The following is a 55,505-nucleotide window of genomic DNA, read 5'->3' on the forward strand; positions in this document are numbered from 1 at the left end:
AGGAACTGTGGCGAGCGGCGTCAAGAGAGGGTCCGGATAGTCGAGCGGGACGCCAGTTATGAGCTTCGCCGCATCAATCGCGATGCTTGCCAACGTGGTCACTAGATTGGGGTTCTTTCCCTCATCATTCTCGTCAAGTTCCATAAAACACCATATTCCGCGAGATAAGCGTAAGCGATTCGTATTCTGACCCTGATGCGCAAAACGCTCTTACGTTGCTGAACAGCGTGTTTATACACGAATAAAGGGTCGTTTCGGAGAGGACGCTGACTGGCTATGCTTGGATATTTTGCCGCGATGACGAAACGCGCTACCGCGTCGGCCCGGAAAATCGACGTTCGGCGAGGCGCAGCGCTTGCTAATGGGCAGCTGCTAGACTGCGTCGAACACCCGGTAACACCAACGGGCGTCAGGCAACCAGAATGCTGTGATCAAGATACGCCTCGGCCCCCTGTTCGTTAGCGGCTCTCGGCTGCACCCTCAATTCGCGCCCGAAGGGATCGCTTAACCATGTGAGCGTTCCGCGATGACGTGGGTGAACAATCTTAGCTATAGGTGGGCTGCGCCTATGGGCTTATTTACAGCGGTCTTGGCGCGGCTGCGCAATGCCACTAGGCTTTGAGGCTAGGAACGGCGCCGGAACGCTACTGGTCGGTCAATGGACTACCGAAACGTCCAATATACCCTTGAAGAAGATGACCATGGCTGGCAATGGGCCGTGGTTTTGGGCAGCCCGCCAAAGATCGAATCTGGCCACGCCGTGAGCAAGGGGACCGCGATCCTCAAGGTCTGGACCGCGATCGATCACGCTCTCGATTCGCACAAGCTCAGGTTGGTGCAATCGGACTGGCCCAAGACCTGATTTTAGAGAAAAAAACCCACCAAGCATGTCCGATACCCGAATTGATTAGCGCTCCCGCAATTCTCAGAAAATGGCCGTCAGTCAACAAGGAGCGCGTCAGCGCCTCGCTCGGTGCGCGTCCCTACATGATCATTGACGGCACTCTCGACGAGTGCATCCAGAAGTTAATGTTGCAGCCGGAATCGCAGCGTCATTTGTATGAAATTCACACCGCACCGCAGTCTGATCTGGTCAGCAAGATTTTGTCGGGCGAGCACGTCGTTGAGCTGGAGCGGCTCGGGGAATTTCTGCGAAAATGAATCCATCGCCGTCAGTTTCTTCTGTAGCGACCCAGCGTGAGCTAAGTTACCTCCAGTAGTATAGTGCAAGTGCACACGCGGCCTTGCGATCCACTGACACGGATATTGAATAGTGTTGCCCGACAAGTTCGGTACGAGCCTCGCTGCAATACGGCACGTCGTTCAAGAAAGGCAAAATAGGTGCCAGGCCTGATGGTCACTTGACCGGGATACCGGCGGTCCCTGGATCAATCTGACTTTGTCCCCGAGGGTCCGCCGGGACGCGTTGCGCGACAGTTCGTCTGCTGAGTGTTTGGCGTAAGACCCGCGTGCGGAGCCATGGCGTCTCCCATCGTCACGTCGTTAGACTGCCGAGGTGCCTATCATCACTAAACCATATCACCGGGTCTCAATGCTGAAAGCCTTGAACCGGCTGATCGCTCCTAGTGCCGCTGGCCCCGAAACGGGAAGCGTCGCTGTGTAGACCGGGGTCGGAGCTGTGCCTCCGAGTACGAGATCTCGAATCTGGCCACGCTGGGTGACCTGCCGGCGTATCCGACCCTACTCGTTTCGAGATCTCCGAGTTTCATTCTAATCCTTGTGCAGCCAGGTCGGACGTGTGCCAGGTCACGAAGTCTTAACGCAGTCTCAAGGTCATCGTGAACATCTTAAGGGTCTCGCCGTCTAATTGGGCAGGAGGACGGCAATGACCCGCCCAAGCTACACGGAACTCGCTGGGAAGCTCGCCCAAGCCCGCAGGCTGGCATCAGAGCCGAACGATCCGCTCACTGGGCTTCGATTGAGCGAACTCACAAAAGATTTAGAGGCTGAAATTCAGGCGTTGCTTCAGTTCGCCTGAGACAGGCGAGAAGTCGCGCTCAACAGTGCGCGTTCCGGCGGACGGATGTGAGGTGCGATCGCCGGATTTGAAAAAAATTTCGAGAGAAACATGGCCTTGGCCGTCTTGACATCGATTTCGTCAGCCGCCCGCCCCACGAGATCGATGGCCAAGTGCGGGAAACGATCGCTGATCTTGGATTGCCGGGCCTGAACCGGAACTTGCAGCGTCCTGATCCATTTGATTTCCCAACCATTAGGGAGACAGTCCATGACGCAAAACAAACCTGACCCGGTATCATCGGAAGCTGGCAAGCAAGTCCCGGCACGCCCACACGACACTGGCAGTGCGGCCAATGAAACCGTTGATGGGTTAGACGCCACCACTGAAACGCTCCGGCAAGCCGCCGAAGATACGCCTTCCGGCACCGGACCTGGCGATCTTGAAAAGACGCCCGTTTTCGACCGGGCCGATCTGGCACCAAAAATCTGAGCCAGAGAGTCGTGACAGTCCAAGGCTGGCGGCTCTTGTTCCAGTGCGGGAACGCCGTAACTCACCGGAATATACATATCCCCGAAAAACGTTCTAAACTGGTATTGCCGGGGCTTCTTTCATTCCGGACAAATTTTCATCCCGGTGGGTCGCTGAAAGGCGGCCCATTATTTATTGATCGCTAATGAAGTCTCATTCCGAGACGATCTCGCAACCAAATCTCGCTGTTTTCCTCAATCCAACGAGCCGCCTTTTCGGGCGAAGCAAACCGGCCGAGTTGGTCAATAGCCCCATCTGACCAGAGTACGTCAATTACGTAGTCCACACCATTACCAAGGCTGCGGACACTAAAAATGGGATCGTCATTGGGCATCATAGACTTCCCGAACCGAAAGCCCGGAGGCGGCGGCAACCGGGCTGATCGAAATTATTCTTAGAAGACAATGGAGCTAACTAAGCTGATCGCGCGCTTGGTGTCGGTGCAGAAGTGCACAGAACGCACCAAAACTGTTAGGAACGACTCTGGCACTGACCTGTTGGTTCTTCGTGTCGCGACCCCCGGCGACACATTCCAAGGACGGTCCCAGTTTCTTCCCTCCGCTGGGGCCGTTCTTTGTGCAGAGTTCGCTGGAACCGGCAAGGGGCCCTCATATTGTTTTGTCAAAATAGGGGAGGCTGACATGTCTCACTGTCGAAAACGCAATCCACCGGCAGCCCAATTCAACGCTTACCTGTCGGGCTGGGCGATAGCCTTCACGGCTCTACTCGGAACCCTTTTGAGGTTGTCCCTGCACAGCACGCTTAATCTAAGTAAAATGTGGGCGCGATATCGCTATAGCGAGCGTCCTGCACGCCGTACACGGGCCTCCCAAGGCTTCATACCGGTCCTATGGAATTCATCGTAGTGGAATTTGCTGAGCAGGATGACGGTGCCGTGGGGGGCCTTCCTGCCTTCCACATCACAGGCGCAGATACCGAGATGATGGAGTGCAGCACGAGGCCGCGGACACCAGACACACGGCAGCTCAGTAACGCGCGCCATCCAAGCTCTCAGCGGCGCTTTGGCTTGCTCCAGCATTGTACGCTTTCATTTGGTTTTCCAGGTGTCACGCGAGAGATAGCGGGCGACTTCACCGCCACCCATTGAGAAGCCAACCAAATTGGCGCCCTGGACGTCCAGCTTATCGAGAACTTCGGCGAGATCGTCGGCGAATGTATCGTAGTCGTAGCCTGTCGCTGGGTGACTCGATTGCCCAAAGCCGCGACGGTCATAGGTGATAACTCGATAGCCGGCAAAGTGCTCCTCGAGAATTGGGCTGATTGATCGAAAGGTTAAGCCGCGCCGCGGTCCTTCTTCGCAGTGCCGGGCTCCGCCATCTTACGATGCTGTTTGGCAAGGATCGGTGCCGGCGTGACATTGGCGACCGCCGACTGGATCTTGTTCTTGAGGCCGGCAACCACATCACCGTCACCGCGTATCATCGCATCGAAGCCAGTCTTGGCGACGTCCGCCGGATCGTCCTTCTTAGTGGTGCCGACATCGGTATCCATCATGTCGGCGCGCTCGAAAAATTCCGTCTCGGTAGCGCCCGGCATAAGGCAAGTGACCGTGACATCCGTCTCCTTGAGCTCTTCGCGCAGGGCGGAGGAGAACGAATTGAGGAACGCCTTGGTACCGTTATAGACCGCCTGAAAGCTGCCGGGGATAAAGCCGGCGATTGAGCCGGTGATGAGGATCTTGCCGGCGTTGCGCTGACGCATATCGTTGCCGATCTTGTGGATCAGATAGACCGTGCCGGTGACGTTGGTATCGATCACTAAGCGAGCGCGGTCGAAATCCTGATCCAGAAACCCGTGTCCAAGCCCGCGCCCGGCGTTTGCCAACAACGCGTCTACCGGCCGGCCTTTTGCCGCCGCGTACAGCTTGTCGACACCTTCGATGGTCGAGAGGTCGACTTCAAGCGCTTCGACCTGCTTGCCGGAGCCGCGCAGGGATGCCGCGGCGTCCAGGATCTGCGGCTCATCCGCTGCCATCAGTACATCGTACCCGTTATCCAGGCAGCGCTTGGCCAATTCAAAACCGATACCCGTTGACCCACCGGTTACGATCGCAAACTTTTCACCAATAGCCATGAAACGTCTCCTTTGTTGTTAGGCGGCCGTTGCGCCGGGTTTGAGGACAACTTTGATGCAGCCGTCCTTCTTGTCACGGAAAGTCTTGTAAAGCTCCGGCCCCTCTTCGAGGGATGCTCGATGGGTGATGACGACCGAGGGATCGATCTCGCCCTTTTCGATGCGTTCGAGCAGTTTTGGCAAATAATGCTGCACCGGCGTTTGCGCCATGCGGAAGGTCAGCCCGCGATTGATGGCTGATCCCATCGGGATCTTGTCAACAAAGCCGCCATAGACGCCGACGATCGAAACCGTGCCGAAGTTACGACAGCAATGGATTGCCTGACGCAACACGTGAGGGCGGTCGGTACCCATAAAGGTCGCGACCTTTACCCGATCTATTACCGCATCGAATCCCGATCCAGTGTCGGCTTCGGTGCCGACCGCGTCGATGCAGGCATCAGCTCCGCGGCCTTGCGTCAGTTCCTGGATCCGGTCGTAGACATCGTCCTTCTTGAAATCGATGGTAATAGCGCCCGCTTCTTTGGCGAGTGCCATTCGTTCGGGAACCGTGTCGATGGCGATCACCCGCTCGGCTCCCAACAGGAAGGCGCTGCGAATGGCGAATTGCCCGACGGGGCCACAGCCCCAGATCGCGACCGTCTCGCCGCCCTTGAAGTTGCAGAAATCCGCCGCCATGTAACCGGTCGGAAAAATATCGGACAGGAACAATACCTGCTCGTCAGACAGACCGTCCGGAACCTTGATCGGGCCAACATCCGCGTAGGGGACCCGCATGTATTCGGCCTGGCCGCCGGCGAAACCGCCCAGCAGATGGGAGTAGCCGAACAGGCCTGCCGGCGAGTGGCCCCAGAGCTTCTCGGCCTTTTCCTTGTTTGGATTGGAGCGTTCGCAACCTGAGTAAAAGCCGCGCTTGCAAAAGAAGCACTGCCCACAGGCAATGGTGAATGGGACCACCACGCGGTCGCCGACCTTGAGGTTCTTGGTCTCGGAACCGACTTCGACGACTTCTCCCATCGTCTCATGCCCGACGATGTCGCCCTTTTCCATTGAAGGAATGACGCCGTCAAAGATATGCAGGTCGGAGCCGCAGATGGCGCATGCGGTTACCTTGATGATGGCGTCCTGCGCATGCTGAATCTTGGGATCGGGAACCGTCTCGCAGCGTATGTCGTGTTTGCCGTGCCAGGTCAGCGCCTTCATCGTGTGTCCTTCTTCATGCGGTTGCCTCGATCAAATCCGATGATGAAGAACTTGTTCCTTACTACGGGATAAAGGCTCTAGAGTTGGTCGGCGAGCCGACAGAAAAACCCTATCTGGAATGGCGGACATAGCGCCGCAGACGCCACAGCGTTGCCGATACGAGCAGCCATGCGAGCGATCCTGCCGCCAGTGATGCGAGGCGGATGTTTGGCGTCAGCTTCCAGACGGCAAGTGCGAAGACGGCAAGGCCGACACTGCTAAGCGCCGCACCCGCAGTTTCCAAACCAGCGGCCTCGGTTCCCCGGCGATGGCCGGCGAGATTGTGTTCACTTTTTTTGCGGCGCTCGTGGGATTCAACCAGCGTGACGCTGGCGCAAAGGATCGCCGGAAACGCCAGGAACAAACCGCCGGTGACAGGGCCCCAGATGTCGCCGATGATCCCAGCAGCGAGCGTGGTGGCGCCGCCGAGTGCGAAGCGGAGGACGTACTCGTACAAGCGGCCTTCTTTGAGTGCGGAGAGTTTGGCGCGAATGATCATGCGCTATCCGATGATCAGCTGCTTGAGACCGAAAGCCGCGGCGAACCATAAGGCGAGGGCGGAGCCGGTCGCCGCCAGGGCGGAGATGCGAAAGCGCATCAGAAGCTGACAAACCACAAAGCCGTAGAGGAGGAAGGCTATCGCACCCAAGAGCATCGAGCGGCCTTCGGTCGCCACGTAATCCACACCTTGGTTGATGATCCCGAGCGTCAAGGTCGCGAGGGCCACCGAGGGCGCGGCGCCGAACAGGCCGGCAAAGCTCTTTGGCCGCAGCACGTCGCCCAGGATCGCAAAGGCCGAAACGATCAGTCCCCCGGCCAAAAATCGCAGGATGTAATCCAAATGCTGAGCCCTTCCTCATATTCCTTTATGAACTTTTTGCGACAGCAAGAGTTCAAACAGCAGGAGTTCAAAGTGTCGATGTGAACTGAAATGGCCCTGCTCACCGTTCGACCGACTCGTCTTGATGAGGCTATCGCCGAGGAGGTGGCCGCACACACCGACCGCCCGACGGAGCGCGTCACCAAGGCATTGACGTGGGGCGCTGATGAACATGTGCTTCTCGCATTTGCGGCGGTGGGATGGATTCTCACGCGCGCTTCACCCGAGCCGAAGCGTCGTCTCGGTACCCATGTGCTGGCATGCACGCTCACGACAGCGATTTTACCGCATATTATGAAGGTGTTTATCGATCAGAAACGTCCGGATCGCCTGACGATCAAGGGACATTTGCGCGGCATTCCGTTGTCTGGAAAAGCCGAAGACGCATTTCCATCCGGGCATGCTCTCCATGTCGGCGCGCTCGCGTCGGCGGCGACGCTCTTGCCGCCAAAGGTCCGCGATGCAGTCTGGGTCGCCGGAACGGTGTTGGTGACAACCCGCATCGTCTTGTTGGCGCACTGGTTTACCGACGTCGTGGTAGGCCTTGCGCTCGGTGTTGGCGTTGAGCGCGGCGTGCGATATCTGACCAAACCTGCCCCGGTCCGCGGCAGACAAACCAAGTAAAAAGCGGCCCACGAGGGCCGCTCTTCCTGTTATCCCCGCGAGGGATTACTTTCGGTTCTTGTTCATATCCTCGGCCATCGCCAGATGGTGCTGCAGCGTCGGCAAAGTTTTACCGGCCCAGTCCTTGAGCTTCGGATCCTCGCCGCCCTTGGCATAACGCTCGAATAGCGAGACCGCGTCCTTGTGGGCACTGACCTGCATCGGATCATATTCACCAGCGAAATCCTCAGGCTTGCTATCGCGAAGCTTGCCGAGCTTCTTTTGTGAAGAATCGTCGAGTGCAGTCGGAAGTGCGGCCTTCATTTCCCCGGAGACCATGCCCTTCAGTTCCGTGCTGGTCTTGGTATGATCGGTGATCATTTCGCCGGCAAAGGTCTTCTCTTGAGCGTCGCCCTTCGTCTGGGCGATCTTCGCGGCCTCGATTTCCAGCATGTCGCTCATCGCGGCTTCCTTGATGAAATCCTCGGTCTTGGGGGTGATGCCGAGCGTAGAATTGACGCCCGTCTTTTCACCGACCGATTGCGCATAGGCCGCCGATGACAAAAGTACAGACGCGAGAGTCAGAGTAGCTAGAGTGCGTTTCATGGGCTTGATCCTTCCTTAGGCCGCTTGCGCTTCGGCATTGACCGCCGTGTCGGCCAGCTTGGTGAGTGCGTCGTCGGTCTTTTTTTCTTCGGCCAACGTCTGATCCAGCAGCTTGACGGCATCCTTCATGCCAAGTTTCGAGGCCCACGTCTTGAGCGTGCCGTAGCGCGAAATCTCATAATGCTCGACGGCCTGGGCTGCGGCCAGCAACCCAGCATCAAGCGCTGGTTCACCCTCGTATTCCTCCATAATTTCCTTGCCCTCATCGAGGATGCCTTCGATGGCGTCGCACTTCTTGCCGCGTGCGGGCTTTCCCAGCAGTTCAAACACCTGCTCCAGCCTCTCGATTTGGCCTTCGGTTTCGTCGTGATGCTTCTCGAAGGCGGCGCGCAGCTGGTCGGAATTGGCTGCCTTGGCCATCTTCGGCAGCGCCTTGTGAATTTGTTTTTCGGCGTAGTAGATGTCTTTCAACGTATCAAGGAATAGGGCGCTCAGATCTTTTTCAGGCATGGGAGTCTCCGCATATCGGGGTGAGTAGCTGCCATCCAACCCGATTTTGTTTGGAAAGTTCCTTTTGCTTAGCTGGTTGTATTCGCGCCAAAAAAGACCGGCGTCCCAAAAACGTCCCGGGCGGGCGAGACTTCGAAAGACCAATGCCTGAGGCGATCAAGAGGCGCTCTTGTGTCGGGTTGCCGACAGTGAACGGAGGCGGCCTTTCTGCGTTGATCCCCGAGAAGGAGGCCGCCATGCCAAGAGACAAAGAGGGTCACGGGATCATTCTGGACGACAAAGGTCAGGAACAGCCCACCGACAAGGACCGCGCCCAGACCGCGCAAAAGACCGAGCCCGGTCGCATGCCGTCACAACCTGAGAAGCAAGAGAAACCCGATCCGAAGACTTGATTTCGTGTATCGGACGGATTCGCGTTCGGCGACAGAGCAACCTCAAGCCTTTAGTTCGTTCGGCTTTTCTGGCTTTTCCTCGGCGTCGACGATGGCCTCGACGATGGCCGGACCGGGTGAATTGAGCGCCGCCTGAATGGCGCTCCGCACCTCCTCCGGTCGTTCGCAGCGGAAACCGTCAGCGCTGCAAGCTTTCGCGAAGGCGACGAAGTCGATCGGCGACAGCGTACAGCCGTATTCGGGATTGCCTATTTCCTTCTGCTCAAATTTGACCTCGGCGAGACTGTTGTTCTTCAGGATGATGATCTTCACCGGAAGCTTGTTTGCGACGGCAGTCGAGAGTTCCGCCATCAACATCGCAAATCCGCCGTCCCCGACCACCGCCACCGAAGGCCGGTCCGGATAGGCCAGCTTCGCAGCGATCGCATAGGACAGTCCCGGCGCCATGGTGGCGAGCATGCCGGTGCCTGTCAGCCTTTGGCCGGCCTTAAGTTGTAGGCAGCGGGCGGCAAAATGGGTGTTCGCACCGCAGTCCAAAGAAATCACCGCGTTATCGGGAAGCAGATCGCTCAGTGTTCGGACGACCATCTGGGGGCGCAGGGGCGATCTCGTTGTAGTCACGACCTTATCGAGAAGCTGGTTCCAGTCCACCATCCGCCGCTGCGCTTCCTGCAGGAAGGCGCGGTCGGTCTTGGGCGTCAGCAGTGGCAGCAATCCTTGCAGGGTCGCCTTGACGTCGCCCGTCAGGCCGATCTCGACCGGATAGCGCAAGCCGAGGCGATCGGGTTTGAGGTCGACCTGTACACCACGCGCCTGTCCCGGCTTAGGGTAGTATTCTTCCCAGGGCATCGTCGACCCCAGGATCAGCACCGTATCGCAATTCTGCATCGCCCATGAGGAAGGGGCCGTTCCAAGATCGCCGATGCCGCCGGTCGTGAATGGACTGTCGTCGGGCAATACCGCCTTGCCGAGCAGCGCTTTGGCTACCGGCGCTCCAAGGAGGTCGGCAAGCTGGGTCACCTCGTCGCGGGCTGCAAGGGCACCCTGCCCCGCAAGGATTGCGACGCGCGACCCGGCATTGAGGACGGCGGCGGCGGCCTTCAGTTGGTCCGACGGTGGCGCCGACAACGGCGGGCTCCAGGACGTCGACGAACGGGCGCCCGGATTGCGCATAGATCGCTTGTCATCTGAGAGCTTCATCAACTGAACGTCTTTGCTGACGGCAAGATGGGCGACGCCGCGGTCGCCCAGGGCCGCGCGGCAGGCGCGGTTCGCGATCAGAATGGCGTGCTGTGGACCGGTGACCTCCTCGTTGTACACGGTCAACGGCTCCATCAATTTCACGGTATTCACGCTCTGCTGATAGCGGACACCGCGCAGATCATGGAACGTCAATCCCGTGAGCGCCACGACCGGCGCGCCATCGAATGCCGCATCATAGAGGCCGTTCATCAGATGGATCGCGCCCGGTCCGGTAGTGCCGACGCAGACGCCAAGGCCTCCGGTGTGCTTTGCCCATCCGGAGGCCATGAAAGCGGCGGCTTCTTCATGCCGAACGGCGATGTAACGGATCCGATCCTGGCGCTTTCGGAGTGACTCGATGATCGAATTGATGCCGTCGCCGACGATCCCGAAGACATGGGTCGCGCCCCAGTCGATCAGCGTCTCGACCAGGATATCCGAGGTGTTGATATCCGTTCCGGAATCCGGCGTTGGCTGCGGCGTGACATCCGCTTCCGTCTCGGAACGCTGCCCGGCCGACGCTGCGCGAGGAGCCGTGGCGGCAAGCCCGACTGCGGCAGCTGCCTGAAAGAAGCCACGGCGATCCCACCCGGAAGTCTTGTTGCTGCTCATTGCCGTATCCCACTCCGTATCGCCCCTCTCTCCCAACTCGACGGCTTCGAGTAGGTTCAAACGCGGCCTTAGGTGGTGGGGGAGCGCTTCGCGGGCGGTCAAATCGTCAGAATTTCAGGACGGTCCGCAAGCCGAACACCGCGGCGTCCTTCAGGACCTTCCCCGGCAGGTTGACGCCGAGCGGATTGGTCGCGCCCCCGCCTGGATGGGTGATGTATTGAAAGTTCGGCTGCAGCGTAAAACCGCCTCGGACTTCGTACTGATAGACGGCGGTGACGAGCCCTTCGTAGCTGCGACCTGGCCAAGCCAGGCCATTCAGTTGCTGAAAATCGGTATCGAGCGCCTGTGCCCAGGGCGAGACACGCGCATACCCGCCGGCGATACCGAATTTGTCCTTGGGCCGTTGTTCGCTAAGACCAATAAATTCGATCCCTGCATCAGCGTAGAGGTCGACGATGTTGCGGTCCGGCGGGCTGTAGGATGCCCGCCCGAAGATGCCTATGCCCCGATCGTCATCATGGCCGACCCGATAGATCTTCTGCTCGAACACCGAATAGACGCCGAAATCGCCGGATAGGTTGGCCGGAACGCCACCGGATGCCGGGTTGGCCAGCGAGACACCGGAAGGGGTGAACCGCTCGTCGCTAAACGTTCCGAAATGGCGCCAGCCGCCGACCTTGAACTTTCCGTCGAGACCCGGGTCGCCCTTCTTGCCGTTCCACAGGAATTGCGCCTCGGCGAGCACCAGCGGCGGGTCGTTGACGCGGAAGTTGAAGCCGTACCGGTCTCTCAACTGCGGGTCATCGGGTCCCGGGCCTGCCGCATCCCCATCGAATACGCCACCGATCAGTGTGAAGTTGTCGGTGAGGTCGGCTCTCAGCCGCGTTCCCATGGCAGCCAGCGGCGGCGACGGCCCCCCGCTGGGCATGTTCAGGGAAAAGCCGGCCGGCCAGCCCAGGGACGCGTTGGTGAAGACATCGGTGTACTTGGCGGTCATGAACTCGGTATCGGCGGCCAACTGACCCGCCCGCAGCGCGAGCTTGGTGCCCCACTTCTGCTCGAACCAGATTTCGTAGAGCCGGGTCGTCGGCAGCGCCTCGATCCCGCTCACGACCAGGAAGTTCAGCAGCGCACCCCTGGACAGACCGCCGCCGTCGATCTGGAACACGTTGGCGTGGAAGGTGAGCTGCTTCAAACCGATCAGCTTCTCGAAATCAACGTCGCCGGCGAAATTGATGCGGTCTTCGTAAACTGAGCCCTGTTTCGCGCCGCCCGTCGGATTGCCGAGCCCCTCGCCGATGTAAGTGATCGCAAACTTGACGCCCTGCTTGTCGAAAGGATTCGGCAGCAGGCCGAGCGTCGCCTCCTCGACAGTGCTCTCGCCGGTGTCGGGATCGGCGGGCTTGAGATCGTCGGTCTTTTTGTCCTCCTGCGCGAACGCGCCGCCCGCGAAGGCAGCAACCATGATCAAAGCCAACAGCCAGGAGCGCATCGCCCAATCCCACCTCTTGGTGGGCATGTTGCAGCTTTGGGCGGCCCCCACAACGCCCCGCCAAAGCTGCCAACAACATCCTCTGTGTACCAAAGTGAACACAACGCTTGGCCATGTGGACAGCAAAGGTGGAACCATTGCTTTTCGCCTTCACAGATCACTTAGTGAAACAAAGGATCTGGAGGAGCCGAGTGGCAGGTCGTCGAAAGCTGAACGAGGAAGACGCAGACACCAAGGAGAGCTTCCTAACTCGACTGGGTCCAGGATTGATCACCGGGGCCTCAGACGACGACCCCTCCGGCATAGGAACCTACAGCCAGGCCGGCGCGCAATTGGGGTTCGGCGTCGGCTGGACCATGCTCCTGACCTACCCGCTGATGGTCGCGATCCAGGAGATCTCCGGACGGATCGGCCGTGTCACCGGTCATGGCATCGCCGGCAACGTCTGCCGAAACTTCGGAGGCCCGGCGATCTGGTCGCTGGTCGTGCTGCTGGCCGCGGCCAACGCCATCAATATCGCGGCCGACCTTGGAGCAATGGCCGACGCCCTCAAACTGGTCGTTGGCGGATCGTCGGTTCTTTACGTCGTGGCTTTCGGCCTCGTCTCCGTCCTCGCTCAGGTCTTTCTCGATTACAAACGCTACGTCGCGATCCTCAAATGGCTGACGCTGGTCCTGTTCGCCTACGTGATCGCTCTGTTCGTTGTCAAGGTGCCGTGGCTTGAAGCCCTGAAGGGCCTGCTGGTGCCCACGATCCAGTGGAACGGCGCTTTCCTGACGACCCTGGTCGCGGTCCTGGGCACGACGATCTCGCCCTATCTGTTCGTTTGGCAATCTTCGCAGGAGGCGGAGGAGCAGCGTATCGACCCCAAAAAGCGGCCGTTGAAGGAAAACTCCGCGACGAAGCGTCGTGAACTTCGGCGCATCAGAATCGACACGATGGTCGGCATGGCGTTCTCGAACCTTATCGCGATCTCAATCATCATCACCACAGCCGCCACGCTGCACGCCAAAGGCGTCACCGCCATCCAGTCGTCGTCGCAAGCGGCAGAAGCGCTTAAGCCGATCGCGGGCGCCTTCGCCGAGATCATATTCGCGCTGGGCATCATCGGCACGGGACTGCTCGCGATACCTGTGCTGGCGGGCTCTACCGCCTATGCGGTCGGTGAAGGTCGCAAGTGGCCCGTCGGCCTGTCGCGCAAGCCGAAACAGGCCGTTGCGTTCTACTCCGTGCTGGCGCTCTCCGTTGGTCTCGGAATAGCGCTGAATTTCACATCCGTTGATCCGATCAAAGCCCTTTACTGGAGCGCCGTCATCAATGGCGTGCTGGCTGCTCCCGTCATGGTGATGCTGATGCTGCTCGTCAGAAACCGCGAGGTCATGGGCGATCTGGTCGTCCAAGGATGGCTTTACGTGCTCGGGTGGGCCTCGACGTTCGCCATGGCCCTCTGCATCGTCGGGATGCTTGTCAGCTTATTTTTGTCCTGATACGAGCGCTCAAGAATTGCTGAAGTTACTTCGCGTCACAAGAGCATCTCTCGAAGCCTGAAGGCGTCGGCGGGCGCCGCGCTCTTCTGGTCGTTGTCGAAATAGACGTAGACGTCCCTACCCCGTTTCTTCCAGGAACGAATGCGGCCGGCCCACTCGAGCAGAGTGCGGTCGGTGTAGTGCCCTTTGTAGCGGCCGCCTGGGCCGTGGCCGCGAACATACACGAAGTCCGCGGTCCTCTTCCAAGGTGCCGGCGCGTCGTGATGATCAGAGATGCAAAGCGAGATATTCCAGTCCGCCAGCATTTTGAGAATGCGCGGGGCATACCAACTCGGATCGCGAAATTCGAAGCTGTACCGGCGCTTGCTCGGTAGCATCTTGAGAAACCCACCGAGCCGATCTGCGTCCACTTTGAAGTTCGGTGGAAGCTGAAAAAGGATCGGGCCGACCTTGTTTCCAAGCAAGGAAAAGTTCGAGACTGTTGGCCGAGTTTTCCGACAGCCTTTTCCAGTGCGTGATAAATTTTGAGGCCTTCCACGCGAACACGAAATCCTTCCCGGTCTGCGAGCGCCAGCTTTCGACCGCTTCAGGAGTGGGAGTCCGGTAGAAGACGCCATTCAACTCCGCAGACGAAAACTGACTGGCGTAAAACTGAAGCTGCGATTTGAGCGGCAAACCTGTTGGGAAGAACGGAGCCTTTTGACGAGCCGCGCGGACTCGGCCCGATCGAATCCGGTGCCCACCTTGCCGGCGAAAATCAATTCGTTCTTATCGTAAACGCCGATCAGCAAAGCAGCCAGACGTTCGGGGTGTTTCGGCTGATAGGTGAATCCTCCGATGACGAACTCCTGCTCGTTGGTGCATTTTTCTTTCAGCCATACCTCAGTCCGACCGGAGCGGTAGATCGCGTCCGCTCTCTTGGAGATAATTCCTTCGAGGCCCATGCGGCAGGCTTGGGCGAGGACGTCCCTTCCGGCCCCTTTGAAATGTTCGCTGAAATGCAGATGACGATGTTTTCCTGGAATGACGGCGCGCAGTGCCTCCTTTCGCTCCAGCAGGGTCCGGCGACGAAGATCGACGCCATCGAGGTAGAGCGCATCGAACAGATAATAGTGCAGCCGGTCCTGTGCGTTATCGCTGAGCGCTTGCTGCAGGGCTTCGAATGACGTCGCGCCTGATACTTCGGAGCTTGTGATTTCCCCGTCCAAAATGGCGTTCGCGATCAGAAGATCGCCCATCTGGTCGGCAATGCTCTGGAATTTCCTCGTCCAGTCGTTATTGGATCGGGTGAGCAGTGTCACCTCGCCGTTATCGATGCGGCAAAGTGCACGATAACCATCGAATTTGATTTCATGAACCCAGTTGTCGCCCGGCGGCGGCTCGCCGACCAGGGTTGCGAGCTGCGGCTCGATAAAACGCGGTGGCGGGTCGCCGGCCTCCTTGGCGGACTTGCGCTTGGACTCCTTTGCTGTTTTTTTGGCCGTTTTCTTGGCCGTTTTCTTGGCCGTTTTCTTGGCCGTTTTTTGACGACCTTCCTGGCCTTGGCGGGCTTCAGGCGTTTGCTGGTGTTGGCCACTTTGGACTTCCACTGTTTGTTGCCTTTGGCGATGGCGGTCATGCTCCGACCGGAGGTGGCGCTTGTGCTGTAACGCTCCAGTGCGCGGTCGCCGTTCTTCTCATCCGCGTACTCGTCGTTCGATTTTATCAGGAGCCAATTGTCGCGCTTGTCGTTGCTCCGACCGCCCATGCGGACAAGATGCCATTCGCCCTTCAGCCGCTTGCCGTGGAGGACGAAAGTGAGCCGTCCCTTTGCATAGGCCGTCCTGGGATCACCGATCGGCTCCCAAGTGCCTTCGTCCCACAACATGACGGTGCCGCCGCCATATTGCCCTTCGGGGATAGTGCCCTCGAAGCTTCCGTATTCGATCGGATGGTCCTCGACGTGGACGGCAAGCCGCTTGTCGGCCGGATCGAGGCTAGGGCCTTTGGTGACCGCCCAGCTCTTCAGAGTGCCGTCGAGTTCAAGCCGGAAGTCGTAGTGCAGTCGGGTCGCGTCGTGCTTTTGGATGAGATACCGCCGGTCACTCGTTCCGCCTTTGCGAGTCGCGCCTTCGGGCTCGTCGGTCCGCGAGAAGTCACGCTTGGCGCGATAGCGCTCAAGCGACGATCGCATTGCGGTCTTGGCCGGCATGGGATTACGGCTGCCCGGTACCGCCGGCGGCACCGTAGACCGCGCCGGTGGTATAGCTCGCATCGATCGAGGCCAACTGCACGTAGATCGAAGCGAGCTCGGCCGGCTGGCCAGGGCGTCCCATACTGCTCATGCTGCCGAACTTCTCCAGCTTTTCCATGCTGGCGCCGCCGGAAACCTGCAGCGGCGTCCAGATAGGACCGGGCGCCACGCCACAGACGCGGATACCTTGGGTGCGAGCTGCTTACCGAGCGACTTGATGTAGTTCATCGTCGCCGCCTTGGTCTGTGCGTAGTCGTAAAGATCCGGCGTGGGATCATAGGCCTGCTCCGATGTGGTGCCGATGATGACGGACCCCGGCTTCAGATGCGGAAGAGCCGCCTTGATGATCCAGAATGGCGCATAAATGTTGGTCTTCATGGTCCAATCGAACTGCTCGGTCGAGATGTCGAGAATGGAATCATGAGCCTGCTGGCGGCCCGCATTGCTGACGAGAATATCGAGACCGCCGAGCTTTTCCACGGCGTCGGCGACGAGTCTGGTGCAGAACGCCTCTTCGCGAAGGTCGCCCGGCAGGGCCACCGCGTTGCGTCCGGCATCCTTAATCAGTTTGATCACTTCCTGCGCGTCCGGCTCCTCGTTCGGATAGTAGTTGATGGCGACGTCGGCGCCTTCGCGCGCATAGGCGATGGCGGCCGCGCGGCCCATGCCGCTGTCGCCGCCGGTGATCAACGCCCGTCGTCCGGCCAGCCGCCCGCTGCCCTTGTAGCTGGTCTCGCCGTGATCGGGCTTGGGCTCCATTTTGCTCGCAAGTCCCGGCCAGGGCTGCGATTGGCGCTTGAACGGCGGCTTCGGGTATTTGCTAACGGGGTCTTGCATGCTTTGCACCGGTTGTGGCGTGGACGAGGATGTTTGAGAAAACGCAGGGAACTCGATGCCGACGGCTAGGCCACGCCAAGACCTCCGACCACCTGACGACGCGAGATGCCCGGTTCCTTTTGACATCGGCGGTCAGCGGCTTGAGGCAGGATCGAGGTCGATCAGCGCGATGCCGATGTCGGCGTTCTTTTTGCGCCTCAGGTGCGTCGGCGTGTCGGTGAGGACGACCTCAAGCGTGGGCCGGACCATGCCGGCCATGAGGTGTCCGCCCCGCGTCGTTCCATCGGACAGCCCGAGAACGACGTGCACATGCAGGCTCGCCTTTCCGTCGTCACCGACCGCGACATCGCCGATCGCGCTCAGCACCTCGCACTGCTGATCGATTGCGATCTTCTTGTAAGTCTTCTTGTCGAAGTCGAACCAGCCGATGGTCGCCTTCTCGAACGCGCCGATGGCCGTCAGCGAGGCCGCCGTGATGCCCGTTTCGTTGGCGAACGTCGTGAGCGCCGCGAAGGCTTCTTCTCCGGAGTCGAGCACGACGATGCGGGTCTCGGATCCTCCATCGTCGGCTATCTTCTTGCTCTTCATGGCGTCAAGCCGCGCTGCGCTGGGTGTGACGGCCTTCCTTGACCTCTTCGATGATCTTGGCGCTGAAGGCCTCGAGATCGCCCGGATTGCGGGACGTGATGACGCCCTGATCGACGACGACTTCGGAGTCTTCCCATTTGGCGCCGGCATTGGCGACGTCGGTCTTGATCGATTTGAACGACGTCATCTTGCGCCCTTTTGCGATGCCCGTCTCGATCAGCAGCCACGGTGCGTGACAGACGGCAGCGACGACCTTCTTCGCGTCGAAAATGTCCTTGATGAACTTGAGCGCCTTCGGTTCGACCCGCAGCAGATCGGGATTGATCTGGCCGCCCGGCAGGACGATGGCGTCGTAGTCGCCGGCTGACACCTCGTCGAGGGTCTTGTCGACCTTGACCGGGCGGCCCCAATCCTTCTTGTCCCAGCCTTTGATCTCGCCGGCGGCCAGCGACACCACGTGGACGGTCGCACCGGCCTTCGTTAGCCGGTCGCGGGGCACCTCGAGTTCGGCCTGTTCGAAACCATTGGTGGCGAGAATCGCGATTTTTTTGCCGTTCAAATCCATGGCCCTAATCCTTCCTGTTTTTCCGGCCAGATAACGGGCACGTGCGGCCATCGTTCCGGTTTGGCCCATCGGCGCGGCGCCGCTTCTCCGCTCCAAAGGCTCGGTTCTGGCTTTCCGGAACATCGGGGCGCCGACGGACGTTGGGTCGGCGGTCAAACGGGGAACGAGAGCATGTCGGCGGCAGAACCTGTCAGGGACGGCGAAGGCGCCGACATCGTCGGACCGCGAAATGCGGAGCGAGAACGACAGGATCCCTTCACTGTCCGCCCACCGGCTTCTGATCACGGCACGATGCCGAACCTGAAGTGGTCGTTCGCGGATAGCCACATCCGGATCGAGGAAGGAGGGTGGGCGCGCGAGACCACCATCCGCGAGTTGCCGATCTCCAAGGCCATGGCCGGCGTCAACATGCGGCTCAAGGCCGGGGCGGTCCGTGAGCTTCATTGGCACAAGGAAGCCGAGTGGTCCTACATGCTAAAAGGGAAAGCCCGCATCACGGCGATTGATGAGGCCGGACGGACGTTCGCGGACGATGTCGGTGAGGGAGACCTTTGGTACTTCCCGCCCGGGATCCCGCATTCGATCCAAGGATTGGACAGCGAAGTCGACGGATGCGAATTCCTGCTGGTGTTCGACGACGGCAATTTCTCCGAGGATTCCACCTTCCTCCTGACCGACTGGCTGGCGCATACGCCGCGCGACGTGCTGGCCAAGAACTTCAGGACGTCGGAATCCAGGCTGGAAAAGCTGCCTTCGAAAGAGCTCTACATCTTTCCTGCCCCGAAGCCCGGTGCTCTCTCGGACGATCGGAAAACGGGCGCCGGCCTCGTGCCGAATACTTTCAGCCATCGCCTGCTTCAGCAGGAGCCGAACCGGATGGCGGGTGGTTCCGTCCGGATCGTCGATGCCACGAACTTCCCCGCCACAAAAACGATCGCCGCCGCCCTGGTCGAGCTCGAGCCCGGCGGCCTGCGCGAGTTGCACTGGCATCCCAACTCCGACGAATGGCAATACTACATCGAGGGCGAAGGCCGAATGACCGTATTCGGATCCGAGAGCAAGGCGCGGACGTTCGACTACCGCGCCGGTGACGTCGGCTACGTGCCGTTCGCCATGGGCCACTACATCGAGAACACGGGATCCGGACCGCTGCGTTTTTTGGAGATGTTCCGAAGCGAGCGCTATGCCGACCTCTCGCTCAACCAGTGGCTCGCGCTGACGCCGCGCGTCTTGGTCGATGCACATCTGAAGATCGACCCCGAGGTCGTTGCCGATCTGTCGACGGCCAAGCTGCCCGTATTGCCGAAATGACCGATCCCTTTGGAAGGATAAATTAATGGACCATCTGAGTTGCGACGTCGCCATCATCGGCGCGGGAACGGCCGGCCTGGCCGCGGAGCGAGCCGCCCGGAAAGCGGGAGCCGAGACCCTGTTGATCGACGACCGGTTCGCCGGAACCACGTGCGCGAGCGTCGGCTGCATGCCCTCGAAGCTACTCATCGCCGCAGCGGATGCTGCTCTCAACGCCCGCAAGGCTTCGACATTCGGCATTGAAACGAATACTTCCGTGGACGGTCGCGCCGTCATGGCCCGCGTGCGCAAGGAGCGCGACGGCTTCGTCGCTGCCACCCTGAAATCGATCGAGAAGATACCTGCCGGCATCTGCATCCGGCTGCGGGCTCGATTTTCGGACAAGACCACGCTGACGCTGGACGACGGCCGGAAGGTCTCGGCCAAGGCGATCGTGATCGCCACGGGCTCCCGCCCGAGCGTGCCGAAGCCTTTCCAAAAGCTTGGCGAGATCGTCCTGACGAATGAGACGATTTTCGAGTTAGAGTCGCTTCCCCGTTCGATCGCGGTGGTCGGCGCGGGACCTCTCGGCCTTGAGCTCGCACAGGCGATGGCGAGGCTTGGAGTCGAGACCGTCATGTTCGACCAGGGCGACCGCATCGCCGCGCTGCGCGATGCCGCGGTTGCCAAGAGCGTCAGATCGGTCCTCGGCAAGGAATTCCCCATCCACCTGGGCGTGAAACTAGAAGTCGAGAAGGACGGCGACGCAGCGCGTCTATCGTGGTCCGGCGCATCGTCGGGCACGGCCTCGTTCGAGCGTGTCCTGGTCGCCGCCGGGCGGCCGCCGGCTCTGCACGACTTGAATCTTGCGGCGAGCGGTCTTGAGACGAGCGACAAGGGGATTCCGAAATTCGATCCCTCGACGCTCCAGTGCGGCGACGCTCCGATCTTCCTGGCGGGGGACGCCGACGCTCAGCGTCCGGTGTTGCACGAAGCCTCCTCGGAGGGTGCGATCGCGGGACGGAACGCGGCATCGTTCCCGAAAGTGCGGAAAGCCAGGCGCGCCGTGTTTCTGTCGATCATGTTCACCGATCCTCCGCTCGCCGTGGTCGGCGCGCCCCCATCCGATGCCATGGTCTTCGGCAGCGCCTCCTATGCCGATCAGGGTCGAGCCCGGGTGGAAGCGCGAAACGAAGGGCTAGTCCGGGTCTATGCCGGCGCAGACACTGGCGTAATCGCCGGGGCCACTCTGTTCGGGCCGGGGATGGACCACATCGCCCACGTCTTTGCGTTGGCGATCGAGCGGCGGGAGACGGCGGACACGCTGCTGCAGCTTCCGTTCTACCATCCGACCTTTGAGGAAGGCTTGAAGCCCGCGCTGCGCGAAATCTGCGAAGCCGTGAAGTCGCCTGTCCTCGGGAACCTGGACGACATCGCGCCCCCGGGGGCTTGAAATGTCTGGGGCGGTACCTCTGGAGGGACGTCGGGCGCGGCAGGACGGACCGGGTTCAGTCGTGGTCCGACGAGTCGCCGAGATATTCCGCGAGGTATCGCGCCGTGCAACTCCGGGAAACGGCCGCAACCTCGTTGGGGACGCCCGATGCTACTATCGTGCCGCCCTCGTTGCCCGCCCCGGGCCCGATGTCGATGATCCAGTCGCTAACCGCTGCGACGGACATGTCGTGCTCCACGACGACAACGGTGTTGCCGGATTCGACCAGTCCTTGCAGTTGCGTCATCAATTTTTCCACGTCCGACGGATGCAGGCCGGTCGTCGGCTCGTCGAGCACGTAGAGCGTGCCTCCCCGCTGCCCGCGCTGCAGTTCTGTCGCGAGCTTGACCCGCTGCGCCTCGCCTCCGGACAGTTCGGTGGCCGACTGGCCGAGCCGAATGTATCCCAGGCCGACCTCGCGAAGGACCCCCAACGATCGCCGCAGCGGGTCATCGTCGGCGAAGAACTCAAATGCCCCGTCGACCGTCATCGCCAATACGTCCGCGATCGAACGGTCGCGGATCTTGATCTCGAGTGTCTTGGCGTTGTAGCGGGCCCCCTTGCAGGTCGGGCACGGAGTATAGACGCTCGGCAGGAAGAGCAATTCGACGCAGACGAACCCCTCGCCTTGGCAGGTCTCGCAGCGGCCTTTCGCGACGTTGAAGGAGAACCTGCCAGCGTCGTAACGCCTGGCGCGGGCTTGCCTGGTGGCGGCGAAAAGCTTCCGGACGTGGTCCAGCAGACCCGTATACGTCGCCAGGTTCGACCGCGGCGTGCGGCCGATCGGCTTCTGGTCGACCACGACGAGCCTGCTGACCTCGCCGAGGCCTTCGGTGATTTCGCCGCCGAGGGTTTGGACCGGCGCTTCGAGACCGTCATCATCATCGCCGGCTTCCTTGCGCTGTCCCAGTTCGTCGCTGACGGTGTCCACCAGAAACTGACTGATCAGGCTCGATTTTCCCGATCCTGAGATTCCGGTTACGCACGTGAACACGCCGAGCGGAAGGTCCACGTCCACGCCGTCGAGGTTGTTGCGCGTCACCCCCCGAAGCTTCAGCCAGCCCTCCGGAGGACGCGTCTTTCGCAAGCTCTTCTTGGTCACAGCGAACAGATACGGTCGCGTCCGCGATGCCGTCACGTCGGCGAGGCCCGGGAGCGGACCACAGTACAGAATCTCGCCTCCGTGTTCTCCCGCGCCCGGTCCGACGTCGACGATCCAGTCGGCTTGCCGCACGACGTCGAGTTCGTGCTCGACGACGAACAGTGAATTGCCTGACGCCTTGAGACGATCCAAGGCGCGCAGGAGCGCCTCAGTGTCCGCCGGATGCAGCCCTGCCGACGGCTCGTCCAGGACGTACACGACCCCGAACAGATTCGATCGGACCTGCGTCGCCAGACGCAACCGCTGCAACTCGCCCGGCGACAGCGTAGGCGTGCTTCGTTCGGGCGTCAGATAGCCCAGACCGAGGTCGAGCAGCACCTCCAGCCGCGCCGACATGTCTTCGACGATCCGCTGCACGACCAGAACCTTCTCCGGATGACCGTCGTTGGCCGCGCCGTGCGGCACATGGGATCCGAGTAGGTCCCTCAGACCTTTGAGCGGCAACCGCGATATGTCCGCTATGTCCATTTCGGCGAAGGTGACCGACAGAGCCTCCGGCTTCAGCCGCTTGCCCTTGCAGACAGGGCAGTCAGAGCTCGACAGAAACTGCGCCACCCGGCGCTTCATCATCGCGCTCTGGGTCGTGGCGAAGGTCTGCAGCACGTACTTGCGCGCGCCCGTGAAGGTGCCTTGATAGCTGGGCTCCTCCTTGCGCTTCAGTGCCCTTTTCGTCTCGGCCGGCGTGTATCCGGCGTAGACCGGCACGGTGGGCTGCTCGTCGGTGAAAAGGATCCAGTCGCGGTCTCGCTTCGGAAGCTCGCGCCACGGCTTGTCCACGTCGTAACCGAGGGTGATCAGGATGTCCCTCAGGTTCTGGCCCTGCCAGGCTGTCGGCCAAGCGGCAACCGCGCGCTCTCTGATCGTCAGACTGTCATCGGGCACTAAGGAGCGCTCGCTGACCGCGTGGACGCGACCGATGCCGTGGCAATTCGGACAGGCGCCTTCAGGCGTGTTCGGAGAGAAAGACTCCGCATACAATAGCGGCTGTTTCTTCGGGTAGTCGCCCGCGCGCGAATAAAGCATCCGAAGCAGGTTCGACAGCGTCGTCACGCTGCCGACCGACGACCGCGTGGTCGGCGAACCACGCTGCTGCTGAAGCGCCACTGCGGGGGGCAACCCTTCGACCGAATCCACTTCCGGCACCGCCATCTGATGGAAGAGCCGCCGCGCATAGGGCGAGACGAATTCCAGATAGCGACGCTGGGCTTCCGCATACAGCGTCCCGAACGCGAGGGATGACTTTCCGGATCCGGAGACGCCGGTGAAGACGACGAGGGAATTGCGGGGGATTTCGAGCGAGACATCCTTGAGATTGTGCTCACGGGCGCCCCGGACGCGAACGACACCACCGTCTGCCTGTGTACTGCGTTCACCGTTGCCGCCAATCAAGGATTTGTCCATTCGATTACTCGTTGCGCGAGCGAGCCGTAACGGCCTTCGATAGGAAAGTGCTTACACAATCGCGGGTTCCATGATCGACGCTCGCCCCGTCGTCGTTTACGAGGCCAACTCTCCGCCCAAGCCGCCGGCCTTAAGAGATGGAACTCGTTTCGCCGCTCAATGTTCTGTCTGAGGAGCTTCGCAGCGGGACTGCACTCCAATCCATACCTGCAGAACGCCAGGCCGGCGGAGCTTTGCAGCAAAGAGTGTGTACATGGAAGATCGTCGATGCTGAAAGCTCTCGCGTTCAATTGCTCGCTGAAGTCATCTAGTAGTGCGGAAACATCTTCGACTGAGGCGCTGCTTTCTCAACTCATTTCGCAATTGCATCGTAACGGCGTGGAGACTGAAGTGGTCCGTGCTGTCGACCATGACATCAAGCCCGGCACGGACCATGACATGGGCAATGGCGACGCTTGGCCCGCCATACGCGCCAAACTCCTCGCGGCAGATATTGTGGTGATAGCGACCCCGATTTGGCTGGGCCAGCCCTCAAGCGTCGCGAAGCGCGTTCTGGAAAGGATCGACGCCTTTATCGAAGAATTAGACGAGAAAAACCGTATGCCGACCTTCGGCAAGGTCGGGCTTGTCGCGGTCGTGGGCAACGAGGATGGCGCCCATCACGTCGCTGCCGAAATCTATCAGGCGATGAACGATCTCGGCTTCTCTCTCGCGCCCACTGCAGTCACCTACTGGGTCGGCGAGGCCATGACGGGTAAGGAATACAGCGAGTTCAAGAAGCCGCCCGAAAAAGTGGCTCTCGCGTCCGCGATGGCTGCATCCGCTACGGCCCACTTGGCGAAACTGCTGAGGGCAAATCCCTATCCCGGAAGTGCCAAGTAGATATCGGCCGGTAAAGCTCGAAAGAGATGTCAAGATGACCAATCGCGCGCAGCAGATCTTCAAACCGGAATTTCGCTTCGGATTAGGCGGAGTATCTCTCGGCAACGAGTTCAACAAGCACACCGACAAGGACGCCGAGGCGACCCTCGAGGCTGCGTGGGCAGTCGGCGTGCGGTATTTCGACGTGGCGCCCTGGTACGGGTTTGGACTTTCGGAGCGCCGCTTCGGTCACTTCCTGCACAACCAGAAGCGCGAAGACTATCTGCTTTCTTCCAAGGTCGGAAAGCTGTTCAAGGCTTCGAAAAACAATCGGCATGCGGACATCTACCCGCTCTCGGATTCTCCGAACGACATCGTGTTCGACTATACGGCAGATGGCGTACGCCGGTCGATCGAGGACAGCTTGCAGCGCCTCGGTGTTGACAGTCTGGACATCGCCTTCGTTCACGACATCTCCCCGGATTTCGCGTTCTTTCCGAACGGCTGGGAAGAGCAGTACGAAATCGCCCGCAAAGGCGCTTTTCCTGCTCTCTCGAAGATGCGTGACGAAGGCGTCATCCGGGCTTGGGGCATCGGCGTGAATACGTCTCTGCCGATCCTCAAGGTCATGGAGGATGCCGATCCCGACGTCTGTCTATGCGCCCGCCAGTATTCGTTGATTGATCACGCCAGCGCAGTCCAGGAACTCTTCCCGGCCGTTCGCAAGAAGAACGTATCGCTCGTCATCGGCTCCTCGCTCAATGCCGGCTTCATTTCCGGCAGCCCGCGCTACAACTACGGCAAAGAGAACTTCAAGATTCCCGCAGCCGCGATCGAAAAGCGGGAGAAGTTCCGTGCCGTAGCCGCCCGGTACGGCGTCGATCTACGCACTGCCGCGCTTCAGTTCTCTTCGGCCGCGGACGTCGCTGTCGCTCTGGTCGTGGGCGCACGAAGCGCGCAGCAGATTCAGGAAGACTGGAATTCGCTGCAAGCCAAGATCCCTTCTGATTTCTGGACCGAACTCAAGCAGCAAGGTCTGATCGAGGCAAACGCAGCGCTTCCCTCCAGTTCGGAGTCTTGAGATGAAGGTCGGTGATTTCGTCGTCGAACGGCTGCACGCTTGGGGCGTTCGCCGCATCTACGGTTATCCGGGCGACGGCATCAACGGCGTGATCGGCGCGCTGCAGCGGGCCGGCAACATCGAATTCATCCAGGTTCGGCACGAAGAAATGGCCGCCTTCATGGCGGTCGCACACGCCAAGTTCACCGGCGAACTGGGAGTTTGCCTGTCCACTGGCGGCCCCGGAGCGACCCACCTCATCACGGGCCTGTACGACGGGAAACTGGATCACGCCCCGGTTCTCGCGATCTGCGGCCAGGCGGAGGCCACCGTCCGCGGTGCCAGCTACCAGCAGGAGCTCAACCTGGACCGCATGTTCGCGGACGTCGCGGGATTCGTGCAGGAGGCCTCCTCGCCGGCTCAGGTGCGGCACCTCCTGGACCGATGCGTGAGGATCGCGAAGGCGCATAACACGCCGTCGGTCATCATCCTGCCGAAAGACATCCAGGACGCGGCGTACGCCGAGCCGGCGGTTGCGCATGGCTTTACAAGGTCGGGCGTCGGCTACTCCAAGCCCAAGATCGTTCCCGAGGATGCCGACCTGAGACGAGCGGCTGAGATCCTGAATGCCGGCAAAAAGGTAGCCATCCTGGTCGGCGCGGGTGCTCGCGGGGCAGGCCCGCTGCTGATCGAGATGGCCAACCTCCTTGGCGCTGGCGTGGCGAAGGCTCTGCTCGGAAAAGACGTGCTTCCGGACGACCTGCCCTTCGTCACCGGCGCGATCGGCCTGCTTGGCACCGAACCAAGCTGGGACCTTATGCAAGATTGCGACACGCTGCTGATGGTCGGGACCGGCTTTCCCTGGTCTGAATTCCTGCCCAAGGACGGCGCCGCCCGCGCCGTTCAAATCGATATCGAAGCCTCGATGCTGTCGCTGCGCTACCCTGTCGACGTGAACCTGCACGGCGACGCGTCTGCTACGCTGAAGGCGCTGCTCCCTCTGATGCGACGCAAGGACGATCGGGAATGGTCAAAGACGATAGAGACCAACGTTTCCGCGTGGTGGAAGAAACTGGAAGGCCGCGCGATGGCGGACGCCAATCCCGTGAATCCGCAGCGCGTCGTCTGGGAAATGTCCCCTTTGTTGCCGGCCAACGCCATCGTCACCAGCGACAGCGGATCCTGCGCGAACTGGTACGCCCGCGACTTCCGCCTGCAGCAGGGCCAGCGTTCGTCGCTCTCGGGCGGCTTGGCGTCGATGGGGGCGGCCGTCCCCTACGCGATCGGAGCCAAGTTCGCTTATCCGGACCGGCCGGTAATCGCCCTCGTCGGCGACGGCGCCATGCAGATGAACAACATGGCCGAACTGATCACGGTCCAGAAATACTGGAAGCGTTGGATCGATCCACGCTGGATCGTATGCGTTTTCAACAATCAGGATCTGAACGAAGTCACCTGGGAACAGCGCGTCATGGAGGGTAACCCGAAATTCGAGGCCTCGCAGGACATCCCCAATTTCGCCTACGCCAAGTTTGGCGAGATGCTGGGGTTTAAAAGCATTTTCGTGGATACTCCCGATCGTCTGGCGTCTGCGTGGCAGGAAGCGCTTTCAAGCGATCGGCCGGTCGTGTTGGAGGTGAAGACGGATCCGGAAGTGGCTCCGCTTCCGCCGCATGTGACGCTCAAAGAGGCCCGAGCATTCATGTCGGCGATGGCGAAGGGCGACGGGGGTGCAACTCGCGTCATCGGCGACACTGCCAGACAAGTCGTCGATGGGCTGTTCGGCAAAAAGGATTGAATTCGGCTGCGTTCGGGGTGGCGTTGCAGCTGTCCGGCATACCCACGGCGGCATGCTCCTCGGGCTCCATCGACTGGCCGCACGTGCCAACAGCGGACAACGTCGCGAATGACGCGGACGAAGGATGATTCCCGCATCGCCTGCTCCTGGAAGAGCGGTACCCCCTGCGTGCCCAGCACTTTCGCGAGTTCGGGTCGTTGCGTTCGGGATCGATCGGAGTGATGTCGAGGACGTAGCAGCCCTATCTGTACATATGCGCCTTCATGGCCAACGCGGCGAGTTTCTCACGCGCCATAGGACCGAATGCTCGGCTCGATTTGGCTCTGAGCACGATCGACATCCGCTGCACGACCGCTTTTAATACCCATATACTGCCCATGCGTTGCCTCGAAGGAAGGTCGGCTTGCCCGAGCAATTCAACCTCTTTGCCGACGGATTGTCGGGGCCTGAGGGTCTGCGATATGCCGAGGGGTTCGTGTCGCCGGCCGCGGAGAAGACGCTGATCGGACATATCGCGGTTTTGCCGCTGCAGCCATTCCAGTTGGCCAATACGAAGGCAAACGCCGCGTGGCTTCGTTCGGATTTCGATACGACTACACCATGCGCCGGCTCGAGGAGGCCGATCCGATCCCCAAGTGGCTTGGGTCGATCATCGAGAAGGTCGAAGCTTTCGGCGGCCGAGGCACCCGAATTGGCCAGGTCCTTTGCACCGAGTACGACGTGGGTGTCGGCATCGGTTGGCACCGAGACAAGCCGCACTTCGACCGGGTGTTCGGCCTGTCGCTAGGCTCGGCGTGCAAGTTCCGGTTCCGGAGGCCGGCCTACACCAAGTGGGAGCGTTTCACGCTCGAGGCTCGGCCGCGGTCGATCTACATGATGTCGGGTCCGTCGCGGGAGGTCTGGGAACACAGCATCCCTGCCGTCGAGGCGCAGCGCTACTCCATTACTTTCCGGACGATGGCCGCGAAATCCTGATGGCGCGCCCCGACCTCTGCTATCCTCGACGGTGATTGGAGTCGCAGCACCGAATGGCAAAACGCACCGGAAGCGCAGACCTACCCCTGCATGGCGGACGTGTCCCGCTGTGGCTGGCGACCCGCATGTCGTCTCTGGGCGCCGTCATCACTCAGGCGATCGTGCACCACTAAGGCCGCGACGAATTCCTGCAACGGCTGTCGCATCCGTTCTGGTTCCAGTCGTTCGGCGCCGTCATGGGCATGGACTGGCATTCGTCCGGCATAACCACCAGCGTCATCGGCGCCCTCAAGCGCGGTCTGGGCCCCCTCTCAAACGAACTCGGCATCGACGTGTGCGGTGGCCGCGGCCAGCATTCAAGGAAGACGCCGGACGAATTGCGTCTGCTGGGCGAACGCATCGGCTTCGATGGCGCCAGGCTGACCCGCGCCAGCCGTCTCGTCGCGAAAGTCGACAGCGCCGCCGTCCAGGACGGCTTTGACCTTTATCTGCACGGGTTCTTCGTGACCGACGATGGGAAGTGGACCGTCGTGCAGCAGGGCATGAACGGGGACAAGAAGCAGGCGCGCCGCTATCACTGGCATTCGGAAGCCCTGAAGAGTTTCGTCGAGGAACCCCACAGCGCGATCGATGGACCGGCGCAGGGAGAAATCGTAAACTTGACCGACAGGCGGGCACAGGCCTCCCGCGCAAAGCAACTTGATCTGCTGGAAGATTTCGGTCCGGATCGCATCGTATCCGAGTTGGCGGCTCTTACGGGAGAAGCGCCAGCACAAGCTTTGCTGCCGCACCTCGTCATGCCGGCGCATCACGACGTGCGATCGAGCGATGTTTTCACGCGCCGGCTGCATGGCACGCTGGCCGCTGCGGCCGAGCGAGGTCCTGTCGACTTCCCGGACTTGCTGCTGACGCCGGGTGTCGGCGCGCGCACCGTCCGGTCACTGGCGATGGTGGCTGAGGTCGTGCATGGGGCACCCTACCGCTTTCGGGATCCGGCACGGTTCTCACTGGCGCATGGCGGCAAGGACCGGCACCCCTACCCGGTTCCGATCAAGGTCTACGACGAGACCATCCGCGTCATGAAGTCGGCTGTCCGGAACGCAAAGCTTGGACGCGACGAGGAGATGCAGGCGTTGAAGCGTCTCGACGACCAGGCGCGCCGGCTCGAACGCACGGCTGAGGGACCCTCGTTCGAATCCTTCGTCGCTACCGAGCGCGCCGCATCGCCGCTGTTGGACGGCCGGTCCGTACTCGGATGGGAAAAGGAGCTGACGCAACCGAAGGCGGCGGGGTCGGCGCGATCGAAGATCTCAAGGTGACGAAGTGGCCGTCACGGTCGGGGGCTCGGGATCTCGGGGTCTCGGGGTCTCGGTCAGCCAGAGACCTTCGGCAGGTCCGCAATTCTCACAAGCCCGTCCTGGCTGGTGAATGTGAGGGTCCGATCGGCGCTTTGAGCCTGCGCGACTCCGAAAATCCGATGCGATCCGGTGTCGTATACCGAGACGGTGCCTTGATCGTCGATCACCAGCCGCCGGGTCTCGGGAAAAACCGCGTATCGGAGATCGTTCTGCGCACCGACCGCGCCGGGCCTCCCCAATCCGGCCGGCCACCAGTCGTCCGATCGGGTCGGCGAACGGTAGCTGACCGCCGCTTCCGCACGTGTCCCACCGGCTGTTTCCGAAGTGTCAAGATGGGCCGCGAGGTCGCTGAAGAGTGCGTCCAGCTTGGCCTTAAGTTGGGTGTTGAACATCTCGCCGACCATCGACATGCCCGGCGACCACTGCGACATCCCGCCAAAGTCGGCGTGGCTGAACTGGGCCATCCGGCCGCCGCCTCTCCGCAACGCCGCGAGCACGACCTGCACCGCCGCGGGTGAGACCGAATGCTTCTTCGCCATCCGGTCGACCAGATCGCCGTCGTTTGCTGACATTCGTGAATCCTGATTTTGAGTTCGCCGACGGGACGGTTCAGGCGGAAGAACGCACCTGTTCTGATCCTGCGTCATCCGACGACCGGGAACGTTGGTAGGCGGTAATGGCCCGGTTGGACAGCGCCAGCCGGCTGCGCTGGCCCCGGCGGATCATGGTCTCGATGACGTCGCTAAGAAACCGGCTTGCCGAAGCGCCGTCTCCCAGTTCGCCGCTCCGCTCAAGATACTCCCAGGCGATCTGGAAAGAATCCTCGAGGAGCTGGCAGAGTGAGACGGTCATGAGCAAGAAACCGACGAGAACCGTGCGCGTTCCATGTCATCTCCGCTTCGCCGACTATTGGCCGAGATCGAATACCGTGCCAAGTCGGCGCACGGAAAGGTGCGCCACCGATTTTTCAAGGGCCTGCGGGAGGATCTGTAGCAGCTTTACTCCTCGCTGATATCACTCTTCGTGACACAAAATTGTTCCGCACGATGTGCGTAAAATCCGGGGCTTGGACCACATAAATTACCCGGCCGACGAGGAGCAAATTGGCTCTTGGCGCATTCGTATTACCGGACACGGATGACCGTGGCGAACGCAAGAAAGGGAGACCGACATGAGCGTCAAGGGTGAGATCAAGGAAGGTGCAGGGTTCGTCAAGGAAGAGATGAACGAACACGGCAAGTCTCCCGAAAGCCAGCGTAAAGCGCAGGAAGGTCGTGATTTGCGCAACGAAGGCAGGGTCGAGGACGGTAAGGCGCCGAAGACGACCAAGCCCGGCACGGGCCACCCCGAAAAGTAGACGAAGGTTTCCGCCCCCGTCGTTAGCAGGGGCGGAATTCGATCCACGCTGGCCGCCCGGTCGGGTGTTCATTCCGCGATCGCACCATCCAATAACGACCTCAATGGGAACGGACGCCGTCGATCCTCGTCCCGGGCAAAGCCCAGACATCCCCTGCAAGAGGCCGGTCGATCCCGCCCATCTGTCCTTGTGGGCGTGCAACCTTCCGCCACATGCCGCGTTTGCGATGCAGAGGATTTCGGAGTTTTCAGATGTCAGAAGCGTCGCAGGTCCGGGAGCACATGGACGTCATTTCTTCCGACCTGAAGACGGTTGGAAAGGTCGGCCATCTCGACGGTCCCGACAAGATCAAGCTCACCAAACAAAGCTCACCCAACGGCGAACATCACCACTTCATCCCGGTCTCTTGGATCGATCATGTCGATCAGCACGTTCATTTGAACAAGACGGGTGCTGACGTCACGGCGCACTGGGAGCACGAAGGACGAGTCTAGACTTATCGCAGCTCGGTCCGATGGACCGGGATTTTTTAATAGCTACCGGACGACGCAGGCGTGCCTCGGCCGGCAAAAACGGCGGAGGCCGTCATGACTGATGTGAGAGAGAAAAAGCCTGCTTCAGGCTTCAACAGGCGCGCGTTCATCAGCGGAGCCGCCGGTGCGGCGTCTTTGCCACTGTTGGCGCAAGCTGCAGGGGCGGAAAATACCGCTGCACAGGATCCCAACCTGCCGGTCGACGTGACGCTTCAGGTCAACGGGACGGCGAAATCTCTCAACGTCGATGCCCGTACCACCCTGCTGGACGCGCTGCGTGAGCATATCGGTCTCACGGGCTCTAAAAAGGGCTGCGATCACGGCCAGTGTGGGGCTTGCACCGTCATGGTCGGGGGTCGCCGCGTACTTTCATGCCTGACCCTGGCGCTGACCGTCCAAGATAAGCAGATCACGACCATCGAGGGATTATCCCAGGGCGACAAACTGCATCCGATGCAGCAGGCCTTCATAGATCAGGACGCCTTCCAGTGCGGATACTGCACGCCGGGGCAGATCGTCTCGGCGATCGCCTGCGTCAAGGAAGGCCACGCCACCAACGACGACGACATCCGCGAATACATGAGCGGTAACATCTGCCGTTGCGCCGCCTATCCGAACATCGTCGCCGCCGTCAAACAGGCCGCGCCTGCGATGGCCGACAAACAGAAAGGCTGAAGCGCATGCGACCCTTTACCTATCAAAGGGCGACTGACGCGCCCTCCGCCGTGCAGGCCCTCGCCGCCGCGGCGTCTACCAACACTGCGCTTACGGACGGCGCTATCCAGCCGCTCGCCGGCGGGACGACCCTCCTCGACCTGATGAAGCTCGACGTGATGCGTCCGAGCGTTCTCGTCGACATCAACCCGTTGTCGAACGCCTGGTCGGCCGTCAGTCTCGATGGTGGCAATCTGAAACTGGGCGCGCTGGCCCGAATGTCTGATATCGCGGCCAATCCGGACATCCAGCGCAACTATCCGGTGATTTCGGATAGCTTGAAGCTCGCCGCCAGTCCGCAACTGCGGAACATGGCGTCGCTCGGCGGCAACGTCCTGCAGCGGACCCGCTGCACTTACTTCCGCGACGTCAGTTACGATAATTGCAACAAGCGCAATCCAGGATCCGGCTGCGCCGCGATGGACGGCTTCAACCGGACCCACGCGGTGCTCGGCACCAGCGAGCAGTGCATCGCAACCTACCCCGGCGACTTCGCGCAGGCGCTGATGGCGCTCGACGCGACAGTGGAGATCACGGGGAAAGCGGGCGTGCGCAGCATGCCTTTCGCCGACCTGCATAAGGCACCCGGGAACTCTCCGCAGATCGAGACCTCGTTGTTGCCGGGCGAGTTGATCTCCGCCTTTTCGATCCAGGGACGCTGGCCGCGCTCGACCTATCTCAAGGTGCGCGACCGCCAGTCCTATGAATTCGCGCTGTCGTCGGCCGCGATTGCGCTCGACGTTCAGGACGGCACGATCCGCGACTCCAGGATCGCACTTGGCGGTGTAGCCACCATTCCGTGGCGGGCGCGCGAAGCCGAGGCCCTGCTCAAGGGCCAGAAGTTCGGCGACGCTCTCGCATCGCAGGTCGCTGAAGCGGCGTTTAAGAGCGCCATTAGCCGCAAACACAACGCCTTCAAGATCGCGCTCGGCAAGCGAGTTGTTTCGCGCGGGCTTCAGCAAGCCGCCACGATGGAGATTTGAGATGTCGATAGCCGCGCCCGAACCGAAGGCCAACATGGGCCAGCCCATTCCACGCTACGATGCCGTCGCCAAGGTGACCGGCAAGGCTCAGTACGGCGCCGACGTTGCGCTGGTGAATCCCGTCTACGCTTTTCTGGTCACCAGTTCGATCGCCAAGGGGCGCATCGACGGGTTCGATCTATCCGCCGCTAAACGGGTTCGCGGCGTGATCGATATCGTGACTCACGAGAATGCCGAGAAGCTCAAAGAGGCAAAGCTTTTCAGCAACGGCGGCTACACGTCCAGCACCATCCAACCGCTGAAGTCGGCCGACATCGCTCAGGAAGGCCAGATCGTCGCAGTCGTGTTGGCCGAGACCTTCGAAGCTGCCCGGGAGGCCGCGTACGCGGTCAAGGTCAGCTATACGGCGGCCATTCCGACCACGACCTTCGACTCGCCAGGCACCACGTCGGCACCCGCCAAGGGTCAGTTGTCGCAATTCAAGGAAGACCCGAAGGTCGGCGATTTCGCCAAGGCGTTCGAGGCCGCTGAGGTCAAGATCACTGCCGAGTACGAAACGCCGCCACAGCACCACAATCCGATGGAGTTGTTCGCCACCAGTTGCGCCTGGAATGGCGACAGCCTGACGATCTATGAGCCGACCCAGTACGTGCATGGTTTGAAAAATGGCGTCGCCGAGCAACTGGACATCGATGCCGACAAGATCAGGGTCATCAACAACTACGTCGGCGGCGCATTCGGTTCGAAGGGATCGATGACCCCCCGGACGGCGATCATTGCCTCGATCGCTCGACGACTGGGCCGCCCCGTCAAGTTGGTCGCCACCCGCGACCAAGGCTTCACCATCGCCACGTTCCGCGCTGAAACCCGCCACCAGATCAAACTCGGCGCCAGCCGGGACGGAAAGCTGACTTCGCTTCGCCATGAAGGCTGGGAGATCTCGTCCCGTCCGGACCCCTACGCCGTCGGCGGTACCAAGACCACGACGCGGATGTACGCCTGTCCCAACGTCGACAGCCTGGTGTCGATTGTGCGCGCAGATCGGAACACTCCGGGCTTCATGCGGGCGCCTCCCGAAGTGCCGTACATGTTTGCGCTGGAAAGCGCGATGGATGAACTCGCTCACGAATTGAAGATGGATCCGATCGAACTGCGGCGCGTCAACGATACCGTGAATGAGCCGATCAAGGGCCTTCCCTACACATCGCGTTCGCTGATGGCCTGCTTCGACGAGGGCGCGAAGGCCTTCGGGTGGTCGCAACGTAAGGCCGATCCGAAGTCGATGGCCGACGGTGACTGGCTTGTCGGCTACGGTTGCGCCACCAGCTGCTATCCGACGCAGATGGCACCCGCCGCTTCGCGCGTCCGCCTGGAGCGTGACGGAAAGGTAAGAGTCTAGATCGCAGGCCATGAGATCGGCAACGGCGCCTACACCGTGATCGGTCAGGCGGCGGCCGAGAAGCTCGGGGTTCCCGTCGAGAAGGTCTCGGTATTCATCGGCGACAGCGATCTGCCCCCGGCGCCCGTGGCGGGCGGCTCGAATTCGACCGCCAGCACCTGTTCGGCCGTCATCACCGTCTGCGAACAGATCCGGCAGAAGCTGTTCAAGGCGATGATGCCGAACGAAACGCTGATCGACAAGGCCAAGGAGACCGTCGGCGTGGGCCAGACGCCGGTCACGCAGGCCGCGAAAAGCGACCGCCGGATCGACTACGAGCGCGCGTTCGATGCGCTCGGCGTCAGCGTGATCGAGGAATACGGCGAGTGGAAGCCCGACGGTGCGCCGGTGGACGCCTTTCGCGCGATGAACAAGGGCCAGATGCGGATGGTGGGTGGCTCGGAGATGTCGGACAAGATTGCCTATGCCTTCGGAGCGGAGTTCGTCGAGGTCCGGATCAACCGATGGACCCATGAAATCCGCGTGCCGCGGCTGCTCGGCGCCTTCACCGCCGGCCATATCATGAATCCACGGACAGCCCGCAGCCAGTTGATGGGGGGGCTGATCTGGGGCATGTCGTCGGCACTGCATGAAGCCACCGAACTGGACGAACGTTATGCGCGCTACGTCAACGACAACCTGGCGGACTATCTGCTGCCCGTGAACGCGGACGTCCCGAGCGTCGAAGTGATCATGTTGCCCGAGCAGGACGACCACATCAATCCGGCCGGCGTAAAGGGCATTGGCGAATTGGGCAATGTCGGCACCAATGCTGCGGTGTGCAATGCGATCTTCCACGCCACGGGTCAGCGACTTCGGAAGCTGCCGATAAGGCTCGAACAACTCGATATTTGACGCGCCTCTATAGCGCGCCGCCTACGCGCGAGCCCGCCGGAGCAACGCTTCGAGTTTCGAGCGTTCCTTTTCCCATTGCGCTTCTTCGGTCCGCAACCGTCCTTCGAGAGCTTCTAATTTGGTTGAATGTCGGCGGCCTTCCCGTCATGTTTCCCGTGGGCGGTGCGGCTTCAGCCCGATCGATAGCCTCCTGCCGTCGTTCGCGCTGTTTTCGTTGAGCCTCCTCCTTTGCGCGTTCGGCGCTCCAGGCTTGCCTGCTCCTTCTACGGAACCGTCGAAAATCGTAATTCGGCACAAAAGTGATTGGAATAACGGGAGGCGATGCGAACCCTCCACGCTTCAGTTTGTGGTCATCAGTTTATTCAAAGCGACGGGCGACCGGTCCCCGGCACGGCCGAGGTCTGAGCCTCGCCGCTTCGCACTCTGTTGTACGCCGCCCTACTCCACCGACAACACTGGACTGGAATGGCGAGCTGGATGGGTTTAACTCGATGCCACCAAGGCAAGGATAGACGCCAAACTGCGCCACAGCCGCCGACTACCCTACTCCCCCACTCGATTGTTCAAATCGCACATAGCATATTGAAATTCCTCCGCAATTTTTTCTGCGGCCAAACATATTCCGACGATGGGTCCGCCAAAAAGTTACACTTTTGATTCCAAAGGGAAAATCATCTCAAAAATATTTTTGTGGTTTCGCCAGCTATCGGCATCATTCGGTCGATTGTAGCACTTGAAGCGGCCGGCGCCGTGTTCGATCACAGTCTGCAAAGTACCGTCAGCGCGGCAGTAAATCTCCGCCATAGGCATGGTCGCGACGTAGACCGCTGGATTCGCAAGATCATAGTATTCAACGTGATGTGCTGCGTACCAGACCGCTTTATCGAGCGATCGCGTCCACGACATGCCCATGCTGTGCGCCTGTCCTGCGCACCCCCGGAACAACGTGAACCGGCCCTCCTTTTCGAAAGTTAGCGCCTGGCAAAACGGCTTGAGCATGCAGAGACGCTCCCGATTGCACGCATCGAATATGGATTTGACCACCGATAAGCCGTGCTCGCAAAAATGAGATGAGTGCACGTAGGCGTCTGTAGCGCGACAATCTGGATGGGAACACGCATTGCCTCGTCTGGACTGTTGCCTAAAGTGATCTCGTTGCCTCACCGGTTTTGCTCCTTTCAGGCGCAGGGCGGTGGCGGACATGAGGCAGGTAAGCATGGCGACGATGGACGAGCTTGTTGCGGCGATCGGCGAGCGCTACGCGCGGTCCGGGCGCGTGGACAAGGGCCGGATTCTTGACGAGTTCGTCGCCGTCGCCGGGATTCACCGCAAGCACGCGCAGCGTCTCCTGAAGACTGCCAAGCAAAGCCGCCGGTCCGATCCGCGCCCGGGACGCCGGATCTACGACGACGCCGTGCGCGAGACGTTGGCGCTGCTCTGGAAAGCTTCCGATCGAATCTGCGGCAAGCGGCTCAAGTGTCTTCTACCTGCGCTCGTCGAGTCCATGGAGCGCCACAGCCATATCTGCCTCGACGACGGGGTTCGCACCGCAATTTTGTCGATGAGCGCGGCGACCATCGATCGGTCCTTGCGGGAAGCAAAAGAGCGATCCGGCGGCCGCAAGCGCCGCCGGGCGGTCGCGTCGGCGGCGCTGCGCAGAAGCGTGCCGGTTCGGACCTTCTCCGACTGGAACGATCCGCCGCCGGGCTTCTTCGAAGCCGATCTCGTCGCCCACAGCGGCCCGCGCGCCGATGGCAGCTTTGTGCAGACGCTCACCCTCACCGACATAGCCACCGGTTGGACCGACTGCATGCCGCTTCTCTTCCGCGAGCAGACGCTGCTGACCGAGGTGCTGTCGCAGATGCGCACGCAGTTGCCGATGCCCGTCCTTGGGTTCGACACGGACAACGACACTGTCTTCATGAACGAGACCGTCAACGCCTATTGCACGGCCAACGGGATCGAGTTCACCCGCTCGCGGCCCTATCGCAAGAACGACCAGGCCTGGGTCGAGCAGAAGAACGGGGCCATCGTCCGGCGCTTGGTCGGCTACCGCCGCTTCGAGGGCCTGGAAGCCACGGCCGAGTTGGGCCGACTCTACGCGTCGGCGCGGCTGTTCATCAACTACTTCCAGCCATCCTTCAAGCTCGCCGAGAAGCACCGCGACGGCGCGCGCGTTCGAAAGAAATATCACAGCCCGGCGACGCCCTATCAGCGGCTGCTGGACGATCCGCGAACGCCACCGGAAGTCGCTCGTCGGGTGGGCACGATCTACGCGACGCTCGATCCCGTCCGTCTGCTTCAGGATATCCGCGCGCGGCAGCAGCGGCTCGTCGATATGGCCGACACACCGCTGCGAACCGCGAACGCAACGAAGTCGCCGCCAACGATCGATCAGTTCCTGGCCAGCCTGAAGACGGCGTGGCGCGAAGGCGATCCGAACCCCGCGACGCGGCCGAAGCCGAAAGTTCCGCGCGGACGCCGAAGGCCCGATCCACTGGCGGCGGTCTCCACCGAGATTGAGGCCTGGTTTACAGCGGAGCCGTGGCGAACCTCGCGCGAGCTGCTCGACCTTCTCCAGTCGGCCTATCCTCGAAAATATAGCGACGGCCATCTGCGCACGCTTCAGCGGCGTCTGAAGCACCTGCGGCGCCAGGCCGCGCATGATCTTGTCTTAGGAACGGCGCCGGAAGCTACGCCAAGCGTCAGCACGCTGGCTCCTTCGTAGACTTCTGCGGCCCGCAAGCCGCTCGCTCGCTACAGCGCATTGGAAAGCGCGCTTCGCGAGCGGCTTGCTTCGAACAGCGCTACGGCCAAGGGCAACATTTTGAATGAGGCAACGAACCGACCTTTGGGAACAATCTCGGATGCGGCAATACGGATTCCCATCTTGATTGTCGCGCCGCAATGGGCCTTCCGACAACGCGGGGGGCGGGGCACTGGATGCAAATTCTTGCTCACACCTGGTGCTCGCGAGTCAGGGCACCGGCGCTATCCACGTGGCAGGATTTCGACAGGTGCGCCGGTGCGGGTACAATGCAATTGACCACGCGAAATTCACAGCGTGGCGACAGCCTCGGGTAATTCGCCGACCACACCCCATCCTAGGTCGCTCGGCGACGGGCGTAACCGCGCTTGTCATCCGGGCGCTGAGGATCAAAGCCCGAAATTTTCGGTAAGGCGCAGCAGAATTCAGATTAGGCTAGCTCGCGCCGCACTTGCGAACCCGTTAATAGGTAAGGCAGCATGCCCACGATCCACACTGAGATCTTTACAAAACCCTTCACGACTAACCCATCAGAGATTTCGAAGTCAATCCTGTCGCTTTGTGCGGCGATAAATCGAGATCAGCATCCATTTTGGGTTTCAGTGCAGCCCGATCAGAGCGCGATTGTTCGCGAGTGCTTCACAAACGTCACGAACAAGGTCGCTAGGGATGGTGGGTCGATAGCTTATGGTTGGGCCATTTGGGAATGGAAGCGCGTCTTCATAGAAGCTGAGCACCACGCTGTTTGGGAGAAGGACGGCAATTTCACTGACGTAACGCCGCATCCAGGCGGAGAGCGGTCCATACTTTTCTTGCCTGACCCCATAAGGGTCTATGATTTTGATAGTGAGAAAAGATTGGTGAACATCAAGAAAAGTCTGAATGAGTGTGTGAGCGCCGGGAGGTGGATCGCCGCCACGGACGTTTTTCACCACGCACTGGAAGCACATTCTGTCGGCAGAGAAATTCGAATACCAAAAAATCGGCTCACATCGTTACAGCTTGATGTTCGAAACGCCATGGGAGCCATTCTGGTTGAACTAGCATCTAAAACGCGACCAAACGATCGCTGTATCTGCGCTAGCGGCATGAAGTTCAAGAAATGCTGCGGCCCTCTCATTGAGCTCTCGAAATAATGCCAAACATGCGCTGAAGTCGACTTTTCGCAACGGCGACCTTGTCCTAAACATCGATGCGCAGCGTCGAAGGCTAAACAGTTTGGTCACCGCGGTCCGGCAAACGTATGCTGGTTTCGAAGTGGTCACCAATTGCCCCGATTTCGTTTTCGTCAACCGAACAAAGCAACGTCGCACTGGAACCACGGATAAAGCCGAGGTTACGTTCCTCGGATGCTGATAGAACCGATACGTCGAGCATCCTGTAGCGGCCGATAAGGAATGTCTTGCACTTCAATGCGGCTTCAATCGATTCCGCAGAAAGGTCTGCATGAACGATCAGGATATCAATGTCTTTCGGTCGAGATATGTCGGCACGAAAATACGAGCCAAACCCGTATACGCTTATCTTTCCGCTCAAAGCCACCCCTCTTTGGCAAACTTCTCCTTTTCGGCGTCATTTAAATGATCCCAAGCATTATGCTTGTTTAAGGCAGACATAAAATCTCCGATTTTGTACAGGCCGACTTTGTCCGCACGAGTTGTGCGCTTAGCGTCCCAGGTGTATCCGCACCAAGCCGAGTTGATAATTATCGCATCGAGGTGTCCAAGTTTCTGAGTGACCTCCGTATATTCGGCGACGCCAAAACTATAACACTCACAAATGAATACGCGGATTAATCGACCACTTGTCAGGGTCAGATCGTAAACACCATTCGGATTTGCATTAATCGCCTTGACGCTCCCATGTCCCCGCATGCGGGCTTCAAAGAAGTTGAAGTGCCCGTAGTAGGACGGCCATGGGAAGGTGGGCGTGACTTCATCGCTCATTTTGCGAGCTCCTGAATTAGGGTTTCGAAGCTCGCCGGAAACCGGACAACCCCTTCATATGAGGTTTCATTGTTTACCCACTTCTCGTAGCCAGACGCATGAACTTCAAACTCAGCCAGCGTATTCTGCTCGTCCGCGCTAAATAGATTAGCATTTTTGGAAGTCAGCTCTGCTATGCGACGATTGTTTGGCACGATGGTAGATAACCTCATTGATAACCACGCTGCGTGTGCGTCGCTTTCGGGATTCTTCCTGGCTATCTCGGAACGGGGACCGTAGTTCTTAAAGACCGCTTTATTTTGAGCTAGTAGCGGGTGAATGGTGTTCGCTACCTCTTGCTTGTTCGCAAATATCTTTGATTTGAACCGATTTTCAACATCGGCGTTGTGCTGCAATTTCATGTTAAGAAGCGAGTTTACTGTAAAGGCGGCCTCGTTCTCTGGCTTGTCGATCAGTGTGTGGTGAGTGGGGCAGAGTAGGATGAGATTTGCATAACCGTCGCGCTCCTTAGACGCTTGAGCAGAATCATGACGGTTCGCTCCCTTTTTTTCACCGCGAATATGGGCCATTTCGCCAATCGTGTACGGCGCAGCCGTACCGCTCTCCGGCAGACAGAGCAAAGCAGCGCAATCCGGAAATGCGCATCGTCCCGCAGCATTCGCCCAGAGCAATTTTATGGTTTTCTCTGATATCGACATATTTGATTGCCCCTATCGACGTCGCGCCCCTACGACTGCGTGTTCGCGGCCTTGCGGTCTCGCCAATACTTCTCGTAATTCGGTCCCTGCGAGTTTGGCGGCACCGCCGGCGGGGTGATATTGATTGGCACCGGTGCCGGAAGGTCCGGCCCGATGATAATTGCTTCACCAGGCGCAAGCGTGGGAATAAATAGGGCGGCATTTCGGTCAAGGTCTCCGCAGGCTCGTTCAACGGCTTGCCGGTCCTCGTCGTTCGTCAAACGATGAACAATCAGAGTGCCGAGCTGGCTCAGCACATCAGCCGGAATGTCACGTGGCCTTTGGGTTGCGAGGACACATGTGAGTCCGTACTTTCTACCTTCTTTTGCGATTACGCCAAACGCCTCTAATTTAACATTTGTATAGTCATCCGCGACAGAGCGTCCCAGGAATTGATGAGCCTCGTCCAAAATCGCGATTACCGGAGCATCGCGGAAAGCATCAGACCGGGCGCGATTTAGAAGAAACCGTCCGATCACATTCATCAGAATTTCGCGCGTGTTATGCTCAAAGCGAACGTTCTTAAATGAAATCCGGATAATGTCGTCATCTTCAGATTGAATGAAGTTTTCTAGGACAGATGCAAGCGAAGGGCCCGACGTTCCAAACAAGCAATGGAGCTCCGTCGAATGGATAAGCGTCCGTATTCGCGCCATCAACCCTTCGCAATAGCTCGAAGAGTTATTGTCTATGTCTCCCCAAATCGAAGGGTTGTTTCGGTCTGTTCCGTATACGCACTCTGCCAATAATTGGTCAGCCAAGTCGTCAATCGCAAAGTCGCATAGGGGACTATGTAGCAAATCCTTGTGGGTATTAATCTCGTTGAAAAACGGAGCTCGTGCTTTTCCTTTTTTAGTAAGCAATCGTCCCTGATAGATAGTCAACGTTGTTGATACGCCTCCAAGAATTTTGACAAGCTTAAGACTCCTGACTGCATCGCGCAATTTTGGCCCTTGGCTTTGACCAGACGGCCTGAACAATGCAAATAGGTCATCTTCAGTCATTTGCCGGTATGGAAAGTGAACCTGCGTCGCACCGGGCTCCTGCCCGTCAAAAGCGTAATGCTTCGTGATGTCCGGCAGGGCGGCGAATTCGCCCGTCGGATCAAATAATATAGCTTTACCGCCCGTCGCTTTTATCTGCGCAATCACGGTAGCTAGCGTCCAACTTTTGCCGCCGCCTGTAGCGCCGAATATACCGCAATGCCGTCCAAATATTTTTTCTGGCTGCAAACGAAGCGGCACGCCGCTACCCGCATCGAGCATTCCAAGTTCTAACGTCAGCTTGTCGCTGGTTCCCAATGCGTTAGCGATCAGTTCTCCAAACATTGCCGGGTCGGCCAAATACACCGCGTCTCCCACACGCGGATGTACTCGAAGTCCACGAATTAGCCTGTCTTGCTTGTGGTCAACAGATGCAAAAACCAGAATTTTGCCCACGGGATGGGTTTCGGGCGTTTTTCCGAGAGCGGGCTCGATTGTCAGACGTTCGGAATCTGCAATACCGACTTCAACGATCCGGCCAAGCAACTTTACCATTTCGCAGTCGACGAAAACGAAATCCCCCACGGCGCCGCGCGCAAGCGACCGCCGCTCTGCCTGTGCGGTTGCGCGGGGCATGTTCGCTCGAATGGTTGACGCCGCGACAAAACTTACCGAGCCCAAATACCGAGCTGGATCAACGAGGCTGTGCTTCGTCATGCGGGAGGGCCTTCCCCCGATACTTCGCGTAACCTTTGCATGCGATCAAGATGGCGCTCACGCTCGGTTTGCGCGACTAAATCCGGCAGGGCGTGGGCCATATCCTCGAAGCGACCGTTGAGAAGCATTATTCGTTGGTCGCCTATCGCTACCAAATTCTTTAGCTTTTCAAAATATTGATTACCAACCGTACGCATCGGCGAAGTCAACGGAGCGACGTGTGGCGGAGGAACTCCTTCGAGTGCGCTGTCTGCGAGGAATGAAACGTCGCAAACGATAACTCTTAAAGACATGTTCGCTTCGATCGCAGCCATGACCGGCATTGCCAGATGATCGTCGTTAAATCCAAACCCGGAGATAATGATCGCAGTGTCTGGCTCCCGTAGTGCCGATTGAAATGCTCCCATCATGTCTAGATAAGGCGCATCGAAGGCCTCTTGGAACTTGCTATCTCGCGGGTAAATTAGAACCGGACTTCCGATGGAGGGATCGGTAGAGCGAAGAATAGTCTGCTGCTTCCGTCTCCAGTCGATGGAACCGTGAAGTTTATAAAGGTGAAAGACGCTTTCGATGTAATCGGGTGGATCGGTGTCGTTTTCTCTGCGAACGATATCGTAGCTGAAATGCGCTCTATCGTATGTCTGCGGTATGGAGTGTGAAAATCCATCTATGACTACAAACTGCTGCTCGCGGGCAGCGGCTTCAAAACAAAGATCGTAATTGGTTGTGAATATTTTAGCGCGCGGCTTTCTCACGCTTCGGCGCGCTATCTTCCTTATTAAGTTCCGATGACTTCCAAGCTCCGTCGACGCAGTCACGAAGTCGACCCGCTTGAGGATTGCTTTTTCGGCGACATCAACGAAAGCAGCAATCTTTGCTGCGGTCGCATCATTGAACAGTGTCGAATAGAGCTTGCAGAGTGTCAGGAGCTTTTCGATATTTTTGTTCAGGGTGGCTGCGTTCGGAATTAGGGAAACGATCTCGTTGAACGTTTCCGTTGTTGCGGCTGCTTCCACAGCGTCCCAGAGCGCCGCCATCGAAGGTGCGCTCTGACCATTGTGAGTTTTGGCGCAATAAGATGATCCCGCACCTGTCAGGACAAGAAGGTTGCTCGCGTTCAAAGCATTATGAAGCGCAAGTTCGACTGAACGGCAAGCTCCCTGGGCGGTCGTGCGTCCTTCACCGTCAGTTACGTCATCGTGCGCTCGCCAACCCTGCGTAGGTTCAAACAAGCGCAAGAGTGCTGTTGACGCTGTCTTATCATCCCAAAATGGCATGAACCGTTCTCCCCGTAGACACACTAGAACGTTTGGGGCAACGCAACCACCGCTATTGGGAACTTGTCAGGTGTCGGTGTGCCAAAATAAAGATAGCCTAAATGGCTGATTTGATTACGATTATCTCTCTGGGACGATAACGGTGTCGGAGCCAATGAGCGATAGACCCTAGCTGAGGCGGGATAAACTGAAAGCCGAGCGACCGCGCAAGAGCAGGTGGGGTCATGACCAAGCTCCAAGGTTGCTTTTTCCCCATCTCTAATTGCCATCTGCGATGTCACCACGTCTAATAGCTGCTGGGTGGCTGAGACAAACGCACGAAAACGAAGGTTCGGCGAATCCCCGGGTAAATCTCAGGGCAGGCATCGGCGCCCAAAAAAAATCGTTCATGCCCGCGAGTTGCTTGAGATGACTAAAAAGAAATCAAACAAAGGAGGAAAGCAAAAGGCACCGGAAATGCCAGGTGCCGATTATGGTATCGATCGTCCTAGCGCGGTTATGACGGCCCCCGATTTTAACGATAACTTGCGGGCAGCAGATGTCATTGCATGTGCTTATGGAGACGTGCTGAACGAACAAGTTGGCTCGGTCATTCCATTCGTTAGCCTCGTTGCAAAAAAACCTGAACTTCTCACAAAAGCTTTCGTCCAATTCAAGGCATGGATGGATGCGACAGGCCCTGACGCATTGAACGTCGAAATTCTTTATTCTGCCCTCGGTTATTATATCAGTTTTGCGCCGGATTATCAGCACGCGATGTGGCGTACCGTTGGGGTCGACCGACTAGCTACCCCGATATACTGGGGAATCACTTACATAAAGACCATCGATACTCGCCAAGCATTTCTCGACGATTTGGCGATGCACGCTAAACACCCAATTGCTCCCGTAATCTTGGGAGGCATGCACTATACGGGCGACGGGATGCCGCGCCCCGGCGGACCGCGTCCAAATGACCTGAAACCCATTGCAGGTTGTCCTGACCTTTTACTGCTCCATCTGCCGGTATACAAAACGCCGGAAGAGGTACCGCGCTTCTCCGGTCTTGTGAGCGTTGTCAACGCCGGGAACGAATCTCTAAGGGATACACCGGAAGATCTCGACACCCAGACGAAAAGTGCTGCGTCGGTATGGCGCGCGCGGGAGCGGCGCCTTTTGGCTTTGATGCCGGTGACCATGCACATGCTGCGCACGTCTGAGCCGTTACAAGCGAAACTCGATGCTTTCGCAGCTGATGGCATCGCACGTTGGCAACTTGAACAGGCGCTGATCAACCAACGTTTGTGGTCACTCGCCAGCTCGTCACAGCGGGCGCGGTTCCAAAACGCTAATGACCGCTATAAAGCGATAGAAAGCTTCGTTGAGTTGGACAGCCCGAATTGGGCATCGATCGCTGATGATCGCGAGTCCATCGTCCAGCAGGTATTGCGGGATTCGCGAGTACTTCTAAAGCGCCTCGGAGCAATGGCACCCGCAACTTTGCCCGAATGCGAAGAAGAGTTGAAGAAGCTCGGCTACCTCACGGACCCCGGTACAGCCGTATGACTTCGTGGCCGTCACCAAGAGTCACGGTCTTTGTTAGCTCGACGATCGGAGAATGCGCGTCCGAACGTCTGGCGGCACGTAAAGCTATAGAGGCGATCAAGTGTGATTCGGTGCTATTTGAGACAACGGGTGCGCGACCGCACCCCGCGCGCATCACTTATCTTGAAGGGCTCTCGCGCTCTCAAATCTGCGTAATCATCTGGAAGGAAAGCTACGGCTATGTTGATCCAGCCATCGCGATATCAGGGATTGAGGATGAATTCCGTATTGCGCGCGCGCGCGACATGGACATTTTGCTATACATCAAAACTGATGCCTTAAATCGTGATACACGGTTGGCTGCGCTAATCGAAGAGGCGCGTACTTTTGTCACAACCCACAGCTACCGGACCGAAATCGATCTTCAAGATCAAATCAGTTCGGATATTACCTCTGTTCTCGGTGCGGCTTATTTCGATCGCATAACCCCTCGGGCGGAGCGATTGACCGACCCATCTGCTGTTCTTACGGGCACCATGCCAACGGGCACGACAGCGCTCGGGCGCCCCGTTCTGGAGCAGCAAATAGACACTCTCGTTGCGCAGAAATCGCTCACTTGGCTGGTTGGCGCACCCGGCGCGGGCAAGACCGTGTTGCTCGCACAATGGTCCATCAGACGCCGCTCAGCTTATGTCAATGCGCGCGGTCTCTCGCTGCGTCACTTACTGCAAGCTATCGTTGCTGCGCTATCTGGGTCTTCTATCGCATCTGATGCAATCACACTCGAAGACGCAAGCCAAGCGCTCCGAGCCACGTGGCACAAGGGCGCGAAATGGCCGCTGGTCATCGACGATCCGGCGGACATCCCGGAGCTAACGCGCGTGATTGCCGGCCTCGGCAATGCCGATGAGAGCGCACACGTGATCATTGGAACGCGAACGGTAGATGGCGCGCCCGGCAGCGACAGCGTGAGCGTTCCTGGACTGACAAGCGCCGAAGCGGCGGAAATCATCGGCCAGCTCCCAGGCGCCATTCGTGGAACCGTCGCAGCTAGAACTATAGCGGGTGCATTGCCCTTGGCAATTCGCCGAGAAGCCGCGGCGCAGCAGTCGCCGCAATATCTCGTCTTCGATGAGACTGGTGAAGTCAATGTAAGCCCGGTCACACGCGAACTTCTCGCTCTGGTCGTCGCTAGTCCAGAGCCGCTTACGCTCAACGATTTGATTGAACTGTCATCAGCGGGCGAAAATGCCGTCACTGTGGACGGCAATTTAGCCAGCCTTTCCTTTCTGCTCGTTGACGACGGCCTAGGTTTTCGGCTGGTTCACGAAGAGATCTCACGGGAGCTCCGCCTCTCGCTGGCCCGACGACCCGCATTGGAACGGTTTGTTTCACAGCGGCTGGCTCAGTTCTTCTTCAAAACAAAACGCTATTTAGCGGCATTCAACCTATACCGATCCTTTGACAGGCCCCGCGCCATACGGGTTGCGTATCGCGCCGCGTTCCAAGCGACCCGAGAGGGCCGCTTCGGTCTTGCCATCCCGCCGCTGCAATTCATTGCCGATAGTAAGCAAGCGAGCGGCGAACGATTGAACCTCGCTGTCGCGTTGATAGCACTTTCACAGGCTCAGGATGTCGTTGGCATGACTGCCGACGCGAGCGCCTCGCTAGACCAGGCAGACCACATTGCCAATGAGATCGGTGATGCGGATTTCATTCAATCGGTTGCCGACCAAAAGCTCATCCGGCGCGTAAGACATGAATTGCGTCCCGAGGATTTAGAGGCGCTACAGGCAGTTCGTCGACGTTATACAGAAGCTGGGCGGATTTCTGACAGCGCTCGGCTTGCCGCCGAAGAAGGGTCAATTCTAATATCGATAGGTGACCACGAGAACTCCGTTCCGGTGCTACGCGAGGCGCTTGAAGCGTTTCAGGAGATAGGCGACAATTATGGTATCTATATCGCCTCGCGGAATCTCATTTCATCGCTGAATATGCGCGACGGCGGCCAGATAGAGGCAGAACGCCTGCTGCAATCGCTCGAAGATGGCGCGGAATACCGCAACGAAAAGCGCGAACGAGCGTGGATGTGCAACATCCTCGCCCGTCGTTACCGACTTGACGGCCGCCTTGGTGAGGCGGCGGCTGCAGCACAAGAAGCCATAGATATCGGTAAAGAACTAGCGGATCCCTATGTTACGGCCCTTAACCGGATTGGCCTCGGCAATGCTTTGCGAGAGAAAGGCGATCTCAACGGAGCGCTTGAGGCATTCCGAGAATGTGGAAAGGAAGCGCAGTCCATCGACCGCAAGGAAATTGATGGGCTTGCGTCTCGGCTAGCGGCGAGCGTGCTCGTTGAGCAAGCCGAAGAAGGTGCGCCTTACTTGAGGCCAAAACTCTACCGCGAGGCAGAGATTTTTGCAACACATGTAATAGGATTACTGCGCGGGAGCATTGCGGAAGTACAGGTCGCAGAAGCATTCGATAGTCGTGGTGATGCACGCTTAGGGTTGGGCAGAAAGGCCGAGGCGCTGGCGGACTTTGCAGAGTCGACGAAGCTCTTCTTTGCATTCGACGAACGTCGCGCGCTTCATTTGCTTCACTTTCTCGCTCGCAACTGCAATATCGACCAGCCTCTTGAGGCGATGAGTACGATGCTCAACGCGTTACCGGAAGGCGTCCCGCCGTCTGACAGCGATCCTTGGATTATCCTTATCGCGCTAATTGAGCAAAGCGTGATGCGTGGGCATCCTGAGGTGATCGGCGCTTACGCGCGCATTGCGCTCAAGATTAGCCAGACCATCGTGGCCGAGACGTTGGAAGTGGGCTTATGGCTCCGATTATTGACCCTTGCGCTCGACGAAAAGTCGCCGCCCGACGATGGCCGCATGGCATTTTTATTATCCGCATTCTTGGCACACACGCGGGCACGAAACTTATCACTTACCCAACTCGCGGCACTAACTGAGTTGACCCTAGGCAAGTCAAAGTCAATCGGGTTTCATTCCGTCGACAACCACCTTCAAACGACTCTAACGCTCGGGCCAGAGAATAAGATTTTGGTTGTCCTTGATGATATTGATGGAACTCCAGCAACACGTTTTTGCTCAACGGCTTTAACTTGTTTTTTTAGTGCCTTCCGAAGAGATATTGATGGGATGTTTCTTTCAAGCCCAATGATGAGTGGGATTTCTGTACGCTGTTCCATCGTAGATGCAGCCGGCGCACCGGCGGATATCCGGACTATGCTTGAAGGTAACGGGCCTCAAGGGCCCGTAATGATTGCAATGTTCGATCCATCACAGTCAGGTGGCCCAAGTGAGCTGTTCATTGCTTGTCGTGAAGACCTGCAGGAGCGATGCCAGGGCGATCCAATGAAAGCGACCGACCTGCAATTTATGTATGCGGATATTTTGCGGGCGGTGTTGGCTGTTGCTCTCGGTGGCGATATCGAAGTGGAAGTCCTTCGACCAAAAATTTCCTCGATAATGAAAAAGACCATCCAATAGTTTCAGTGTGAGCAATTTTCATGGTGAATGACGGTCTAGAAACTATGCAGGAGACATTGAAGAGGGCGCTCGAAGAGCTCGCACTGGCTCCGGAACTCATCGAGCGCGTGCTGGACTCAGGTTATTTCCTAAGGACATGGGCCAATCCATTCAGCGGCACGACGTGGACGACCGTCAGTGACATGATGTATGGCAACAAGCAATTTTCTAGCAGTTTTCCGATTGAAGAATTCGTTCAATATGTGAAGGGGGAGTTTACATTTCCGGAGCTGCCGCCCTTTGTGATCCTCCATGTGAAGTCGATCGATGACATAAAAGCCAGTCTCGCCGATCCGCGGAGGGCTCATTACATTGAAGATGGTGCCTTCTCGTACAGGGGCCAGCCGCGCAGCTATACGTTTCAGCGGCGGATTCCTAATCCTGTTCGCGCGGGGGCAGAGGGGAGGGAGATTTCGGTCACGGCCGGCATCTACCGGCAGACAAGCGAAGTCTACTCCTTCCGGACGCCGCCTATCGAACGCCGATCATTTCGGCATTTTTTACGCCATCTGGAGCCAAACAATCCGGCTGCGTGGGCAGCTAGCCACTACGCCTATGATACCATGCGCACAGAGCAGCATTACGCCACGCAGACCGCTGGATTAGACCTCACGTTCGAGATCGAGACAGCGATCTTCTTTGCTACACATAAAATGAAATGGGACCAATACGACCGCGCTTATTATGAGAAAGTGGAACGTGGCGAGCATAATGGTGTGATTTATTGTTTCCGTTTTACCAATCCCACGGTGAGGCAAACCCAATACTTGATCCGTGAGTTCGATCTTTTCAAGACTTATCCGCCAGAACGCATTCTCCGGCAGACCTGTGCGTTACCCCTATTTCTTCAGGAGGAACGGAACATCGCCATCACCGACCTTAACTGCATTATCCAACTTGATCCGAATTTTGAATATGAGGCGAGATTGACCCCAGAGTACATGTTCCCGAACACGCAGGAAGACCGCTTCTACGGAAAATTACTCCAGCTGAAAGACAAATATCCTGAGGACCTTAAGAACGTGGTCGAGTATAGGTGGGCGCGATAGCTGTATCCAATGAGAGAGTTGATATGCAGCCTGGCAAAAATTGCCCTAAACACGATAATTTCGTCCAACAAAAACGTCCAACATTTCGTGCAACGCCCTGGAGTTTCTGGGCAGTTTCCGAGAATCGGAGATAGCGAGTAGTCGATCGCGCTGAGTGTTTCGACCTGGAAGCCGCCCGATCGAAGATCCCATCGGAACAGATCGAGCCCATCGATCGACCTGAAAAGGGAGCGACGTGACGTGATTACATCGGCAGCGCGAGCTGTGATTCCGCGTCATCGATATGCTGCAGCGCCGATAGCGAGACGCCCAGAAGCCGGACCGGCTTAGGGACCGGGATCTCGTTCTGCAGTAAAGCGACCGATAGGCGTTCTAGATCGCTGCGGCTCGAAACCGCGACGGGCACAGATCTACTGCGCGTGATGATCTCGAAGTCGTTGAACTTGACCTTCAACGTCACCGTCCGCCCGTGATTGCCGGTACCTTCGCAGTATCGCCAGACCTTGTCGATGAGGGCCTCAAGTTCGACGACCATGGCGTCGAAGTCGGTGAGGTCGGTGGAGAACGTGTTTTCGGCGCCCACAGATTTGCGGATCCGGTCGGCGCGAACCTCACGGTTGTCGACGCCCCGCGAGATCCAATAGTAGTAGCCTCCGGCCTTCCCGAAGTTGGTCTGCATGAATTCGAGCGACTGATTGCGGATGTCGAGGCCGGTGTTGAGACCGAGCGAGTTCATCTTGGCGCTGGTCGCCGGCCCGTTTCCATGAAACTTGCCGACCGGCAGGTTTTCTACGAACGCCGGCCCCATTTCCGGCGTGATGACATACTGGCCGTTAGGCTTGCGGTGGTCGGAGGCGAGCTTGGCCAGAAACTTGTTGTAGGAGATGCCGGCCGAAGCGTTGAGACCGGTCACCTCCTTGATCTTCGCACGGATCGCCAATGCGACGTCCCGCGCAAATGGAATGCTTTGCAGATTTTCGGTCACGTCGAGGTAGGCCTCGTCGAGCGACAGTGGCTCGATGATCGGTGTGTGCTCTGCGAAGATTTCACGGATTTGCAGGGAGACCGCCTTGTAGACCTCGAAGCGGGGCTTGACGAAGATCAGATCGGGGCATTGCCGCTTCGCGGTAACCGACGGCATGGCCGACCTGACGCCGAACTTGCGCGCTTCGTAGCTGGCCGCCGCTACGACGCCGCGCTCCCGGGATCCGCCGACGGCGACCGGCTTGCCGCGGATATCCGGATTGTCCCGCTGCTCGACGGATGCATAGAAGGCGTCCATGTCGATGTGGATGATCTTGCGTTGACGGCCCGGGGAAGCTGCCTGGTCGTCATCGTCCTCGATGGTCACGTGGCTAGCCCGGCCGTATCTTCCTTGATGCCGCGGGCGACAATCTGGAGCGTGCCGTCGGTAAGCGGCCGCTGCAGCTTCAAGGCCTCATCGGGAGGAGCGCTCATCCAAGTCTCGACTTCTTCCGGCGTTGTCAGGATCACCGGCATCGCCTTGGGGTGGATGGCGCCAACCTCGGCGTTCGGCTCCGTTGTGAGAAAAGCGTAGAGATCGTTGGTCGTCTCGCCTTCCTTGATCTTCCGGACGGATGTCCAGTTGGTCCAGATGCCGGCGAAACAGGCGAGGGGACGGGTCTCATCGAGCGCGAACCAGATGTCGCCGCCCTCGGCCTTGTTGAACTCGCTGAAGGAGTTGAACGGCACCACGCAGCGGCTTTCGGCTCCCAGCCATCGTGTCCAGTGTTTGCTCTTCACGTTGCGAATGTTAGTGGTGCCGCCATCCGGCTCCAGCCGCAGCAGTTCCTTGAAATCGACCGGCTTGCCTTTGGCCTGCAGCTTTTCGGCCCGTTTCTTGGTGGCGTCCATCAGCGCCTTTGACGACGATGGCATCCCCCACCGCGCTGTGGCGAGCTCGCGGCCCTCGGCTCCGTTGCGCACGATCGGTGCCTTGTAATCAGGAAACACCCCCGGCATCGGCGCCAGATTGCCAACGTATCGGTTCACGACGCGAAACAGCGCGATGATCGCGGCCTGGTTTGTCGTGATCGAATAGAGATTGCACATCGGTCAGGTTTCGGTTCGAGGGTGGCGAGGCTGCCAAGCTAATTGTAGCAGAGTCGCGGAAGGCCGCCGGCCCGCCTTGGCGCATTTGCGGCAGCGCAGCCGGCTGGCGAGATCGTGCACGAAGGTGGTCGGCGGGTGCTTCATCGCCGCGAGGTCGACGTCGCTCGGCATCTTGCAGCGCGCGCACCTGATCTCCAGCCAGGGGAAGCCTCCATTCACGGCCTGGTCGATGGTGGGCGACGGATCGATCGGTTCGCCGTCGCTCCACATCCGCTCATTCCAGCTTTCGCAAAGGAGCCTGTCAGCTTGCTGGATCATTGCCTCGCCCTTAGCCCGCATCTCCACCGATTGGGCGGCCAGGATATTGGCCATCGCGCGTGCCTTGCCGAGTTCTTTCGCCAGAGCCTTGCGGTCGCCGCCCGACAGGGGCGTAGGGTGATACTTCGGGGCCATCCGGTCATCCAGGCGCAAAGAAATCGGATCGGCGATCCTGAGCGGACTACGGCGTCTCGAACGCCGGCCAGCACCCGTCTTCTTCATGCCTGCCGGTGCGCTGCTGGCAGGTGTTGTCGAGTAGCCGCTGCGCGACGTCCTTCCAGACCGCGTTGCCGCCATACAATCGGACTGCATCGGCGGTCTGGATTTCCACGGTCCGCTCGCAGCGACGGCAGGAGACGCGCAGGACGTGGCGCTGAATTTCCGAGAGACGTCGCTGCCGAATCTGGACCTCCGTCGCGTTGGCGCGAGGGTCTTTGAGTACCGATTCCCAGTATTCGGCCGGGAGGGGAGCATCCGGAGCCGCAGCGGAGGGGCCCGGCCTGCGGGCGGCTTCAGCGGCCAGCTTTTCCATCTGTTTTGGGGTCGGCATGCGCCAGCTCGCGGGTCGGTCGGACATTCCGAATTAGAACATAAAGAGAACAAAAGTCGAGTCCGATCGAGCCCGTTCCGTGAAAAAATCCTCCTGTTGGAAGGGTCGCGATGTCGGAACCAAGCCGGGCCATTCGTCTTGAATCCAACATCAGTAGTGGAGTTCCCCCGTCATGGCCCCCCGCGCGAACTGGAAAGGCTTCCTGCGCCTTTCCCTCGTCACCTGTCCGGTAGCGCTCTATCCGGCCACGTCGGAATCCGAAAAAGTCTCCTTCAACCAGCTCAACCGGAAGACCGGCCACCGCATCAAGTATGCGAAGGTGGACGCCGATACTGGCGAGGAGGTCGCCAACGAGGACATCGTCAAGGGCTACAAGGTCGACACCGATACCTTCATCGAGGTGACGAAGGAGGAGCTTGAGAACGTCGCGCTGGAATCCACGCGAACCATCGAGATCGACGAGTTCGTCGACCGTAACGAGATTGATCCGAGGTACCTGATCCGTCCCTACTACCTGGTGCCGGACGGAAAGGTGGGCCACGACGCCTTCGCGGTCATCCGCGAAACCATCCGAGAGCTGAACAAGGTCGCCATCGGACGCGTGGTGCTGACCAACCGTGAGCACATCATCGCGCTGGAGCCCATGGACAAGGGATTGATGGGAACGCTGCTGCGCTATCCCTACGAAGTCCGTTCCGTGGATGAGTATTTCGACGAGATACAGGACGTCAAAGTCACCAAGGATATGCTCGATCTCGCCAGGCACATCGTCAACCAGAAGGCGGGCCATTTCGAGCCGGACAAGTTCGAAGACCAGTACGAAACCGCCCTGATCGATCTCATCAACCAGAAGCGCGCCGGCAAACCCATTGCCGCGAAAGCGCGTCCCCGCGGCGAGAACGTCGTGGACCTGATGGACGCGCTGCGCAAGAGCATCGGCGCCGCTGAACCGGCCAAAGATTCGAATACGGCGAAGAAGCCGCGCAAGGTCGCCAGTGGTCAGAAGGAAATGCTGATGCCGATCGCCGGCAAGAAACCAGCGAAGGAGGCCGCGGCGAAGAAGCCAACGGCCAAACCTCAGCGGAAGTCAGCCTAGCGTATCGTGAAGCATCCGGTGACGCCGGACGGTCGCTAGCCAAACGTCGTCGCGCCTCAGATCCTGCGTCGTTACTCGGCCTCGATTTGCGTTGCAAAATAGGAGCGATATGGCAGCGCTGACAACGACCTCCAAGCGATCGACATTGAGCGCGGGCATTCTGGCTTACCGGAAAGGCGCTCGCGGGCTCGAGGTTCTGCTCGTTCACCCCGGCGGCCCGTTCTGGCGCAACAAGGACGATGGCGCTTGGTCGATCCCGAAGGGCGAAATCAATGCCGGGGAAGATCCAGAGCAGGCCGCGCGGCGTGAGTTTGCCGAGGAACTCGGCAGCGCCTCAATTGGTCGGCTGCAGGCCTTAGGAGAGGTTCGCCAGAGAGGAGGCAAACGCGTCATCGCATTCGCCGGAGAGGGCCATTTTGACTCGGCGGCATTGGCGAGCAATACGTTCGATATCGAATGGCCGCCCCGAAGCGGCCGGCGACAGAACTTTCCTGAAGTCGACCGCGCGGAATGGTTCGATATCGAGTTCGCACGAACGAAGATGCTGTCCGGACAATTGGAGCTTCTCGATCGTCTTTTGGCGATCGCGGGTGAGAGCGCCGGAAAATGATGTACAGGATTGGAATCATTTCGGACACGCACGGCCTGTTGAGGCCCGAGGCGGAACGACGCCTGATGGGCGTCGATCACATCATTCACGCCGGCGATATTGGGCGCCCCGAGATCGTCGACGCGCTTCGCCGGATCGCGCCCGTTACCGCCATCCGTGGAAACGTGGACACTGGTGAGTGGGCCCTCGAATACCCCGACACGGAACTCGTGCGCTTGGCGGGAAAGTCGATCTACGTTCTGCACGACCTGAAGACGCTGCAGGTTGATCCCGGCGCCGGCATCGACGTGATCGTCTCCGGACATTCCCACGTACCGAAGATCGACACGATCGGCGGCGTTCTCTACCTGAATCCCGGCAGCGCGGGACGGCGGCGCTTCAAGCTGCCGATCACGTTTGCGACGCTCGAAGTCACGCCTGAGGGCATACGACCGGAAATCCACGACCTTGGAGGGTGCGCGACGTTGACGATCGATCGGGGGGGCGGATCAGGCCGATGGCCAGAAAACTGAAAACCTATCAGACTTCGCTGGGCTTCTTCGATCTGGCGATTGCGGCTCCGTCGATGAAAGCGGCTCTGGAAGCGTGGGGGGCGGACAGCAATCTCTTCCACCAGGGCGCGGCGAGGGAAAGTGACGATCCGGACGTCATCGCCGCGGCCATGGCGAAACCGGGCATTGTTCTCAGGCGCCCCGTCGGATCCGCCGGATCCTTCGGCGAACATGCTGAGCTGCCCACCGATCTTGGCGGCCCCAGGCCAACGAAGGCCGCCCGCAAGTCGAAAGGCAGAACAGCAAAGCAGCCTTCCTCTCGCCCCATCGACAAGGCGGCGGAGCGAAAGGCCGCTCTCGCCTTCGAAAAGGAGCAAAAGCGGCGAGAGCGCGAATGGGCGGGCGAAGAGGCCGCCAGGCAGAAGGACCGTGAACGCCGTCAACAGGCAGTCGACAAGGCACAGGCTGCATTGAACAAGGCCGAGCAGGAGCATGCGAAGCGGGCGGCCGCCATCCAGCCCGAGATCGAGGCTCTCGAGAAGAGATCGCAGGCCGAAAAAGCCCGCTGGAATAAGGAGAAGGAGCGATTGGAAGCCGCGCTGCGGCGCGCGGGTTAGTCAACGGTTCTTAGTCGGCGGCACCCACGAGCA

Annotated in this window: 50 protein-coding genes and 5 pseudogenes; 27 read left to right on the plus strand and 28 right to left on the minus strand. The window is 59.3% G+C overall.

What is annotated here, in order from left to right; translation table 11 throughout:
* Positions 1-711: 711 nt before the first annotated feature.
* The 3 genes from GSQ88_RS35655 to GSQ88_RS14805 all read left to right on the plus strand — a co-directional run bounded on the left by GSQ88_RS35655 (position 712) and on the right by GSQ88_RS14805 (position 2,470).
* Positions 712-1,161, plus strand: a complete 450-nt coding sequence (locus GSQ88_RS35655) for a hypothetical protein (protein ID WP_246784803.1) — start codon at positions 712-714, stop codon at positions 1,159-1,161.
* A gap of 685 nt (positions 1,162-1,846) precedes the next feature.
* A complete protein-coding gene (locus GSQ88_RS14800; protein WP_159008495.1) occupies positions 1,847-1,999 on the plus strand; it encodes a hypothetical protein in 153 nt (50 codons plus the stop codon).
* A gap of 249 nt (positions 2,000-2,248) precedes the next feature.
* Complete coding sequence (locus GSQ88_RS14805; protein ID WP_159008496.1) at positions 2,249-2,470, plus strand: hypothetical protein; 222 nt, start codon at positions 2,249-2,251, stop codon at positions 2,468-2,470.
* A gap of 1,108 nt (positions 2,471-3,578) precedes the next feature.
* On the opposite strand, the pseudogene GSQ88_RS14810 reads toward GSQ88_RS14805, so the two are convergent.
* The 5 genes and pseudogenes from GSQ88_RS14810 to GSQ88_RS14830 form a co-directional block, all read right to left on the minus strand.
* Positions 3,579-3,791: pseudogene (locus GSQ88_RS14810) on the minus strand (alpha/beta fold hydrolase); the annotation flags it as partial.
* Between the two features lie 11 nt (positions 3,792-3,802).
* Positions 3,803-4,603 (minus strand): SDR family NAD(P)-dependent oxidoreductase, encoded by an 801-nt coding sequence (locus GSQ88_RS14815; protein WP_159008497.1) that lies wholly within the window; start codon positions 4,601-4,603, stop codon positions 3,803-3,805.
* An 18-nt stretch (positions 4,604-4,621) separates the two neighbouring features.
* Entirely contained in the window at positions 4,622-5,806 is a 1,185-nt protein-coding gene (locus GSQ88_RS14820; RefSeq protein WP_159008498.1) for a zinc-dependent alcohol dehydrogenase, read from the minus strand.
* A gap of 109 nt (positions 5,807-5,915) precedes the next feature.
* Positions 5,916-6,344, minus strand: coding sequence for a hypothetical protein (locus tag GSQ88_RS14825; RefSeq protein ID WP_159008499.1), 429 nt, complete (start codon positions 6,342-6,344; stop codon positions 5,916-5,918).
* A gap of 3 nt (positions 6,345-6,347) precedes the next feature.
* On the minus strand, positions 6,348-6,686 hold the full coding sequence (locus GSQ88_RS14830) for a DUF3147 family protein (protein ID WP_159008500.1): 339 nt from the start codon (positions 6,684-6,686) through the stop codon (positions 6,348-6,350).
* Positions 6,687-6,776: 90 nt separating this feature from the next.
* On the opposite strand from GSQ88_RS14830, the gene GSQ88_RS14835 reads away from it, so the two are divergent.
* On the plus strand, positions 6,777-7,349 hold the full coding sequence (locus tag GSQ88_RS14835) for a phosphatase PAP2 family protein (protein WP_159008501.1): 573 nt from the start codon (positions 6,777-6,779) through the stop codon (positions 7,347-7,349).
* 45 nt (positions 7,350-7,394) lie between these two features.
* Here the strand turns inward: GSQ88_RS14835 and GSQ88_RS14840 are convergent, their stop codons facing one another.
* Together GSQ88_RS14840 and GSQ88_RS14845 are read right to left on the minus strand one after the other, a co-directional pair.
* A complete protein-coding gene (locus tag GSQ88_RS14840; RefSeq protein ID WP_159008502.1) occupies positions 7,395-7,934 on the minus strand; it encodes a DUF4142 domain-containing protein in 540 nt (179 codons plus the stop codon).
* Between the two features lie 15 nt (positions 7,935-7,949).
* Complete coding sequence (locus GSQ88_RS14845; RefSeq protein WP_159008503.1) at positions 7,950-8,444, minus strand: YciE/YciF ferroxidase family protein; 495 nt, start codon at positions 8,442-8,444, stop codon at positions 7,950-7,952.
* Positions 8,445-8,587: 143 nt separating this feature from the next.
* On the opposite strand from GSQ88_RS14845, the gene GSQ88_RS14850 reads away from it, so the two are divergent.
* Positions 8,588-8,836: a hypothetical protein gene (locus GSQ88_RS14850; RefSeq protein ID WP_159008504.1), complete on the plus strand. Its 249-nt coding sequence runs from the start codon at positions 8,588-8,590 to the stop codon at positions 8,834-8,836.
* A gap of 42 nt (positions 8,837-8,878) precedes the next feature.
* Here GSQ88_RS14850 and GSQ88_RS14855 read toward each other — a convergent pair whose 3' ends face one another.
* Both GSQ88_RS14855 and GSQ88_RS14860 read right to left on the minus strand, forming a co-directional pair.
* A complete protein-coding gene (locus GSQ88_RS14855) occupies positions 8,879-10,792 on the minus strand; it encodes a thiamine pyrophosphate-dependent enzyme (protein WP_210253815.1) in 1,914 nt (637 codons plus the stop codon).
* 4 nt (positions 10,793-10,796) lie between these two features.
* On the minus strand, positions 10,797-12,209 hold the full coding sequence (locus GSQ88_RS14860) for a carbohydrate porin (RefSeq protein WP_246784804.1): 1,413 nt from the start codon (positions 12,207-12,209) through the stop codon (positions 10,797-10,799).
* Positions 12,210-12,295: 86 nt separating this feature from the next.
* Between GSQ88_RS14860 and GSQ88_RS14865 the strand changes: the two genes are divergently transcribed.
* Positions 12,296-13,669 carry an Nramp family divalent metal transporter gene (locus GSQ88_RS14865; protein WP_159008916.1) on the plus strand — a complete coding sequence of 458 codons (1,374 nt, stop codon included), beginning with the start codon at positions 12,296-12,298 and terminating at the stop codon, positions 13,667-13,669.
* Positions 13,670-13,704: 35 nt separating this feature from the next.
* Here GSQ88_RS14865 and GSQ88_RS14870 read toward each other — a convergent pair.
* From GSQ88_RS14870 to GSQ88_RS14895, 6 genes and pseudogenes are all read right to left on the minus strand, one after another.
* Positions 13,705-14,401, minus strand: a pseudogene (locus tag GSQ88_RS14870) (DUF72 domain-containing protein).
* Positions 14,287-15,081 carry a non-homologous end-joining DNA ligase gene (ligD, locus tag GSQ88_RS14875; protein ID WP_246784834.1) on the minus strand — a complete coding sequence of 265 codons (795 nt, stop codon included), beginning with the start codon at positions 15,079-15,081 and terminating at the stop codon, positions 14,287-14,289. The pseudogene GSQ88_RS14870 and the gene ligD overlap by 115 nt, the downstream one beginning before the upstream one ends.
* The gene (locus GSQ88_RS14880) at positions 14,967-15,860 is read right to left on the minus strand and encodes a DNA polymerase ligase N-terminal domain-containing protein (RefSeq protein ID WP_210253816.1); all 894 of its coding nucleotides are present in this window, start codon (positions 15,858-15,860) and stop codon (positions 14,967-14,969) included. Before GSQ88_RS14880 ends, ligD begins: the two co-directional genes overlap by 115 nt.
* Before the next feature lie 4 nt (positions 15,861-15,864).
* A pseudogene (locus tag GSQ88_RS14885) lies at positions 15,865-16,739 on the minus strand (SDR family oxidoreductase).
* A 132-nt stretch (positions 16,740-16,871) separates the two neighbouring features.
* Positions 16,872-17,327, minus strand: coding sequence for a PPC domain-containing DNA-binding protein (locus GSQ88_RS14890; protein WP_159008506.1), 456 nt, complete (start codon positions 17,325-17,327; stop codon positions 16,872-16,874).
* A 4-nt stretch (positions 17,328-17,331) separates the two neighbouring features.
* A complete protein-coding gene (locus GSQ88_RS14895; RefSeq protein WP_159008507.1) occupies positions 17,332-17,892 on the minus strand; it encodes a type 1 glutamine amidotransferase domain-containing protein in 561 nt (186 codons plus the stop codon).
* Between the two features lie 171 nt (positions 17,893-18,063).
* Between GSQ88_RS14895 and GSQ88_RS14900 the strand changes: the two genes are divergently transcribed.
* Both GSQ88_RS14900 and GSQ88_RS14905 read left to right on the plus strand, forming a co-directional pair.
* Positions 18,064-19,203, plus strand: a complete 1,140-nt coding sequence (locus GSQ88_RS14900; protein WP_159008918.1) for an oxalate decarboxylase family bicupin — start codon at positions 18,064-18,066, stop codon at positions 19,201-19,203.
* A gap of 25 nt (positions 19,204-19,228) precedes the next feature.
* Positions 19,229-20,635 (plus strand): dihydrolipoyl dehydrogenase, encoded by a 1,407-nt coding sequence (locus GSQ88_RS14905; protein WP_159008508.1) that lies wholly within the window; start codon positions 19,229-19,231, stop codon positions 20,633-20,635.
* A gap of 55 nt (positions 20,636-20,690) precedes the next feature.
* Here GSQ88_RS14905 and uvrA read toward each other — a convergent pair whose 3' ends face one another.
* Positions 20,691-23,237, minus strand: a complete 2,547-nt coding sequence (gene uvrA / locus GSQ88_RS14910; protein ID WP_159008509.1) for an excinuclease ABC subunit UvrA — start codon at positions 23,235-23,237, stop codon at positions 20,691-20,693.
* Between the two features lie 267 nt (positions 23,238-23,504).
* Between uvrA and GSQ88_RS14915 the strand changes: the two genes are divergently transcribed.
* The 5 genes and pseudogenes from GSQ88_RS14915 (at position 23,505) to GSQ88_RS14935 (ending at position 29,250) form a co-directional block, all read left to right on the plus strand.
* Positions 23,505-24,119, plus strand: a complete 615-nt coding sequence (locus tag GSQ88_RS14915) for a flavodoxin family protein (RefSeq protein WP_159008510.1) — start codon at positions 23,505-23,507, stop codon at positions 24,117-24,119.
* 34 nt (positions 24,120-24,153) lie between these two features.
* Entirely contained in the window at positions 24,154-25,179 is a 1,026-nt protein-coding gene (locus GSQ88_RS14920) for an aldo/keto reductase (RefSeq protein ID WP_159008511.1), read from the plus strand.
* A gap of 1 nt (position 25,180) precedes the next feature.
* Positions 25,181-26,956 carry a thiamine pyrophosphate-requiring protein gene (locus GSQ88_RS14925; RefSeq protein ID WP_159008512.1) on the plus strand — a complete coding sequence of 592 codons (1,776 nt, stop codon included), beginning with the start codon at positions 25,181-25,183 and terminating at the stop codon, positions 26,954-26,956.
* A gap of 600 nt (positions 26,957-27,556) precedes the next feature.
* Positions 27,557-27,931, plus strand: a complete 375-nt coding sequence (locus GSQ88_RS14930; protein ID WP_246784805.1) for an alpha-ketoglutarate-dependent dioxygenase AlkB — start codon at positions 27,557-27,559, stop codon at positions 27,929-27,931.
* A gap of 53 nt (positions 27,932-27,984) precedes the next feature.
* Positions 27,985-29,250 (plus strand): annotated as a pseudogene (locus GSQ88_RS14935) (DUF763 domain-containing protein).
* Positions 29,251-29,303: 53 nt separating this feature from the next.
* On the opposite strand, the gene GSQ88_RS14940 reads toward GSQ88_RS14935, so the two are convergent.
* Positions 29,304-29,861 carry a hypothetical protein gene (locus tag GSQ88_RS14940; RefSeq protein ID WP_159008513.1) on the minus strand — a complete coding sequence of 186 codons (558 nt, stop codon included), beginning with the start codon at positions 29,859-29,861 and terminating at the stop codon, positions 29,304-29,306.
* Between the two features lie 37 nt (positions 29,862-29,898).
* Positions 29,899-30,141 carry a hypothetical protein gene (locus tag GSQ88_RS14945; protein ID WP_159008514.1) on the minus strand — a complete coding sequence of 81 codons (243 nt, stop codon included), beginning with the start codon at positions 30,139-30,141 and terminating at the stop codon, positions 29,899-29,901.
* A gap of 319 nt (positions 30,142-30,460) precedes the next feature.
* On the opposite strand from GSQ88_RS14945, the gene GSQ88_RS14955 reads away from it, so the two are divergent.
* From GSQ88_RS14955 to GSQ88_RS14975, 5 genes and pseudogenes are all read left to right on the plus strand, one after another.
* The gene (locus tag GSQ88_RS14955; protein ID WP_159008515.1) at positions 30,461-30,646 is read left to right on the plus strand and encodes a hypothetical protein; all 186 of its coding nucleotides are present in this window, start codon (positions 30,461-30,463) and stop codon (positions 30,644-30,646) included.
* Positions 30,647-30,897: 251 nt separating this feature from the next.
* On the plus strand, positions 30,898-31,140 hold the full coding sequence (locus GSQ88_RS14960) for a DUF2171 domain-containing protein (RefSeq protein WP_159008516.1): 243 nt from the start codon (positions 30,898-30,900) through the stop codon (positions 31,138-31,140).
* Positions 31,141-31,233: 93 nt separating this feature from the next.
* On the plus strand, positions 31,234-31,854 hold the full coding sequence (locus GSQ88_RS14965; protein ID WP_159008517.1) for a (2Fe-2S)-binding protein: 621 nt from the start codon (positions 31,234-31,236) through the stop codon (positions 31,852-31,854).
* A gap of 5 nt (positions 31,855-31,859) precedes the next feature.
* Positions 31,860-32,876: an FAD binding domain-containing protein gene (locus GSQ88_RS14970; protein WP_159008919.1), complete on the plus strand. Its 1,017-nt coding sequence runs from the start codon at positions 31,860-31,862 to the stop codon at positions 32,874-32,876.
* A gap of 1 nt (position 32,877) precedes the next feature.
* Positions 32,878-35,169: pseudogene (locus tag GSQ88_RS14975) on the plus strand (xanthine dehydrogenase family protein molybdopterin-binding subunit).
* Between the two features lie 645 nt (positions 35,170-35,814).
* Here the strand turns inward: GSQ88_RS14975 and GSQ88_RS14980 are convergent.
* Positions 35,815-36,168 (minus strand): hypothetical protein, encoded by a 354-nt coding sequence (locus tag GSQ88_RS14980; RefSeq protein WP_159008518.1) that lies wholly within the window; start codon positions 36,166-36,168, stop codon positions 35,815-35,817.
* 202 nt (positions 36,169-36,370) lie between these two features.
* Here GSQ88_RS14980 and GSQ88_RS14985 point away from each other — a divergent pair, with 202 nt between their 5' ends.
* A complete protein-coding gene (locus GSQ88_RS14985) occupies positions 36,371-37,897 on the plus strand; it encodes a DDE-type integrase/transposase/recombinase (RefSeq protein ID WP_159008519.1) in 1,527 nt (508 codons plus the stop codon).
* A 518-nt stretch (positions 37,898-38,415) separates the two neighbouring features.
* Positions 38,416-39,072, plus strand: coding sequence for an SEC-C metal-binding domain-containing protein (locus tag GSQ88_RS14990; protein WP_159008520.1), 657 nt, complete (start codon positions 38,416-38,418; stop codon positions 39,070-39,072).
* A 73-nt stretch (positions 39,073-39,145) separates the two neighbouring features.
* Here GSQ88_RS14990 and GSQ88_RS14995 read toward each other — a convergent pair whose 3' ends face one another.
* The 5 genes from GSQ88_RS14995 to GSQ88_RS15015 all read right to left on the minus strand — a co-directional run bounded on the left by GSQ88_RS14995 (position 39,146) and on the right by GSQ88_RS15015 (position 43,596).
* Positions 39,146-39,472, minus strand: coding sequence for a hypothetical protein (locus GSQ88_RS14995; protein ID WP_159008521.1), 327 nt, complete (start codon positions 39,470-39,472; stop codon positions 39,146-39,148).
* Complete coding sequence (locus GSQ88_RS15000) at positions 39,469-39,882, minus strand: hypothetical protein (RefSeq protein WP_159008522.1); 414 nt, start codon at positions 39,880-39,882, stop codon at positions 39,469-39,471. Before GSQ88_RS15000 ends, GSQ88_RS14995 begins: the two co-directional genes overlap by 4 nt.
* Complete coding sequence (locus tag GSQ88_RS15005) at positions 39,879-40,580, minus strand: HNH endonuclease (RefSeq protein ID WP_159008523.1); 702 nt, start codon at positions 40,578-40,580, stop codon at positions 39,879-39,881. Before GSQ88_RS15005 ends, GSQ88_RS15000 begins: the two co-directional genes overlap by 4 nt.
* 29 nt (positions 40,581-40,609) lie before the next feature.
* Entirely contained in the window at positions 40,610-42,238 is a 1,629-nt protein-coding gene (locus tag GSQ88_RS15010; protein WP_246784806.1) for an ATP-binding protein, read from the minus strand.
* A 77-nt stretch (positions 42,239-42,315) separates the two neighbouring features.
* Positions 42,316-43,596, minus strand: coding sequence for an SIR2 family protein (locus tag GSQ88_RS15015; RefSeq protein WP_159008525.1), 1,281 nt, complete (start codon positions 43,594-43,596; stop codon positions 42,316-42,318).
* Positions 43,597-44,004: 408 nt separating this feature from the next.
* Between GSQ88_RS15015 and GSQ88_RS15020 the strand changes: the two genes are divergently transcribed.
* From GSQ88_RS15020 to GSQ88_RS15030, 3 genes are read left to right on the plus strand one after another with little or no spacing between them, the layout of a single operon-like run.
* Positions 44,005-45,141 carry a hypothetical protein gene (locus GSQ88_RS15020; protein ID WP_159008526.1) on the plus strand — a complete coding sequence of 379 codons (1,137 nt, stop codon included), beginning with the start codon at positions 44,005-44,007 and terminating at the stop codon, positions 45,139-45,141.
* Entirely contained in the window at positions 45,138-48,629 is a 3,492-nt protein-coding gene (locus tag GSQ88_RS15025; RefSeq protein ID WP_159008527.1) for a DUF4062 domain-containing protein, read from the plus strand. Before GSQ88_RS15020 ends, GSQ88_RS15025 begins: the two co-directional genes overlap by 4 nt.
* A 44-nt stretch (positions 48,630-48,673) precedes the next feature.
* A complete protein-coding gene (locus tag GSQ88_RS15030; RefSeq protein ID WP_210253817.1) occupies positions 48,674-49,717 on the plus strand; it encodes an FRG domain-containing protein in 1,044 nt (347 codons plus the stop codon).
* Between the two features lie 244 nt (positions 49,718-49,961).
* On the opposite strand, the gene dinB is transcribed toward GSQ88_RS15030, so the two are convergent.
* The 4 genes from dinB to GSQ88_RS15050 are packed head-to-tail and all read right to left on the minus strand — an operon-like array spanning position 49,962 to position 52,685.
* Positions 49,962-51,062: a DNA polymerase IV gene (gene dinB / locus GSQ88_RS15035; protein ID WP_502706735.1), complete on the minus strand. Its 1,101-nt coding sequence runs from the start codon at positions 51,060-51,062 to the stop codon at positions 49,962-49,964.
* A 2-nt stretch (positions 51,063-51,064) separates the two neighbouring features.
* Positions 51,065-51,790, minus strand: coding sequence for an SOS response-associated peptidase (locus tag GSQ88_RS15040; RefSeq protein ID WP_159008530.1), 726 nt, complete (start codon positions 51,788-51,790; stop codon positions 51,065-51,067).
* 3 nt (positions 51,791-51,793) lie between these two features.
* Positions 51,794-52,243 (minus strand): hypothetical protein, encoded by a 450-nt coding sequence (locus tag GSQ88_RS15045; RefSeq protein WP_159008531.1) that lies wholly within the window; start codon positions 52,241-52,243, stop codon positions 51,794-51,796.
* Between the two features lie 46 nt (positions 52,244-52,289).
* Positions 52,290-52,685, minus strand: a complete 396-nt coding sequence (locus GSQ88_RS15050; protein ID WP_174248023.1) for a hypothetical protein — start codon at positions 52,683-52,685, stop codon at positions 52,290-52,292.
* Between the two features lie 145 nt (positions 52,686-52,830).
* Between GSQ88_RS15050 and ku the strand changes: the two genes are divergently transcribed.
* The 4 genes from ku to GSQ88_RS15070 all read left to right on the plus strand — a co-directional run bounded on the left by ku (position 52,831) and on the right by GSQ88_RS15070 (position 55,472).
* Positions 52,831-53,754, plus strand: a complete 924-nt coding sequence (gene ku / locus GSQ88_RS15055; protein WP_159008533.1) for a non-homologous end joining protein Ku — start codon at positions 52,831-52,833, stop codon at positions 53,752-53,754.
* 109 nt (positions 53,755-53,863) lie between these two features.
* The gene (locus GSQ88_RS15060) at positions 53,864-54,364 is read left to right on the plus strand and encodes an NUDIX hydrolase (protein ID WP_159008534.1); all 501 of its coding nucleotides are present in this window, start codon (positions 53,864-53,866) and stop codon (positions 54,362-54,364) included.
* The gene (locus GSQ88_RS15065; protein WP_159008535.1) at positions 54,361-54,876 is read left to right on the plus strand and encodes a metallophosphoesterase family protein; all 516 of its coding nucleotides are present in this window, start codon (positions 54,361-54,363) and stop codon (positions 54,874-54,876) included. Before GSQ88_RS15060 ends, GSQ88_RS15065 begins: the two co-directional genes overlap by 4 nt.
* Positions 54,861-55,472 (plus strand): cell envelope biogenesis protein TolA, encoded by a 612-nt coding sequence (locus GSQ88_RS15070; RefSeq protein WP_159008536.1) that lies wholly within the window; start codon positions 54,861-54,863, stop codon positions 55,470-55,472. The genes GSQ88_RS15065 and GSQ88_RS15070 overlap by 16 nt, the downstream gene beginning before the upstream one ends.
* Positions 55,473-55,505: the final 33 nt, after the last annotated feature.

Origin of the sequence: Bradyrhizobium sp. S69, from assembly GCF_009766005.1 — a bacterium.
Classification (GTDB): domain Bacteria; phylum Pseudomonadota; class Alphaproteobacteria; order Rhizobiales; family Xanthobacteraceae; genus Bradyrhizobium.

What these genes read in the sequence shown, in the direction of transcription:
- GSQ88_RS14930 (WP_246784805.1), top strand. Translation starts at nt 27,557, where the DNA reads ATGCGCCGGCTCGAGGAGGCCGATCCGATCCCCAAGTGGCTTGGGTCG.
- GSQ88_RS14955 (WP_159008515.1), top strand. Translation starts at nt 30,461, where the DNA reads ATGAGCGTCAAGGGTGAGATCAAGGAAGGTGCAGGGTTCGTCAAGGAA.
- GSQ88_RS15045 (WP_159008531.1), bottom strand. Translation starts at nt 52,243, where the DNA reads ATGGCCCCGAAGTATCACCCTACGCCCCTGTCGGGCGGCGACCGCAAG.
- GSQ88_RS15060 (WP_159008534.1), top strand. Translation starts at nt 53,864, where the DNA reads ATGGCAGCGCTGACAACGACCTCCAAGCGATCGACATTGAGCGCGGGC.
- GSQ88_RS14900 (WP_159008918.1), top strand. Translation starts at nt 18,064, where the DNA reads ATGTCGGCGGCAGAACCTGTCAGGGACGGCGAAGGCGCCGACATCGTC.
- GSQ88_RS14890 (WP_159008506.1), bottom strand. Translation starts at nt 17,327, where the DNA reads ATGAAGAGCAAGAAGATAGCCGACGATGGAGGATCCGAGACCCGCATC.
- GSQ88_RS14905 (WP_159008508.1), top strand. Translation starts at nt 19,229, where the DNA reads ATGGACCATCTGAGTTGCGACGTCGCCATCATCGGCGCGGGAACGGCC.
- GSQ88_RS15040 (WP_159008530.1), bottom strand. Translation starts at nt 51,790, where the DNA reads ATGTGCAATCTCTATTCGATCACGACAAACCAGGCCGCGATCATCGCG.
- GSQ88_RS14895 (WP_159008507.1), bottom strand. Translation starts at nt 17,892, where the DNA reads ATGGATTTGAACGGCAAAAAAATCGCGATTCTCGCCACCAATGGTTTC.
- GSQ88_RS14945 (WP_159008514.1), bottom strand. Translation starts at nt 30,141, where the DNA reads ATGACCGTCTCACTCTGCCAGCTCCTCGAGGATTCTTTCCAGATCGCC.
- GSQ88_RS14970 (WP_159008919.1), top strand. Translation starts at nt 31,860, where the DNA reads ATGCGACCCTTTACCTATCAAAGGGCGACTGACGCGCCCTCCGCCGTG.
- GSQ88_RS14825 (WP_159008499.1), bottom strand. Translation starts at nt 6,344, where the DNA reads ATGATCATTCGCGCCAAACTCTCCGCACTCAAAGAAGGCCGCTTGTAC.
- GSQ88_RS15010 (WP_246784806.1), bottom strand. Translation starts at nt 42,238, where the DNA reads ATGCCCCGCGCAACCGCACAGGCAGAGCGGCGGTCGCTTGCGCGCGGC.
- GSQ88_RS14850 (WP_159008504.1), top strand. Translation starts at nt 8,588, where the DNA reads ATGCCTGAGGCGATCAAGAGGCGCTCTTGTGTCGGGTTGCCGACAGTG.
- GSQ88_RS14840 (WP_159008502.1), bottom strand. Translation starts at nt 7,934, where the DNA reads ATGAAACGCACTCTAGCTACTCTGACTCTCGCGTCTGTACTTTTGTCA.
- GSQ88_RS14845 (WP_159008503.1), bottom strand. Translation starts at nt 8,444, where the DNA reads ATGCCTGAAAAAGATCTGAGCGCCCTATTCCTTGATACGTTGAAAGAC.
- GSQ88_RS14980 (WP_159008518.1), bottom strand. Translation starts at nt 36,168, where the DNA reads ATGCTCAAGCCGTTTTGCCAGGCGCTAACTTTCGAAAAGGAGGGCCGG.
- GSQ88_RS15025 (WP_159008527.1), top strand. Translation starts at nt 45,138, where the DNA reads ATGACTTCGTGGCCGTCACCAAGAGTCACGGTCTTTGTTAGCTCGACG.
- GSQ88_RS15065 (WP_159008535.1), top strand. Translation starts at nt 54,361, where the DNA reads ATGATGTACAGGATTGGAATCATTTCGGACACGCACGGCCTGTTGAGG.
- GSQ88_RS14915 (WP_159008510.1), top strand. Translation starts at nt 23,505, where the DNA reads ATGCTGAAAGCTCTCGCGTTCAATTGCTCGCTGAAGTCATCTAGTAGT.
- GSQ88_RS15030 (WP_210253817.1), top strand. Translation starts at nt 48,674, where the DNA reads ATGCAGGAGACATTGAAGAGGGCGCTCGAAGAGCTCGCACTGGCTCCG.
- GSQ88_RS14805 (WP_159008496.1), top strand. Translation starts at nt 2,249, where the DNA reads ATGACGCAAAACAAACCTGACCCGGTATCATCGGAAGCTGGCAAGCAA.
- GSQ88_RS14925 (WP_159008512.1), top strand. Translation starts at nt 25,181, where the DNA reads ATGAAGGTCGGTGATTTCGTCGTCGAACGGCTGCACGCTTGGGGCGTT.
- GSQ88_RS14965 (WP_159008517.1), top strand. Translation starts at nt 31,234, where the DNA reads ATGACTGATGTGAGAGAGAAAAAGCCTGCTTCAGGCTTCAACAGGCGC.
- GSQ88_RS15070 (WP_159008536.1), top strand. Translation starts at nt 54,861, where the DNA reads ATGGCCAGAAAACTGAAAACCTATCAGACTTCGCTGGGCTTCTTCGAT.
- GSQ88_RS14820 (WP_159008498.1), bottom strand. Translation starts at nt 5,806, where the DNA reads ATGAAGGCGCTGACCTGGCACGGCAAACACGACATACGCTGCGAGACG.
- GSQ88_RS14985 (WP_159008519.1), top strand. Translation starts at nt 36,371, where the DNA reads ATGAGGCAGGTAAGCATGGCGACGATGGACGAGCTTGTTGCGGCGATC.
- GSQ88_RS15005 (WP_159008523.1), bottom strand. Translation starts at nt 40,580, where the DNA reads ATGTCGATATCAGAGAAAACCATAAAATTGCTCTGGGCGAATGCTGCG.
- GSQ88_RS15015 (WP_159008525.1), bottom strand. Translation starts at nt 43,596, where the DNA reads ATGCCATTTTGGGATGATAAGACAGCGTCAACAGCACTCTTGCGCTTG.
- ku (WP_159008533.1), top strand. Translation starts at nt 52,831, where the DNA reads ATGGCCCCCCGCGCGAACTGGAAAGGCTTCCTGCGCCTTTCCCTCGTC.
- GSQ88_RS14865 (WP_159008916.1), top strand. Translation starts at nt 12,296, where the DNA reads ATGTGGACAGCAAAGGTGGAACCATTGCTTTTCGCCTTCACAGATCAC.
- GSQ88_RS14860 (WP_246784804.1), bottom strand. Translation starts at nt 12,209, where the DNA reads ATGCCCACCAAGAGGTGGGATTGGGCGATGCGCTCCTGGCTGTTGGCT.
- GSQ88_RS15020 (WP_159008526.1), top strand. Translation starts at nt 44,005, where the DNA reads ATGACTAAAAAGAAATCAAACAAAGGAGGAAAGCAAAAGGCACCGGAA.
- GSQ88_RS14880 (WP_210253816.1), bottom strand. Translation starts at nt 15,860, where the DNA reads ATGCCGGCCAAGACCGCAATGCGATCGTCGCTTGAGCGCTATCGCGCC.
- GSQ88_RS14815 (WP_159008497.1), bottom strand. Translation starts at nt 4,603, where the DNA reads ATGGCTATTGGTGAAAAGTTTGCGATCGTAACCGGTGGGTCAACGGGT.
- GSQ88_RS14800 (WP_159008495.1), top strand. Translation starts at nt 1,847, where the DNA reads ATGACCCGCCCAAGCTACACGGAACTCGCTGGGAAGCTCGCCCAAGCC.
- GSQ88_RS14835 (WP_159008501.1), top strand. Translation starts at nt 6,777, where the DNA reads ATGGCCCTGCTCACCGTTCGACCGACTCGTCTTGATGAGGCTATCGCC.
- GSQ88_RS14990 (WP_159008520.1), top strand. Translation starts at nt 38,416, where the DNA reads ATGCCCACGATCCACACTGAGATCTTTACAAAACCCTTCACGACTAAC.
- GSQ88_RS14960 (WP_159008516.1), top strand. Translation starts at nt 30,898, where the DNA reads ATGTCAGAAGCGTCGCAGGTCCGGGAGCACATGGACGTCATTTCTTCC.
- GSQ88_RS15050 (WP_174248023.1), bottom strand. Translation starts at nt 52,685, where the DNA reads ATGTCCGACCGACCCGCGAGCTGGCGCATGCCGACCCCAAAACAGATG.
- GSQ88_RS14920 (WP_159008511.1), top strand. Translation starts at nt 24,154, where the DNA reads ATGACCAATCGCGCGCAGCAGATCTTCAAACCGGAATTTCGCTTCGGA.
- GSQ88_RS15000 (WP_159008522.1), bottom strand. Translation starts at nt 39,882, where the DNA reads ATGAGCGATGAAGTCACGCCCACCTTCCCATGGCCGTCCTACTACGGG.
- GSQ88_RS14940 (WP_159008513.1), bottom strand. Translation starts at nt 29,861, where the DNA reads ATGTCAGCAAACGACGGCGATCTGGTCGACCGGATGGCGAAGAAGCAT.
- GSQ88_RS35655 (WP_246784803.1), top strand. Translation starts at nt 712, where the DNA reads ATGGGCCGTGGTTTTGGGCAGCCCGCCAAAGATCGAATCTGGCCACGC.
- uvrA (WP_159008509.1), bottom strand. Translation starts at nt 23,237, where the DNA reads ATGGACAAATCCTTGATTGGCGGCAACGGTGAACGCAGTACACAGGCA.